This window comes from Scandinavium lactucae (assembly GCF_033843265.1).
Lineage (GTDB): Bacteria > Pseudomonadota > Gammaproteobacteria > Enterobacterales > Enterobacteriaceae > Scandinavium > Scandinavium lactucae.
Genome location: NZ_JAWXRD010000002.1, coordinates 56456 through 114126, shown reverse-complemented (window position 1 = coordinate 114126; position 57671 = coordinate 56456). Strand labels below are relative to the sequence as shown.

The following is a 57671-nucleotide window of genomic DNA, read 5'->3' as shown; positions in this document are numbered from 1 at the left end:
GACTCTCGGCCTGAGTCATACCGATTTGAAAAACTTTGGCATGGCGCTTTCTGAAGATGGTCAGACGGTGTTTGTCACCCACTCGTTAGACGGCGGCCTCAGCGCGCTCAATACCGCTGACGGTAAAGTGAAAGCGCGTCTGCTGTTCCCGGAGCGGAATGAAAAAGGCCTGCCGTTCGGCGCGCGCCAAATCCTGCTGCATAACGATACCCTGTACGTCGGCGCGGTGGCTGACCCGGCGGTGATCTGGGTGGTCGATGCCAACACGCTGAAGCTGAAAACGCGCATTAAAAACACCGGCAAATGGATGACCGGCCTGCACTATTCCAGCCAAACCGGGCGCATTTACGCCGCCAACGGCGGCGGTGAAATATTGGTTATCAACCCGCGCAATCATCGTATCGAACAGCGCTGGAAGCCGCTTGGCGACAAACCTGCACTGCTGCTGAATATCGCCGAAGACCGCGACACTGGCCGTTTGTTCGTTACCGATAACTCAAAAGCCAAAACGACTCTGGTGCTGGATATTCGCAGCGGCAAGGTGATTAAGCAGCTTGATATCGGCGATTCCCTGGGCGTGGTGTACAACGCCAAACGCCATGAGATTTACGTCTCGCAGCGTGAGTCCGGTAACGTGCTGAGCCTCGATGCCAGCACCTATGCGGTGAAAAAACGCTGGAGCGTGAAGCCTAACCCGAACAGCCTGCTGCTGTCAGCCGACGGTGAGACGCTGTTTGTCACCGTCAAACAGCCGTTCAATAAAGACCATTCCACCACTGGGCCCGACAGCGTCGTGCGCATTGCACTGAATCACTAAATAAAAACACATCATGCAAAACTTCAACCTAATTGCGTTTCGTAAGACGCTGATCGCATTAGCGATCGGCGCTGTATCTCACTCAGCGGCAGCGGCTGAGTCGTCAACCAAAGCCGAAGAAACCATGGTGGTGCAGGCCACCGAGGGCAGCGATTTCCAGCCCGGCAGCGATCAACTGGTGCCCGCCTTCCTCGACGGACAAATTGCCCACGGTGGGCGAATGGGGATGCTCGGCGAACAGAACGCCATGGACGTGCCGTTCAATGTGATCGGCTATACCTCGAAGCTGGTGAAAGATCAGCAGGCTAAAACCATCGCCGATGTGGTCAGGAACGATGCCAGCGTGCAGGCGGTGCAGGGCTACGGTAACTTTGCTGAAACCTATAAAATCCGCGGTTTCCAGCTCGACGGCGACGACATGACGATGGGCGGTCTGGCAGGCGTGGTGCCGCGTCAGGTGATGGATACCCAGATGCTTGAGCGTGTGGAAATCTTCAAAGGTGCGAATGGCCTGCTGAACGGCGCGGCCAGTAGCGGCGTGGGTGGGGTTATCAACCTCGAACCGAAACGGGCGGAAGATACACCCACCGCCAGCGTGGGGGTGGATTACACCTCGGATTCGCAGGTTGGCGGTACGCTCGATTTAGGCCGTCGCTTTGGGGACGACAACCAGTTTGGCGCAAGGGTGAATCTGGTCGACCGGGAAGGGGAAACCGCGATAGATGGCGATAAACGCCGCACCACCATGGCCTCGTTAGGCCTCGATTATCGCGGGGACCGTCTGCGCACCTCGCTGGATTTAGGCTATCAGAAGAAAACCTTCCACGGTGGGGAGATGGGGGTCAACATCAGCGGCGTTGATTTCATTCCTGACGTACCGGACACCCGCGAAAACTACAGCCAGACCTGGGGCTACAGCAATATTGAAAGCGAATTCGGCATGGCCAAAGCCGAGTACGACCTGACCCGCAACTGGACCACCTATGCCGCATTTGGCGGACAGCATTCCCATGAAGTCGGCACCTATTCAGCGCCGAAGTTGATCAATGAACAGGGCGATGCCACCGTCGGACGGCTGGATACCAACCGAATTATTGATGCCTGGAGCGGGATGGGTGGCCTGCGCGGCAACTTCAACACAGGGCCAATTTCTCACCGGGTGAACGTCGGCTACGCGGCACAGATACGCTCAGATGCCACCGCATGGCGGATGTCGGCCAACAATCCGACCACCAACATCTATGACAATAATGGCGTCGCTAAACCGGATAATGCGTATTTCGGCGGTGACTATTACGATCCGCTGACCACTTCGCGCAGCCGTACTCAGGGCTGGCTGTTGAGCGACACCCTCGGTTTCTTCGACGACCAGGTATTGCTCACCGCCGCGGCGCGTCATCAGAAAGTGGTGGTGCGCAACTACAGCAATGCCACCGGGCATGAAGACACCACTTCGCGCTATACCGAAAGCCGCTGGACCCCAACCTATGGCATCGTCTACAAGCCGTGGAAAGAGATTTCGCTGTACGCCAACCATACCGAAGCGTTGCAGCCGGGCGATAACGCCCCGACCGGGGCGCTGAACTACGGCGAAAGCATGGGCATTCTGCACTCGAAGCAGAACGAAGTCGGCGTGAAGATGGACTACCAGCGGGTGGGGGGATCGCTGGCGCTGTTCGAAATTAAAAAGCCTTCCGCTCTGTTGAACAGCAGCAATATGTACGTGCTGGACGGCGAACAACGTAACCGTGGCATTGAGTTAAATGTGTTCGGCGAGCCGATGCTGGGTCTGCGTCTGAACGGCAGCACCACCTGGCTGGATCCGGAAATGACCAAAACCGCAGGCGGGGCCAACGACGGCAACGACGCGATCGGCGTTTCCCGCTTCTATATGGTGCTCGGCGGTGAATACGATATCAAACCGATAGAGGGTCTGACCGCGACGGCGAAAGTGAACCATACCGGTTCGCAGTACGCTGACGCGGCCAACAGCAAGAAACTCGACAGCTACACTACGCTTGACCTCGGGGTGCGTTACCGGATGCGTGTCAACGCTGACCAGAACGACATGGTCTGGCGAGTGGGCGTGGATAACGTGACTAACGAGAAATACTGGTCTGGGGTGGAGAGCTACGGGACCTACATCTTCCAGGGCGAACCGCGCACCGTGAAGGTGTCGATGAGCTACGACTTCTAAGCGCGACTGACGTTCCGGCGGGGCCACTCGCCGGGACGACACTTGCGACACGTCGGTTGAAGTGTTACAAGGTGCCCCTTCTTTAAACGCTACAGGGGAAAGACGTGAAAAACGCGTCATCGGCATCCGATCATTTGCCAACGGATGCGGCGTCGGAGACTCAACCGACCCTTCACCGCGGCCTGCAAAACCGCCATATCCAGTTAATCGCTCTCGGCGGTGCTATCGGCACCGGTCTGTTTCTCGGCATCGGGCCGGCTATTCAGATGGCCGGGCCTGCGGTGGTGCTGGGCTATGCCATCGCCGGGATTATCGCTTTTCTGATCATGCGCCAGCTCGGCGAAATGGTGGTCGAAGAACCCGTTTCCGGTTCCTTTGCCCACTTTGCCTATAAATACTGGGGGCCGTTCGCCGGCTTTCTTTCCGGCTGGAACTACTGGGTGATGTTCGTGCTGGTGGGGATGGCCGAGCTGACCGCCGCCGGGATTTATATGCAGTACTGGCTGCCGGACGTACCGACCTGGGTCTGGGCCGCGGCTTTCTTTGTCATCATTAATGCCGTTAATCTGGTTAACGTGCGCCTGTATGGCGAAACTGAGTTCTGGTTTGCGCTGATCAAAGTGCTGGCGATTTTAGGCATGATTGGCTTTGGCCTGTGGATGCTGTTTACCGGTCACGGCGGTGAGCACGCGGGTTTTGGTAACCTGTGGCAACACGGCGGCTTCTTCGCCACCGGCTGGCATGGCCTGGTGCTGTCGCTGGCGGTGATCATGTTCTCCTTTGGCGGTCTGGAGCTGATTGGTATCACCGCCGCAGAAGCGCGCGATCCGGAAACCACCATCCCGAAAGCGGTGAATCAGGTGGTGTATCGCATTCTGCTGTTCTATATCGGGTCGCTGATTGTGCTGCTGGCGCTGTATCCGTGGATTAACGTCAAATCGGACAGTAGCCCGTTCGTGATGATTTTCCATAACCTGGACAGCAACCTGGTGGCCTCGGCGCTGAACTTCGTCATCCTGGTGGCCTCCTTGTCGGTGTACAACAGCGGCGTCTATTCCAATAGCCGGATGCTGTTTGGTCTGTCGGTGCAGGGCAACGCGCCGAAATTCCTCACCCGCATCAACCGTCGCGGGGTGCCGGTCAACTCGCTTATCCTCTCTGGGGCGATCACGTCGCTGGTGGTACTGGTGAACTACCTGCTGCCGCATGAAGCCTTCGGCCTGCTGATGGCGCTGGTGGTGGCGACGCTGCTGCTGAACTGGGTGATGATTTGCCTCGCACATCTAAAATTCCGGGCGGCCCAGCGGCGTATTGGACGGGTGCCGAAATTCCGCGCGCTGTGGGCCCCGGTCAGCAACTATATTTGTATCGCGTTTCTGCTGATGATCCTTGGTCTGATGCTGACCATGGACGGCATGCGCCTGTCGGCAATCCTGTTGCCGGTGTGGGTGGTGTTCTTGTTTGTGGCGTTTAAGACGTTGCGAAAACGAGCCTGATTGATTGCCCGGCGGCGCTTGCGCTTGCCGGGCCTACGCTGTGGTTTTTACTGTGCGTCGCGTGCTGCGGAAAGCGTGCGAATATCGTTCCCGGTGGGAGCCTGATGAATGCGTAAACCAAACTCATCCACTACCGCATAAATATGGTCGAATATATCGGCCTGAATCCCTTCATATTCAGCCCACACCACGGTGTTGGTGAAAGCATATATTTCCAACGGCAAACCGTTCGCATCGGGCGCTAATTGGCGCACCATCAGGGTCATATCTTTACGGATCCGTGGATGATTACGCAGATATTCATTCAGGTACACGCGGAAGGTGCCGACGTTGGTCATTTTACGTCGGTTGAGGATCGACTCATCGCCGCCTTGCTGCGCATTCCACTGGCTAATTTCTTCGTGACGGCTGTCCATATAGGGTTTCAGCAATTTGGCCTGAATCAGGCGTTGCTGCTCCTGCTCATCAAGAAAATGGATGCTGGTGGTGTCGATATTAATGCTGCGCTTGATACGACGCCCGCCGGAGGCGGACATCCCGCTCCAGTTTTTGAACGAATCTGAGACCAGCGACCAGGTGGGAATGGTGGTGATGGTGTTATCCCAGTTGCGCACCTTCACGGTGGTCAGGCCGATATCGGTCACCGCGCCATCCGCGCCATACTTTGGCATTTCCAGCCAGTCGCCGAGGCGCAGCATATCGTTGGCGGAGAGTTGGATCCCAGCGACCAGGCCCAGAATCGGGTCTTTAAACACCAGCATCAAGACCGCCGCCATCGCGCCCAAGCCGCTGATGAGGATCGCCGGAGACTGCCCCAGCAACAGCGAAATAATCAGAATGCCGACCAGAATCGCGCTTACCAGCTTCACGCCCTGGAAGATGCCCTTCAGCGGTAGCTGTGAGGAGAAGGTGAATTTCTGCGACAGGTTCAGCAGTACATCGAGCAGCGAGAAGAACGCCAGCAGCGAATAGAGCATCACCCACAGCTGGGCACAGTTAATCAGAATGGTGGAGGCGTCACTGCCTTTTTGCAGCCACAGCGCGGCCTGCACCTGTACCACGATCCCCTGGATAGTGAACGCCACCCGATGAAACAATTTATTCTGGGTGATCACCTGTAGCCAGAAATGCTGGCTGGCCTGGGCGCGCTTTTCAAACGCACGCAGCACCAGCCGGTGCAATATCACGTGCAAAATAATGGCGGTCAGAAAAATAATGGCGAAAATAATAATCAGCGATGTGGTGTGATTTATTTCAAGGCCCCACTGTCTGAGGGCTAATATAATTTCCTGCATAACATCTCCTCTTTATCAGCGGTCATGATGACCGCTGAAGGATTCAGATGCAAATCAGCACGGATCTTTACGACGGCAGCGGGCAGCGACCTAAATGTCGCCGATAGCCCAGCACCCCTGCCGTGAGGATCAGCATCAGGATAACCTCAAGCCCGAGAAAACCGACGATCGCCGCGGTGTAATCCCCCTGCGAGGCCAGGGCCAGAAACACGCTGCCCAACACCGCAGGTCCCAGCCCGAGCGTCGATTGTTGCAGGGTGCTAAGAATGGCGCTGCCCGCCCCGGCATCGCGGGCGTCAATATCGCGCATCCCAATCCGGTAGAAGCTATTCACAATTAGCGCCTGACCGTAGCCGACCAGCGCGGTGGCCGGGGCCAGGGTTAGCGCATGGGTGCGCATCCCGAAATACCAAAAGGTCAGCATCAACAACAGCAGGCCGCTGATTTGTACCGTCAGGCCAATCAGCAGGATGCGACCCATGCTGTAGCGGGCGATCAGTTTCGGGGCGTACAGCGCCGAGATAAAATAGGCGATGCCGAGCGCAATAAAGCTGTTACCCGACTGCCAGGGGGCCATGCCGAGCCCGGACTGCATGGTCAGCGCCATACAGAACATAAAGCCTGACCAGGCGCTAAAGAACAGCAGGGCTATCAGGAGACCGAAGCGAATACTCGGCAGTTTTAACAGCCGCGGCGGCAGCAACGGCGTTTGCCCGCGCCGCTCTTTCGTCCGCGCACTGGCGCGCATCAGCCACGCCAGCGGGATAATCGCCAGTAGCATCAGCTTCAGCGCCCACGGCCAGTGCAGCTCCATACCCAGCGCCATCGGGAACAGCAGGCAGGAGAGGATCGCCGCCAGATAAAAGGTGCCCGGCCAGTCAATGCCCGACGGGGTGTCGCTCCGGGTTTCTGGCACATAGCGATGACTAAAGGCCAGAACCAGCAGGCAGATAGGCACGTTGATAAAAAAGGCGTTGCGCCAGCCGAGTCCGGCGAAATCCGCCGACACCAGCCAGCCGCCGCCCATCTGCCCGACGATAAAGGCAATCCCGCCGATCCCGCCGTACAAACTGATCGCCCGGGCGTGGGCGGTGCCTTTCAGGGTCACATGCAGGGTGGCGAGAATTTGCGGGACCATCAGCGCCGCACCTGCGCCCTGCAACGTTCGCGCGGCCAGCAGGGCGTGAATCGAGTTCGCCATGCCACACAGCAGCGACGCCACGCCAAACAGCGCCACGCCATACATAAACAGCCGCCGACGACCATAGTTATCGCCAAGTTTGCTGCCCATCGCCAGACACACGGCAAAGGCCACACCGTACAGGGCGACAATCAGTTCCAGCTGCGTCGGGCTGGTGTGCAACGAGCGGGTGATCGAATCCAGCGCTACGTTGGTAATGGAGGTATCTATCAGCGGCAGCATCTGCCCGGTTAAGAGCAATAGCAGCCCGGCACGACCGGGTGAAACAGCAGACGAATTCATGGGGTTCTCCATTGCGTCATTCAGGGATCGGACGTAGCATCGCTGAATGAATAACCGGGTACCAGTTCCTGCTTATACTGGTACTGGCACTACCCTGCTGGAGGTGACATGTCACTTATCGCACCGCTTGAGGCCGTTCCGACGCGCCATGATGATAACCGCAAACAGCTCGGCGCTTTCCTGCGTGCGCGCCGGGAAAGCCTTGATCCACAGCGACTCGGTCTCCCGCGAAGCGGCAGACGGCGCACACCGGGTCTGCGGCGCGAAGAAGTGGCGATGCTGGCCGACGTCGGCGTAACCTGGTATACGTGGCTGGAGCAGGGCAGGGAGGTCAATCCGTCGGCGCTGGTGATGCAGGCGGTGGCGCAGGCCTTACAGTGCAGCCCGCTGGAAACCCGACACCTGTTTGTGCTCGCCGGGCTGCCGCCGCTGGAGTCGTTGCAGGTCCCGCCGTGCGAAGGCATCAGCCCCGGCACCCGCCGTCTGCTCGACAGCCTGATGCCCCAGCCCGCCAGCATCCAGAAACCCAGTTTTGATATTGTGGCGTGGAATGACAGCTTTTGTCGTCTGATGGGCGTCGATTTCGCGGCGATGGCCGAAGAAGACCGGAACTGCATTTATCTCTATCTGACCAATGAAAACTGGCGCAGCCGTCTGGCGAATCCGGACGTGCTGCCAACGTTCGTGGCCTATTTTCGTGCCGCAATGGCCGATCATCGCGGGGAGGCGGAGTGGGAAACTAAGCTGGCGCGCTTCTTTGCCGCCTCGGCAGAGTTCGAAGCCCTGTGGCATCAGCGCTACGATGTAAGGGGTGTCGAGAATCAGATTAAAATGTTTAACCATCCCGTGCTGGGCGCATTTAGTCTCCAGCAGATGTACTGGTATTCCGCTCCGCGCAACGGTTCGCGCCTGCTGGTGTATTTGCCAATTGATGAGGCGGGTGAACACGCCCTGGCGTGGCTCGATAAGCAGCGCTAAGACTTCCAGCTGACTATCAAGCAAAGAGATGAATGTTACCCGGTCATCATCTGATGACCGGGTGAATCCCTTAAATCTCGGTCATGGTGGTGCTTTGCGGCAGACGCGATTTCGGCAGCGCCGCATTGAAATCTTCCACGCTGTGACGACCGACGGCCACCACCACCACGCTGGTGAATCCTTTCTCGGTCAGACCGAATTCCTGGTCCATCACCGCAGCGTCAAATCCTTCGATAGGCACTGCATCGAGGCCCATAGCAGCAACGCCGAGCAGGAAATTACCCACGTTCAGGTACACTTGTTTCTGCATCCAGTGGGCGTCATCTTTCAGCTCTTTACGGTGCAGATCGGCAAAGAAGGTACGGCCCTTATGGTTGCCCGCTTTCGCTTCAGGCGTGGCAAAACGGCCATCGGCGTCTTCCTGATCGACCACTTTTTCCAGCCAGGCATCGTCCATCGCCGTTTTGGCGCAGAACACCACCACGTGGGACGCATCGAGCATTTTGCGTTCGTTGAACACGAAGCCACCGGCAGCCGATTTCGCGACCCGTGCTTTGCCCTCTTCAGTGCTGGCTACGATGAAGTGCCACGGCTGGGAGTTGGTGCTGGAAGGGCTGAACTGCAACAGGGTTTTCAGGTTTTCGGCCTGCTCAGCGCTCAGCTTCGCGCTGGCATCAAAAGCTTTGGTTGAATGACGTTTTAAAGCAACAGAAATGATGTCCATGGTAACTCCCCATTAAGGATTACAGCCCCTTAGGGCCGGTTCGATGGGAGCAGAGTACAGGCAGAGGAGGAAAATGATAAGGGGTTAAATGCGATAACACTTGTCGTTTTCGCCAGAAAATCACCCCGGGCGGAAGCGTTTTTGGTCGCGTTTGGGCAGATTATCGACCACCTTGTGCCAGGAGTCGGTTATTAAATCGTCGACCAGTTCCGGGCTGATGTCATCCCCGCCGTAGACCGTTATCCAGTGCTTCTTGTTCATGTGATAACCCGGCTCGATGCTTTTATAAATCTCCCGGTGCAGCAGGGCTTTCTGCGGGTCGGCTTTGAGATTGATAAGCGGTTTGCCACGCAGAGTGGTGGCTATCATGAAGATCTTGCCGCCCACCCGGTAAACGTCGTATTCCGGGCCAAAAGGCCAGGTCTGTTCGGTGAACGGCAGTTCCAGGGCAAACTGGTGCGCGTGTTTGACTAACGCCTCGCCATTCATGCGGCACTCTCTTCTGCCAGTGCCAACCACATGGCTTCAAAACCAAGCGCGGTCAGCTCCTGGGCTCGCGCAGACTCATGGCTGGCAAACTCGATAGTGGTTTCAGCCAGGGATAAAAACAGGGCGTCGCCAAAGGCCTGAAAGGCGGGAGTGAGGAAAATCTGGCGCACCGAACGCTGACACAGTTTATGCAGTTCCGGGAACATATCGTTCACCTGCTGTTTGGTTTCTGCGGTGATCTTTTCGCTGACCGTCATGCGGCGAATCGCTTTATGGCCGACGGGATTGCGCACCCCCCAGGAGATATAGCTGTTCCAGATACAGCGCGTAAAGTCCTTCGGCGTCACGGCATCGTTAATACCCGCCAGCATGGTCTCACACAGCGAGCTCTTCAGATGCAGGTAAAGCGCGTTGAGCAGGTCGTCCTTGGTGGCGAAATAGCGAAACAGCGTGCCTTCTGCGACGCCCGCATTACGGGCGATCAGCGCCGTAGACGCCGCGATGCCTTGCTGAGCAATGGCAGCCGTTGCGGCCTCCAGTAATGCCTGCTTCTTGTCTTCACTCTTCGGACGAGCCACTACACTTTACCTCTCGGGCTTTAAAAGACAGCGATTGAATCACGCCGATAGCCGCACTTCAACGTTGAATGTCAAAAATTGAAAATCGCCTTGACGACTTTCGCTCTCTTTCTATAATGAGTGCTTACTCACTCATAATCAAGTTTCCTTCAACATTGTCTCCAGCCGGATGGAGCGTGTCTTCGGCCAGGATATGCAGCGTCTTCTTCTAAGTGTGGTTGTCATCATGTTAATTGCCAGTGCAGCGAGTTTACCGTTCGTGTTGAATGCCGGTTTTGGCAAGGTGCCGCAGGGCGAGCAGCTCAATGCTGTGGAAACCTCCGCGCAGTATCACGACGGTCAGTTTCATAATCAGCAGCCCACCCCGAGCTATTCGGGGCAAAAAAGTATGCCCGTTGCGATGTGGGAGTTCCTGACCACGAAGCGCCCCAATGCGCGCCCGGCGCAGCCTTTACCGATGGTGAAAACCTCTCTCGCTACGCTGCCGTTGCAGCAGGACGTGATGATTTGGCTCGGCCATTCGTCATGGTATTTACAGCTCGCCGGAAAACGCATTCTGATTGACCCGGTATTCAGCAACTACGCCGCGCCGTTCTCTTTCCTCAACAAAGCGTTTGAAGGGGAGTACCCGTGGCGAGCGGAGACCATGCCGGACATCGACCTGCTGGTCATCTCTCACGACCATTACGATCATCTGGATTACGCCACCATCAAAGGGCTAATGCCGAAGATTAAACGGGTGGTCACCCCGCTCGGTGTCGGTTCACATCTACGCTATTGGGGCATGGACAGCGCGATAATCACCGAAGCCGACTGGCAGCAACAGGTCAACATCAGCGACGAACTGACCGTCCACGTCCTGCCCGCCCGGCATTTTTCAGGTCGTGGGCTGAAGCGCAACCAGACGCTATGGGGCAGTTTCATGTTTGTCACTCCAAAGCAGAACATTTACTACAGCGGGGACAGCGGCTATGGCCCGCATTTCAAAGCCATTGGTGAACAGTTCGGTCATGTCGATTTAGCCATTATGGAGAACGGCCAGTACGACCAGGACTGGAAGTACATCCATATGCTACCGGAAGAGACCGCTCAGGCGGCGGTTGATCTCAACGCCCGCGCGGTGTTGCCGGGCCACTCCGGGCGCTTTGTATTGGCAAAGCACACCTGGGATGATCCGTACATACAGCTGGTAAAAGCCAGCGCAGATAAAAATTATCGCCTGTTAACGCCGGTTCAGGGTGAGCCTGTTTGGGTCGCCAATCGTGAGCAACAATTCCATGCCTGGTGGGAATGACCACCATTGCGTTATGAAGAAGGGAGGAAGGTATGACGATTTCCGCTCAGGTTATTGACACCATCGTCGAGTGGATTGACGACAACCTGCACCAGCCGCTGCGTATCGACGATGTCGCCCGCCACGCGGGGTATTCGAAATGGCATCTGCAGCGTCTTTTTTTACAGCAGAAGGGGGAGAGTCTCGGGCGTTACATCCGTGAGCGCAAGCTGCGGCTGGCGGCAGAGGAGTTGCGTGCCACCGATCAGAAGGTGTATGACATTTGCCTGAAGTACGGCTTTGACTCGCAGCAAACATTCACCCGCGTTTTTACCCGCACCTTTAAACAACCGCCCGGTGCGTGGCGCAAAGAAAACCAGAGCCGCGCGCATTAGTGCGCGGTTTTTTTTATCAATCACAACCGATATTGAAAATCATTCCCATTTGCATTAACGTTGTTAGCCCATTTCTACAGGAACGTAAGCGCAATGAAGATGGCATGGAGTGGTCTGTTAATTGGCCTGAGCACGATCTCCACCGCGGCGGTTGCCAGTGATTCTCCCGCAGCCCAGGGAGAGCAAAAAGCAAAATTTGATATCAGCGTTAGCACCCTCGAACCAGCCAGCCCGGCACTGCAACAGCTTGCGAAACAGCTTGCAGGCGGTGCGACCACGGATGCTTTCTGGCAGGCCCGTCAGCAGGAGGGCACCCCGCTGGTGGAACCGTTCGACAGCCATCACAAACGCGTGACCTTTCTGTGGCGCGGCGCGCAGAAGAACGTCTATCTGATTGGCTCCCCGGCCGGAGAGCAGGATCCGCTGTTCCGCCTGGCGGGGTCCGACGTCTGGTTTCGTAGCTATGTGGTGCCCGCTGATACCCTGATGCAGTACAAGCTGGCCCCCGACGTGCCGCAGGTGAACGGCTCCCCGCGCGAGCAGCAGCGGGCGATCATGGCCAGCGGTCAGGCCGACCCGCTTAATCCGCAGACCCTGCATCCCGGGGACGATCGCAGGCAGCGCTACTCACTGCTGGCACTGGATCCCGCCCGTTACTGCACGTTAAGCCGCATGAATAAGCCGATCCGTTATGGTCGGTTGACCCGTCATCAACTGGACAGCGATTTTCTCGGCAACACCCGCGAAATCAAAATCTATCGCCCACGCGTGCCACAGCCCGCGCGCTGGACGCTGCTGCTGTTTGATGGCAAGGAGTATCAGGACGATTATCACGTTGCCAACGTGCTGGACGACCTGATCGCTCGTCACGTGCTGCCGCCGATTAACGTGGTGTTTATTGATGCGCTGGATCACGCCAGACGCAGCGCCGAGCTGCCGCCTAATCCGCGCTTTGCCGATTTTATGGCCCACGAACTGCTGCCATGGCTGCATCGTCAGGGGCTGACTATGCAGCGACAGAAAACGGTGCTGGCGGGATCGAGCTATGGTGGGCTGGCGTCCGCGTGGGTCGCACTGCGCTATCCGCGTCTGTTTGGCAACGTGCTGAGTTTGTCGGGTTCATACTGGTGGGCACCCAAAGGTGAAGCGCCGGGCTGGCTGACCCGGGAATATCAGCAGGCTCCGCGCTATCCGGTGCGTTTCTGGCTGCAGGCAGGCATTTTTGAAACCCGCGGCCCGGGCGGTGGGAATTACCCCAACACGCGGGCATTTGAGCAGGTGCTGCGCGAAAAAGGCTATCGCGTCAGCTTCCATTCGTCCTCAAGCGGGCATGATTATGCCGCGTGGTGCGAAGCGCTGGTGGACGGCATGCGTGATTTCACCGGCTTAGTCCGCCAATGAAAACCAGCGTCGCCAGATAAAGCGCAGCAGCAAAAATTCCACCGCGCCCAGCAGTAGAAACCAGATGCAAAACAGGATGGTGTACAGCTGGTTGAGATCCATCAGATGGAAAACGGTCATCAATTTTTGCGCCAATGCTAGCCCCAGGGAAGGGGCGGGCAGCAACAGGCAAGACAGAAATGCCATCAGCAAAATGCCGCCAGCGGTTATCAGGGATTCAAGCGGATGCTTCATGGTGGTGTTAATCGGCAGTTAAAAAAGACATTGTCCGGGAAACGTCGCCGGGCAGCAACCCTCCCGGCGCGCTTGGGCCTCACGCCGCCCAAATCTCACAATGTTTTTCAACCAGCGTAATCAGCGACCCGCCATCGGCGATGAACTTACGCATCCGGTCGGCTTCGCTGTGGCCTTGTTTTACCTGGCGGGCCAGCGCCTCAATGGCGCTGCTGGCCTGTAACGTTTCCGCCCACGGGGCAACGGTCTCCAGCAGGCGCTGAATGGCGTCGGCAATGGGGCATTGCTCCCCGGTATGAACGTCGGTCAGCACGCCCGCCAGCCCGTAGCGGCAGGCCTGGAAGCGATTGAATTTATACAGCAGATAATCGCGCTCCTGATGCTTAAACGGTCGGGTTTCCAGCAGCCAGCTGGCGATGGCCTGAATCAGCCCGGCGATATTCACCGCGTGCGCCAGGGTCAACGGCGTATCCATCACCCGCACTTCTACCGTACCAAACTGGGGGCTGGGGCGAATATCCCAGTGAATGTCCTTAATGCTATCGACGGTATCGGTATAGCTCAGGCGTCGGAACAGCCCTTCAAATTCAGACCAGTTAGTGACCCACGGCATCGGACCCATATCGGGGAAGGCAGAAAACACATTCAGCCGTGAAGAGGAAAATTTGCTGTCCGTGCCCTGCAAATAGGGAGAGGCAGCGTTGAGCGCAATCAGATGCGGCACATAACGGGACAGCCCGTGCAGCAAATATATCGCGTCGTCTCCATTGGAACAGCCGACGTGAACATGCTGACCAAACACCGTCGCCTGCTGAATGAGATAACCAAATTGTTCCAGGGTCCGCAGATAACGCTCGTTATCGCACACTTCCTGGCGCTGCCATTTCTGAAACGGGTGGGTGCCTCCGCCGCAAATTTGCACATGCTGGCGCGAGGCGGCCTCCAGCACCGCCTGGCGAATGGCCGAAAACTGGCTGCTGGCCTGGTGGATGTCGTGGCACACCCCGGTGGCAATCTCCAGCATACTTTCGGTGATATCGTGTTTGACCTCCCCGCCGCTGACCGACTCGCCAATCAGAGCAATCAGCGCGGAAGAGTCCTGACTGAGGTCGAACCCTGGCGGATTGACGACCTGCAATTCCAGTTCAATGCCGAGAGTATACGGCTCGGAAACATGAAAATCGGGTAGCGACATGGCGGCGTCCTGACGTTTTTTTGTCAGTATAGGAGACAAAAATGCACTTCACCGCAGGGCGATATCCCATGATATAACAATGATAAATCACTCCTCAGGGGACAACGTGGCACAGATCAACGAATACGGCCAGACGGTGGGCGATCCGATGCCCGATTGGCAGGGCGCAGATTTACTCGCGCGTAAGGTGCTACAAGGCAGATGCTGTCGGCTGGAGCCGCTGAATGCCCAGCGTCACGCCCCCGATTTGTTCGACGCCTATGCACAGGTCGACGACGAACGAGACTGGACATGGCTGAGTAGCGTGCGTCCACAGTCCGTTGCCGCCGCGCAGGTATGGCTGCAGGGCAAAGTGGATGACGCTGGGCTGGTGCCGTTTGCGGTCATCGATATCAGCAGCGAACGCGCAGTGGGCGTGGTATGTCTGATGGCGATTGACCGCCCAAACGGCTCGGTAGAAATTGGTCACGTGACCTGGTCGCAGCGCATGAAGCGCAGCATAATCAGCACCGAAGTGGTCTGGCTGCTGTTGCGCGAAGCGTTCGCCTGTGGCTATCGTCGCGTAGAGTGGAAAACCGATGCGCTAAATACCGCCTCGCGTCAGGCGGCGGAACGAATCGGCTTTACCTTCGAGGGCCGTTTCCGCCAGCGCATGGTGCGTAAAGGCCGAAACCGGGACAGCGACGTGCTATCAATTATCGACGGTGAATGGTCCGCGATTGACGCCACGTTGCAGGCCTGGCTGGCGGAGCGTAATTTTGACGCTAATGGTCAGCAGCTACGCCGACTGGAGAGTTTTAGAGAGTAGGGTGATGACCTGGCGGTGGTCTTGCCGCCAGTGAATCTGACACATTTCCCCCGCCAGGCCCGGAGAAAATGCCGCGGTCAGACCGAGTGTTATCTGCCCGGCGTTGAGGGCGATAACCTGTGCGCTGTTAAACCCCGGCAGTTCGCTGGTCGCAAAACTATATGCCTTATACAAGCTCTCTTTCGCGCTAAATGCCAGGGTTAACGCCAGCTCAAACGGCAGGCCGCTGGCCTCCAACATGCGGCGCTCTTCGGGCGTGACAATGCTTCCGACAACCTCATTGGCCATTTCCGGCGTGAAAATAGCGTCCAGATCCACCCCAACAGGATGTTTTGCCCCCACCGCCAGCGCGGTGGTGCCGCTGTGGCTGATGCTGCCGTAAATCTCCGGCGGCCAGATCGGTTGTCGCCTGTCGCCAATATCCGCGATATGACGGAGGCCGTATTGCCGCAAGGCATAAAACGCCGCCAGACGCCCGGCAAGATGTTCCGCTTTACGTTTATTGCCTGCGGGCTGAAGTTTGGCGTGATGGGGCAGCCACAGGAGATCGGCATCGGTGAAGGTGGCGGGGTCGAAATCGATACGGTGAAGCGTCAAACCGCCAAGGGAAAAGGTACTGTGCTGGGTGTTCATGGTGATACCCCTCTCCGCGAGGAGAGGGGGCCTCATGCTTAGAAGTGCGTGTTCACGCTCATGTAGTAGGTTCGGCCAGACTCGTTATAGGTCTCAGCTCCTGCGCCGTACATATAGCCCGTCGCGCCGCCGGTGGTCTGGGCGTTGCCCGCGCGCCAATGGCGTTTATCGAACAGATTGTCGATCCCCGCGGTCAGGCTGACGTATTTATTGGCATCCCAGGTACCGCTCAGGCCGACAATGCTATACGGGCTGACTTCGTTCAGCTCGCTACCGGTCGCCGGTTGGCCTTTATAGTTGTACTTCTTCGGCTGCTGCTTGCCGTACCAGGTGAAGGTCGACTGCACGGAGAAGTCCTGATAAACCTGCCAGCTCAGCGTCGAGTTGAGGGTGTATTCCGGGATGATCGACAGGCGATCGCCGGTCTCTTTGTTCTTACTTTGCAACATGTAGGTGATGTTGTTGGTCCAGTTGATGGCCTCGGTCACTGGCACATTCAACGTTCCTTCCAGACCTTCAACCAGCGCTTTTGGCACGTTCTCCCACTGATACAGATCGGTGCCGCTGCCGTTGGTATACACCGGCGAATAGCCCGCTTCAATCTTGTTGCGGTAATCATTGCGGAACCAGGTCGCCCCTGCCAGCCAGCCGTCGCGTTTGAACTCGAGGCCCACTTCTTTGTTGATGCTGGTTTCGGCTTTCAGGTCTTCATTCCCTTGCAGGTAGCAGCCGCTGGTGCTGGCGTAGCAGCCCTGGCCTTTGCTGTAAAGAATGTAGTTCGGGTTGGTCTGATACAGGCTCGGTGCTTTATAGGCGCGGGCGATGCCCATTTTCAGGGTGAAATCATCCCACAGACCCTGCGACAGGTTCAGCGACGGGCTCCAGTTATCGCCGACGATACTGTGGTGATCGAAGCGCAGCGCCGGAGTCAGCATGGTGCTGTCGGTCACTTCAATGTTGTCTTCCGCGAACAGCGAGAAGATTTCTGCCTGCGAATACGGGCTGCGGTTGGTGCTGCTCACCCCCGGGATCGGGCCGCCCATAAAGGTCTGGGTATTCGAGCCCATATCCTTCATTTTCTGCTGGTTCCACTCGGTGCCGAGCGTCAGCGTCTGGTTGAAGACGAAATCGACCGGCAGGTTGATTTCGCTGTGCAGCAGCACGTCGGACAAGTCGATATCGACAAACTCATTGGAGTTGAAAATCCCTTCGGTGCCGCCCGCCAGGCCTTCGCCTTTACGCGAGTTACGGGTGTGCTCGTACTGCGCCCAGGTGCTGGAGGTGATGCCGTTATCCCAGCCGCCGTTCCAGGTCAGGGAGTAGTTCTGGCGATACAGACGGTTGGTCTCTTTGCCGTAGTTCTCTTTAACGAACGCATTGGTGTTGGTGTTCTGGGTATCCCCGGCGTACAGATTGTTCTGACGGCTGTAGCCCGCCTCCAGCTCCAGGGACTGCATCGGAGCGAAGTCCCAGCGTATCACGCCGTTAATGTCTTTGTTTTCCACGCCTTCCCGTCCGGCGGGCAGGGTGTTCTGATAAATGCCGGTACGCTCTGACTGATGTCCCTGGTTGATGTCCCAGGCGTCGGCCTGCGTTTTGTCGAGGTTACCGTACAGACGGAAGCTGAAATCACCGCCCATCGGGCCGGAGAGGCTGAAGTTGGTGCGCTTGGTTGAGCCTTCGTCTTTATGTTCCGGCAGGTTCATATAGGTATCCCAGGAACCGTGCCACGCGTCGCTGCCTTTTTTGGTGATGATGTTCACCACCCCGCCCGCCGCGCCATTACCGTAACGCGCCGCCGCCGGGCCGCGAATTACTTCAATACGCTCAATCATCTCTGGCGGCACCCAGCTGGTATCACCCCGGGTGTCACGCTCGCCGCGCCAGCCCAGACGCACCGAGTTCCGGCTGGTCACCGGTTTACCGTCAATCAGGATCAGGGTGTTTTCCGGGCCCATCCCACGAATATCAATCTGGCGGTTGTTGCCGCGCTGACCGCTGGTGGAGTTCCCGGTCAGGTTCACGCCGGGCATGGTCCGGATAATTTCGGAGACATCACGGGCCGGAGGGCGTTTACGAATTTCATCGGCGGTGATGGTAGACACGCCCGGTGCCTGCAAGTTTTGCTGGGCGGCGGTGACGACCATGGTTTCGCCCGTCTCTGCCGTCGTTGCCTTTTCGGTCTCTTCTGCGTGCAGAGGGAATGCCACCCCGTAAATACCCAGATTGACCAGTAGGGCCAGTGATTTGAGTTTGTTATTCATTGTGAGCCAACGTCCTGCTGTATTGATAAAAGCCTCGTCATACTTCGCGCCGCAGGGGCGTTGGCTTTCCCCGCTCACTCCAGACACTTACTTATGTAAGCTCCTGGGGAAACGCTGCGTCGCCGCCTTCCTGCAACTCGAATGATGTAGAGGCTGTAAATGTTCTTAATCGCGCGCCAATACGCTATTGCAAATGCAAATAGTTATCAATAATATTATCAATAATTTTTGGAGTGTAACGAAAAATTCCACATACAGCGCGGGGTTAACGTGGCGGAGACGGTAACGACAGGGAGTGCAGCCTGGTGGCAACGCATTGACGGCCCGCAGTGGCGACGGGAAGGGGCGTTGTGCCACGTCACCTTTTACTGGCGCGATCCGGCCGGAAGCGAGTCACACTCGACGACAAAACGGGTGTGGATGTACATCACCGGTGTGACCGATCACCACCAGAACGCGGTGCCGCAGACGCTGTCCCGTCTGCCCGGCACCGACGTCTGGCAGTGGCAAACCCGGCTGCCTGCCAGCTGGCGCGGCAGCTACTGTTTTATTCCCTGCGAGCATGACGATGATTTTTCCCCGGCGCTGTTTAACGGCCACGCCCCGGACAGGCAGCTGCTGCGCGAAGGCTGGCGAAAGCTGCTTCCGCAGGCGATAGCCGATCCGCTCAATCGCCATAGCTGGCGCGGCGGGCGCGGGCATGCGGTGTCGGCACTCTCGCTCCCGGATGCACCGATTCAGCCCGGCTGGGATCTGCCTGAGGTGGCGCACAACCCGCCACTCTGCATTGACTGGCGCAGTCAGCGACTGGGCAACGTCCGTCGGGTGTGGATTTACACCACCGGAGACAATGCCTCGCCCGATCGCCCGCTGGCGTTGCTGCTGGATGGGCAGTTCTGGGCCGAGAGTATGCCGGTCTGGTCGCCGCTGGCACACCTGACCCGCGAAGGCCAGCTTCCCCCGGCGGTGTACATCTTAATCGATGCCATCGACAGCGCTCATCGCAGCGCTGAATTGCCCTGCAATACCGATTTCTGGCAGGCGTTACAGACCGAATTGCTGCCGCAGATCCAACGCCTCGCCCCGCACAGCGAATGCCCGGGGCACACCCTTGTCGCAGGTCAGAGCTTTGGCGGGCTGGCGGCGATGTTTGCCGGGTTGAACTGGCCGCAGCGGTTTGGCTGTGTGCTGAGCCAGTCCGGCTCCTACTGGTGGCCGACGCGCGGCGATCGTCGCGGGGGCGTTATCCCGGAAAAACTTTCTCGCGGTGAATTTTCGCCGCACGGCCTGCGCATCTGGCTGGAAGCCGGGCGGCGTGAGCCGGTTATCTTCGAGGCCAATCAGGCACTTTTACAACAATTAGACAAGCACCAGCAGCCGGTTTTCTGGCGTCAGGTTGACGGCGGACACGATGCGCTGTGCTGGCGCGGCGGGCTGACAGCAGGGCTGATAGCGCTCTGGCAGCCGCTGCTCGACGCATAAAGCGCGCTTTACGACAGGAGTTTGGTATGCAAATCAGTAACCCTTTCGATGATGCGCAAGGGCAGTTTTATATTCTGCAAAATGCGCAGCAACAGTACAGCCTCTGGCCGCAGCAGTGTGCGCTGCCGGAAGGCTGGCAGGTGGTTTGCGAGCCGCAAAGTGCGGACGTCTGCAATGCCTGGCTGGCTGCCCGCTGGACGCTTCTGAATCCTGCTCATTTTGTCGGAGTGCCTCATGACTGAACGTTTACCGCTGGTCGCGGCGCAGCCGGGGATTTGGATGGCGGAACAGCTTTCCTCTCTGCCGAACGCCTGGAGCGTGGCCCACTATGTCGAACTTGACGGCGAGATTGATGCCGCTCTTTTACAGCAGGCGATCGTGCTTGGCCTGGGGCAGGCGGATACCCTGCGGATGCGCTTTGGCGAAGATAACGGCGTGCCGTGGCAGCGGCTGGACGATAGCCTGCCGCCGGGCGTGGCTACGGTGAACGATCTGCGGCAGGAATCTGACCCACACGCCGCCGCCATGAACCTTATAAAGGCTGATTTAGCGCAAAACACCCGCGTCGACAGCGGCAATCCGCTGGTGTGCCATCAGCTACTCCGGGTGGCTGATACCCGCTGGTACTGGTATCAGCGTTATCACCATTTGCTGGTAGATGGCTTCAGTTTCCCGGCGATTACCCGTCAGATCGCCCATATTTACCGTGCCTTACAGCGCAAGGAAACTTTACCTGACTCGCCGTTCACACCGTTTGCCGAGGTGGTCGAAGAGTATCAGCGCTACCGTGAAAGCGACGGCTGGACGCGCGACGGTGCGTTCTGGGCTGAACAGCGCCAGCAGCTACCGGCTCCTGCCTCGCTCTCTGCCGCCCCGTTGCCGGGCCGCGCCGCCAGCCCCGATATCTGGCGGCTGAAGCTGACTGCCTGCCCTCACACCTTCCGCCAGATAGCCGCCTCAACCTCAAGCCCGCGCAGCGATTTGGCCCTGGCGCTGGCGGCGCTGTGGCTCGGTCGCCTGTGTGGGCGCAACGACTACGCGGCGGGGTATATCTTCATGCGTCGTCTGGGTTCCGCGGCGCTGACCGCCAGCGGGCCGGTGTTGAACGTGCTGCCGCTGGCGGTCACAATCGCGCCGGAAGAAACCCTGCCGGAGCTGGCGAATCGACTCGGGGCGCAGCTCAAAAAAATGCGCCGCCATCAGCGTTACGACGCCGAGCAAATTGTGCGTGATGCAGGCAAGGCGGCAGGAGAGGAGCCGCTATTTGGCCCGGTATTTAACATCAAACTCTTCGATTATCAGCTGGATATCGATGGCGTTCGCGCTACCACTCACACCCTGGCAACCGGGCCGGTGAATGATCTGGAGCTGGCGCTGTTCCCGGATGAAGAGGGCGGCCTGGCGATTGAAGTGCTGGCCAATCAGCAGCGCTATGAGCAACATGAACTGCAGCAGCACGTGGCGCGTCTGCACGCGTTGCTGGCGCAGTTTGCCGCCAACCCTCTGCTTCGCTGCGGCGAGGTGGATCTGGTATCGGCTGACGAATATCAGCGCCTGGAACAGATTAATGACACCGCAATGATGCTGCCAGACACCACGCTCAGCGCACTGGTGGCGGCGCAGGCGGAGAAAACGCCGGACGCACCGGCGCTGGCCGATGCCCGGTTACAGTTCAGCTATCGCGAAATGCGCCAGCAGGTCGTGGCCCTGGCGAAAGTGCTGCGCCAGCGCGGGGTGAAGCCCGGCGACAGCGTGGCGGTGGCGCTGCCTCGTTCGGTATTTTTAACCCTGGCGCTGCACGGAATTGTCGAAGCGGGTGCGGCATGGCTGCCGCTGGATACCGGCTATCCGGACGATCGCCTACAGATGATGCTGGAAGATGCGCAACCTACGCTTCTGATAACGTCTGACGATCAGCTCAGTCGATTCCCCGGGGTCGAAACCCTCTGTTATAGCGAAGCGCTGGCGGTCGATGACGCTCTGCCGCTAGCGCTGTCTCGCCCGCAGCACACCGCCTATATCATCTTCACTTCTGGCTCAACGGGCCGCCCAAAAGGGGTGATGGTCGGCCAGACGGCGATCGTCAACCGCCTGCTGTGGATGCAGGATCATTATCCGCTGACCGCCGCCGATGTGGTGGCGCAGAAAACCCCGTGCAGTTTTGACGTGTCGGTGTGGGAGTTCTGGTGGCCGTTTATCACCGGAGCAAAACTGGTGATGGCTGAGCCGGATGCGCATCGCGACCCGCAGGCGTTGCAGCAGTTCTTCGCGGATTTTGGCGTGACGACCACCCATTTTGTGCCGTCGATGCTGGCGGCATTTGTGGCATCGCTCAGCGACGAAAACGTCGCGTCCTGCCGTACGCTGAAACAGGTGTTCTGTAGCGGCGAAGCACTGCCGACCGCGCTGTGCCGCGAATGGGAACAGCGTATCGGCGCGCCGTTGCACAATCTATATGGGCCAACGGAAGCGGCGGTGGACGTCAGCTGGTATCCGGCGTTTGGCCCGGAACTGGCGGCGGTGACCGGGAATAGCGTGCCGATTGGCTTCCCGGTATGGAACACCGGGTTACGTATTCTCGACGCCCAAATGCGTCCGGTGCCGTTTGGCGTGGCAGGGGATTTATACCTCACCGGCATCCAGCTGGCGCAGGGGTACATGGGCCGGCCGGATCTCACCGCCAGCCGATTTATTGCCGATCCCTTTGCCCCCGGCGAGCGAATGTATCGCACCGGGGACGTGGCGCGCTGGCTGGCGAATGGCGCGGTGGAATACCTGGGCCGCAGTGACGATCAGTTGAAAATTCGCGGACAGCGGATCGAACTCGGTGAAATTGACCGCATGATGCTCAACCTGCCGGACGTAGCGCAGGCGGTGGCGCACGCCTGTGTGTTGAATCAGGCGGCGGCCATCGGCGGTGATGCGCGCCAGTTAGTGGGCTACGTGGTGTCCGAATCGGGTCTGCCGCTGGACCGTGAGGCCATGCTTGCACAATTGCGCGACGCGCTGCCGCCGCATATGGTGCCGGTCACGCTGTTGCAGATGTCGAGTTTGCCGCTGAGTGCCAATGGCAAGCTTGACCGCAAAGCCTTGCCGCTGCCGGAACTGGCGCAAAAAACGCCGGGTCGCGCGGTTGAAAGCAAAACTGAAATCGCGGTGGCGCAGGCTTTTAGCGCCCTGCTCGGGTGTGATATTCACGATGTCGATGCGGATTTCTTTGCCCTCGGGGGCCACTCACTGCTGGCGATGCGTTTGGCGGCGCAGCTCAGCCGCACCTTTGCTCGGCAGGTCACGCCGGGCCAGGTGATGGTCGCCTCCACGGTGGGTAAACTCAGCCATCTGCTGGACTCGGTAAACGAGGCGCAGGCGCAGCGTCTGGGCTATGAAACCCTGCTGCCGTTACGCGAAAGCAGCGGCCCGACGCTATGGTGCTTCCATCCTGCGTCGGGTTTTGCCTGGCAGTTTAGCGTCCTGGCCCGCTGGCTAAGCCCACGCTGGTCGATTACCGGCATTCAATCGCCGCGCCCGGAAGGGCCGATGGCCAGTGCGGAAAATCTGGACCAGCTTTGCGAGCATCATCTGGCGACGCTGCTGCAACAGCAGCCGCAGGGACCCTATTATCTGTTTGGCTATTCGCTCGGCGGCACGCTGGCGCAGGGCATCGCCGCCCGCTTACGGCAGCGCGGCGAAGCGGTGGCGTTTCTCGGCCTGCTCGATACCTGGCCGCCGGAAACGCAGAACTGGTCAGAGAAAGAGGCCAACGGTCTGGATCCGGAGGTACTGGCGGAAATTAATCGTGAGCGCGAGGCCTTTCTGGCGGCACAGCAGGGGCAGGCTTCAGGCGAGTTGTTCAGCGCTATCGAAGGCAACTACGCCGATGCGGTGCGGCTGTTGACCACCGCGCACAGCGTGGCGTTCGATGGCAAAGCCACGCTGTTCGTGGCCGAAAAAACGCTGACGCCGGGTCAGGATCCGCACCGTGCCTGGGCACCGTGGGTCAACGAACTGGACGTTTATCGCCAGAACTGCGCTCACGTGGACATCATTTCCCCGCAGGCGTTCGAGGCGATTGGCCCGGTGCTGAAGGAAATTCTGGGGTAAGGTCAGGCGGCGGGTAGTCGTGGTGCTGCCCGCTATCCTTATTGAACGCTTATGGCACAATGAGCGCTTTCTATAATGGAGTGAACGGAAGTGCTCAATCGTATTGACCTGTTTTTGATGGACCCACCCGCTACCCGCCTGACCGGCGTCAGGCGCTACGGCCTGGAGTTTTTGTGGTTCGGCATCAAGGAACTGCGTGCCTGTTTGTTTGCGGGGCTGTTTTTTGTGGCGATATTCTGCGTGCCGCGTACGGGCCTGATGGGCATCTCGCGTTATGATCTGCTGTTGCTTATTGCGTTAGCCATCCAGTTCACCATGTATTTCACCCGGCTCGAAAGCCCGGATGAAATCAAAGCCATCACCCTGTTTCACCTGCTCGGTTTCGCTCTTGAATTATTTAAAACCTCCTCGGCCATTGGTTCGTGGAGCTACCCGGAAGCGGGCTGGAGCAAAATAGGCGGAGTGCCACTGTTCAGCGGATTTATGTACGCGGCGGTAGGTAGCTACCTCATTCAGTGCTGGCGTTTACTGGATTTGAAAATTCGCCATCATCCGCCGATTCTGCATGCCGTTTTGCTTTCACTGGCGCTGTACGCCAACTTCTTTACCCATCACTTTATCGGCGACTATCGCGGATATATTGCCGCCGTGGCGCTGGGGATGTACGCCCGTTCGACGGTGATTTTCACCCCTTACGATCGGCCTTATAAAATGCCGCTGCTGGTGGCTTTCGCGCTAATTGGCTTCTTTATCTGGCTGGCGGAAAACATGGGCACCTTCTTCGGCGTGTGGCGGTATCCGAATCAGCTGGGCGCATGGGCGACGGTACATGTCGGCAAGTGGGGGTCATGGACGCTGCTGGTGATGATGACCTTCACCATCACGCTGTTCCTGAAGGATATTAAAAAGCGGATCCATGTCGCACAGTAATGTGAGGGTGAACAGCCCTCAATACTTCTCCGGCAAACGGTGAACCGCTTTCAGCATGCCGTCTTCTATCTCGATATAGCCACCCACTTTGAGTTGAGAGAGCATTTTCATCACCGTACTGCGTGACAGGCGCGTTCTTTCCAGAATGTATTTTGCGGCAGTGGTGGATTGGCGCAGGTTGTCGGGTTCACGCATTAACGCCAGTAGCTGGAATTTCAGCACATCATAGGATGTCGGAGCCGTCATGATCGCATTGTTTTTAAAGAGGTTGGTCGTGATCTTAGTGATGTGGCCGACTAACAGTTTCCAGGCATTTCTCTCTGCAATGATTTCATGAGCCCGTTCCGTCTTTAAGGTCGCTATCTTCGCGACACTCACTGTCTCAAGAAACAGGCCCGACGCATCCGGTATCATATTGGTAATGCCAAAAATATTCGGGGTGGGCAGGGATGACATAACAAAGTCATCCGTTTCTCTGCCAACTTTAACGAGGCCAGACTGCAGGATGTAACACATGTTCATCCCATCAATGGATAAGTACAGTTTCGTCCGGGGGGGAACATCCTCAAAAACGACATACGGGATGAGTACGTCGATGAGTTCACGCGTTGCCTGAGACTCCGCCAGGGTGGTCATGCCTTTCAGATAAGACTCTTTCATATCAGCACGTATCAGGTTGCAAACTATTGCTATAAATTTAGCAACAGAGCGCCTGAGCGTACATCAATACTTCAGCGGAATGTTATGGATAGCCAACAGCAACCCTTTGTCAGTGGTGATGTATCCCCCGGTTTTGAGCTGCGCCAGGATTTTCATAATGCTGCTCCGCGATACAAAGGTACGGCTTTGCACGTAGTTAGCGATAGTCACGCTATGACGAATGGCTTCCGGTTCGCTCATTAACTCATAAAGCTGGTAACGGATAATATCGTAGGATGATAATGACGATATTTTAGTGCAGTGGTCGTAGACCCGCGTCACGGTATATATCAGCATCTGAGACAAGGATCGCCAAAGGTTATTATCAGCAATAACCTGGTTGGCGACTTCCAGCGGCATCCAGCTTACTTCAGAAACTTCATGGGTACGGATAAAAAGATATTCAGGATCCGTCATTTGCGTACTCATGCCAAAAATAAAAGGCGCAGACTCGGTGTTTAACACCATACCGTCAACGCTGCGGTACAGCGACACGCTACCTTTATGCAACAAAAAACACTTTCGTTTCTCGTTATCCATATAGTTAATCGTCTGACGTTCTTTTGTTTCAAAGTTGTTAGAAAATGGCGTGAGATGAAAAAGAAGTTTTTCTATTTCAGCAGTGGGTTTTTTATTCCTGAGATTGTTTTCTTCAGGGAGGAAAACTTTTTGTTGTTCATATACAGTCATTTACATAACCCCGTGCGCGCATAAGAACATTCTTATGACGTTAATAATTGGCTGCATTATGGTAAAGAACTTTTATTAAGTGAATAAATGTTGCGGTGTAAAATTACACCGAAAAATACCTTGAGTTTAGTGCGCCATTTGATGAAAATTGATTCATGCAGTGAATTGATGATTGATGAGTTAGATCGATTTTGAATACAAGTCAGTTTTCCTCGGGCGTTCTAGTCTGACTGGCTGACAGTATTCAGTTGAAGATTGGTTTTATTGTCATTAATTAAACGAGCACTGTGCAATTCATTTGATGAAGCAAGGAAATGTTCAACGGGAAGTTCAATTGCCTTCGGGTAATTGATGGGTGCTGTATTGCCTGAATTCGTTGGCGTTACTTATATAAATAAAGGAAACCATTATGAAAAAGAATTTAATCGCTATGGCTATCGCGGCTACTGCTGTTCTGTCTGCGGCTAACGCATTCGCTGCTGCGGGTCAGGTTAATTTCACCGGCCAAATTATCGATGTGGGTTGCGATGTCATTAACACCGTATCAAACCCATTACAGGTAAACCTGGGTCAGGTTGCTCGCTCTGAGTTTGTGAACTCCGGCGACACCGCCGCGGCGACTAGCTTCAATATTCAGCTGACCAACTGCCCAGTCTCTATTGGTACCGCCAGTATTAAGTTCGACGGCACGGCTCTGAACGGCGACAACAGTCTGTTACAGCTGACTCAGGAATCCGGTGTTGCAACAGGTGTAGGCATCCAGCTCTCTGATGCAAGCGGCATTCTGCCTCTGGCGCAGCCATCCGCGGCTTACGCCCTGCAGTCTGGCAGCACCATGAACAATCTGCCGTTCACTGCGCGCTACAAATCTGTGGCAACGACGGTTACCGCAGGTCCAGCGAACGGCGTGGCCAACTTCAGCGTTATTTACAACTAATACTCCGCCCGCCAGGGCTGGATATTAACTGATTGGCCGGCGGCAACAATGCCGGCCATTTTTTATCTCCCCGACAGGAAACTGATATGAAATTTTTTACTGGCTCAATACTGGCTGTACTGCTGGTTACATCAACCTTAGCCCAGGCGGGTGTCGTTATAGGCGGAACACGCCTGATTTATGACGGAGGTAAGAAGGAGTCTTCACTAAGCGTCACTAACCCGGACAAGGTGTCTTATCTGGTGCAGTCCTGGGCCGATACCACCGCTGGTGGCGCTGAGAAAGCCCCCTTTATGGTGACCCCGCCGCTGTTTCGTCTCGACGGTGGGCAGCAAAATGTGCTGCGCGTGGTTCGCGCGGGCGGCAATCTGCCCAATGACAGGGAGTCGTTGTACTGGATGAACATTAAGGCTATTCCGGCTGCGGAAGTCTCCAGTAACCAGAACACCCTGCAAATTGCGGTCAAAAACCGCATCAAGCTGATTTTCCGACCGGCGGGTCTGAAAGGCGTACCAGAAGACGTAGCGGATAAACTCACCTGGCAGCGCAGCGGCGACAGCCTGCAAGTCACGAACCCGACGCCTTTTTATATGAACTTTATGCAAATCAACGTGGCGGGCAAAGAGGTAAAAAACGTGACCTATGTAGCACCGCAAAGCACAGCAAAATTTGCGCTGCCCGCAGGCGTCAGCGGCGGCAGCGTGAGCTGGAAAATTATCAGTGATTACGGTGCCATTGGGCCGGAACACAAAGGTTCTCTGTAATAAGTCACAACTCCAGAAAAACACGGCTGAAAAGCAATAGATGTTTTATCAGGAAACTGCTTTGCGGGCAGGAGTTAATGGATGAATAGCACAATAAAACAGGGCAGATACATGCCTATTCCGCGAGTGACCAGGCTCGCGTATTTGATCGCCGGGCAATTTGTGCTGATGGGGAGTTTCCCCCTCAGCGCCCTGGCGCGTGATGTCTTTAACCCGGCGCTGCTGGAAGTGGATTCGCCTCACCAGGGGATGACTGACCTCTCTGTTTTTGAAGACGGAGCTGGCCAGCCGCCGGGTGTTTATCACGTTGATATCTATTTGAACAACGATTTACAGGATACGCGCGACGTCGAGTTCAGCCTGCAAAAAGATGCCTCTGGACATCAAAGTCTGCAGCCGTGTCTGAGTGTGGCCGAGCTGAATGAAATGGGTGTCAAAACCGATCTCTACCCGGACCTGGGCGATAAAACCGTCAAATGCGCGAATCTTGGTGCGATTCCACAGGCCAAAGCCGAATTCCGTTTCAGCGGCCAGCAGTTGCTGCTCAGTATTCCACAAATGGCGGTGTCCCAGAGCGCGCGAGGCTATGTGCCTGAAGCGCAATGGGACAACGGTATCCCGGCTTTTCTGCTTAATTACAGTTTCAGCGGGGCGAATAATTATGCCCGCAGCGGTGATGGGCGGGACAACGACAGCCAGTACGCGAACCTGCGCCCGGGGATCAATATTGGTCCGTGGCGGTTACGCAATTATACCACCTGGAGCCGCGACAGCAGTGGTCAGGACAAGTGGGATACAGTTTATACCTATGCTTCGCGCAGCATAATCGCATTGAAAAGCCAGTTGGTGATGGGTGACAGCACTTCACCCTCGGACGTGTTTGACAGCGTGCCGTTTCGCGGAGCGCAACTGGCCTCCGACGACGACATGTTGCCGGACAGCCAGAAAGGCTATGCCCCAGTGGTACGCGGCATCGCGCGGACTAACGCCCAGGTGATTATTCGCCAGAACGGCTACATCATTTATCAAAGCTATGTGTCACCGGGTGCATTCGAAATCAATGATATGTACCCGACCGGTGGCTCCGGTGATCTGTACGTCACCATCAAAGAAGCGGACGGCAGCGAACAAAACATGGTGGTGCCGTTTGCGTCACTGCCAGTGCTGCAACGCGAAGGCCGTGTGAAATACAGCCTCACCGGCGGGCAATATCGCGCCTATGACCACCGCGTCGATAACGCGCCTTTCGCTCAGGGGACGCTTATTTATGGTTTACCTAAAGGTTTCACTGTCTACGGTGGTACTCAACTAGCCGAGCACTACCGATCGGTGGCGCTCGGTGTGGGTAAAAATCTCGGTGATTTCGGTGCGTTATCGACCGATGTTACCCAGGCCTGGTCCGATATGAACGATCTGGGTAAAGACAACGGCCAGTCCTGGCGCGTGCGTTACAGCAAAAATATCGTTCAGACCGGGACCAACTTTGCGATTGCGGGCTATCGCTACTCGACGAGTGGCTTCTATAGCCTGCCGGAGGCAATGTACACCTGGCGTGACGACGGCAATGACTCACCGTTATTACAGGAACGTCGACGTAACCGCAGCGAAATGACCATCAGTCAGAGCCTCGGTGATAGTGCAGGCTCGTTATCCCTCAGCTGGATCGGTGAGAATTACTGGAACAGCGATCGGACAATGCGTTCGATTGGCGCGGCCTATTACAACTCGTGGAACGGCATCAGTTATGGCCTGAACTACAGCTATAACGAGAACTCCGTGACCTCCAATGGAACGCAAATTGGCCGAGTGTACGACCGCGATCAGGTCTTCAGCCTCAATATTAACGTGCCGTTTAGCCTGTTCATGCCCAACACCTGGGCCAGCTACACTCTGAACACCAGCAAGAAAGGCAATACCACCCAGACCGTGGGTCTTAACGGCACCGCGCTGGACGCCAGCAACCTGAGCTGGAGCGCTCAGGAAGGATATGGCAGCCAGGGAACCGGCAACAGCGGTAATCTCAACGCCGATTATCGCGGCACATACGGAGAAGTCACTGGCGGCTATGCCTATGACAAAGATACCCAGCGTATTAACTACGGCTTGCAGGGTGGGGTTCTGATACACGAGAACGGCGTGACCTTCGGTCAACAGATGAATGAAACCGTTGCGCTGGTGGCCGCCCCGGGTGCCAGTGGCATTGCCGTCAGCAGCCAGCCAGGAGTGAAAACTGACTGGCGTGGTTATGCGATTGTTCCATACGCGACGCCGTATCGCCGCAATCCGGTACAGCTTGATCCTGAATCGCTGCCTGACGACGTGGATCTCGCGCTCAATAACCAAAACGTGGTGCCAACGCGCGGCGCAGTCGTGCGGGCGAACTTTAACGCCAGTGTCGGTCAGCGTGCGCTGATGACGATTCTGCGGGTGGGCGGGGGACCGGTTCCGTTTGGCGCGATGGTCACCGACCCGACGCAGAAAGGGGCGCAGGGCTTTATCGTCGGCGATGGCGGGCAGGTTTATCTGACCGGTCTGGAAGACAGTGGTGCGCTACAGGTTAAGTGGGGCAATGAGGCTGGAGAACAGTGTTCCGTGCATTATTCTCTGAACAAACAGACGGCAGATAATGCGGGCGTACAGATGCTCAGCGGTCACTGTCAGTGAGGAAAGTTATGTCTTTATTCTCGTTGGTGAAAAGGTTCTTACTGCTGTGTGGTTTGCTGGCAGGGCTGGGTTTCATAGCGCCAGCGGCATTCGCGGCGAATAGCGGGTGCGTGAGTTCGCCTGCAATTCCTGGGTTAGCAACGCTAGGTTCTGTGGCCGTTGATGCCACCGTTCCGGTTGGAAGTATCATTCCAGGTACCGAACGATACTTCAGCTTCTCGGGGAACTGCTCCTCCATCAGCGCCGTGCCGCAGGGGAGTGTTATCATCACCTGCTATTATGGCACAGGAGCAGAAGTGGCGGGGATGCCTGGCGTCTATAATACCGGTGTAACCGGCATCGGTATTACCTTAATAAACTCTGCAGGCGTGCGTATTTCTGGTGGCGGGGCGGCTTGTGATACCCGAAATACACCATTAGGGTATATTTCAAACACTAGTGCAAAAACGTATTCCATCAGTATGACGCTAGCGTTGGTGAAAACCTCTAATACCGTTGGCACAGGCTCACTGGTTCAGGCACAAACGAAATTTGGCATCGGGATGTATAACACCGGCTATGGGATAGGCAGCAATGCCGACAGTTCAGTTTCCTATGCCGGAACCATCAATTACCGCAGCATTACCTGTTCGTTCAGTGCGATAACGCCCGTGCCGCTACCGAAAGTGCCGCGCTCTGATTTTAACGGCATTGGTTCAACAGCAGGTGATAAGAATTTCACGGTGCCCGTCACATGTAATTCGCCCGCCAACGTCAGCGCGTATATGACGTCCGCAGGGTATCTCTCGAAACCTAATGGCGTACTGGCGTTAACGAGCGCTACCGGAAATGCCGGAGGGGTCGGTATTCAGGTCATATATAACGGCAGCCCTGTAGCCTTTGATAGTTACTTCAACGTAGGCAGTATTATCAGCGCTGGCGGAACGTTAAATATTCCATTTGTTGCCCGTTATTATCAGGCCGCGAGTCCTGTCACTCCGGGTATCGCCAATGCCACTGCAACCATCACTATGGCCTATCAATAATAGTCCGTAATGAGAGAGGTATTCTTAAATGGAGGTTCAGATGTATGTCTTACGTTATTATCTGCCGCTGGTTGTTAAAATAATTATCATCCTGACGCTCACTGGATGCATTGTCTGGAGTTTAATTCCAGACGGAACCTCGGAGTTTTAGCATTGTAATATTATCAATAAGTTTTACGCCAGCAGTGAGGTAGGTATGTTGCAAATCGTGATAGAGGATAAAAATACCTTATACCGAAAAGGCATGGAGATCTTGCTGGAGCAGATTTTCCTGCGTGAAGAAGGTGAGTGGGTTGAATTCCTGCCTCTCACCGAAGACCATGTGGCCGTTGCCGATGTCATTGTAAAAAATTTTGAACCGGGTGAAAGTTATATCTGTAATTCGGTATTACGCGGTCGAAAATCTGCCAGTCTATTAATTGGCATTTATGAAGGAGACACCAACCCACATTTTGGTGAACTGCCGTTATGTGTCAATAACATTGTATTTATCAATCGGGCAGAAAGTCTCAGTAAAACCAGGGCATTAATCTTACGTGGTTGGGATAATCGCGCCCAGACAGCCCCCCGAAATAGTAGACAAACGTGTCAGGGTTGTCTGCATCGAACCCTGTCCCCCCAACAGGTTAAAGTCGCCGCCCATTTTTATCGCGGATATAATCCAGAAAAAACGGCCAGCGATTTGCAACTCAATGTGAAAACCGTGTGTGCGCATAAGCGGATGATCATGACTAAGTTTAATCTTTATTCTGATTGTGAATTATTGCATTTCCTCGATGGATTGAAAAATCAAAAGCTGACACCGAATGTATTTTCAGAGTTTCTGGCTGGTAACTAATCTTTAATCGTGTTTTTATTTTAAGGGAAGAAAATGAAACCTCTGTCAATATTTCGCCGACAGGCTATCTGTCTGGCGCTGCTGGTCTGTTCCTCGCAGGCAGGTGCGGGATTATTGGTTAACGATGCACAGTTACGCTCTGATTTAGCCTGGCTGGCGGACCGCGATATTATTCAGCTTAATCTCGCTACCTGGCCGCTCAGCCAGGAAGAGGTCAATCGGGCGCTTTCCAACGCCAACGCCCCGCGTACGGTAGCGAATCAGGAAACGCTCGCCCGGGTACAGCGTCGTCTGGCGGAATTAAAGGCACCGCTCCGCCTCAACGGCTGGACGCATTCCGCCAGCCCGTCGTTGCCGCAGGGATTTGACGACACCCCCACCAGCGCTCACGGACTTGGCGCGGCGCTCGCCAGCAGCGGTGAGTTCTGGGATATCAATCTTCAGGGCCAGGCCGAAAGCCATCAGTACATCAATGACGCTTCACACTACAACCTCAACGGGGCGTATGCGGGTGTAAAACTGTTTAACCAGTGGCTGGCGTTTGGTGAGATCCCGCAGTGGTGGGGGCCGGGCAATGATGGCAGCACCATTCGTTCCGATGCGGCACGCCCGGTGGTCGGTTTTATACTGCAACGTGCAGAGCAAACACCTTTCGACACCCCCTGGCTGGCGTGGCTCGGCAGCTGGCAATATCAGCTTTCCGCCGGGCAACTGCGCCAGTATCAACGCCCGGAAGAGCCTAAACTGATCGGCGGCAGACTGACCGCCAGCCCGTTTAATCTCCTGGATGTGGGGATGTCACGAATGCTGATGTGGGGTGGGAAAGGGCGACCCAATACCCTGGACTCGTTTGGCGATGCGCTACTCGGGCGGGACAACACCGGCAGTCAGGACCGGGATCCGGGCGATCAGATGGCGGGTATTGATTTTCGCCTCAAACTGCTGCCGCTGACGGGCCTCCCGCTCAGCCTGTACGGGCAAATCACCGGCGACGATCAGGCAGGAATATTGCCCTCACACAATACCTTTGTCGGCGGAATTGAAGGGCATCAGAGCCTTAACCTCGGGCAGGTAAACTGGTTTCTGGAGGCAGCGGACACCCGTTCCAGCCTGAAGGACACCGGCATCATCTATTACCACTACTGCTATCACGGCGGCTATTACCAACAGGGCGCGCCGCTGGGGGATGCGATGGGCGGCGACGGGACGCAGTATTCCGGACGAGTGGAACTGGTGCTGGAAAATCAGCAGCGGCTGAGTACGCGGCTGGTGTGGGCGCGGGTGAACCGTACGTCGCAGAGCATTAATCAGGCGTATCCTGCATCGGCGACGATGAAAGGGATTGCGCTGGGCTGGAGCGTGCCGGTGAACGCCTGGGCCACGGTGGAGACCGGATTCTGGAGCGGCACGGCGGATACGGGGATGTCAGCCGGATTCCGGCTCACCCCTTCACTTTGAGGTTTTCCCTAACGGCACCACCAGCGGCGTGCCGGCCACCGGGTCTTCAATAATCAGACTCCGCAGGCCATAAATCCGTTCAATCAGCTCCGCCGTCACGATCTCTTTCGGCGCACCCTCGGCAATAATTTGCCCATCGCGTAGGGCAATCAAATGCGTGGCGTAGCGGCAGGCCTGATTGAGATCGTGCAGTACCGCCGCCAGGGTATAACCCTGTTGGCGATTGAGGTCGCTCAGCAGTTCCAGCAAATCAATTTGATGGCTGATATCCAGCCAAGTCGTCGGCTCGTCGAGCAGCATGATCGCCGTTTCCTGGGCCAGCACCATCGCAATCCATGCGCGTTGGCGCTGGCCGCCGGAGAGGGTATCCACGCTTTGATTCGCCAGGTCCACGACGCCGGTGGCCTGCATCGCCCGTTGCACCGCGTCCTCATCTTCCTGACGCCAGCGGGCGAACAGCGGCTGATGCGGGTAGCGCCCGCGAGCCACCAGCTCCTGCACCGTGATATCGCCCGGGGTGGTGGCGTTTTGTGCCAGCAGACCTATGCGTCGTGCCACCTCTTTACTGGCAAAGCGCTGGATCTGCTCCCCGTCGAGCAACACCTGGCCATGCTGCGGGGTCATCAGGCGGCTCAAGGTGCGTAACAGGGTCGATTTCCCACAGCCGTTGGGGCCGATGATGGCGGTAAAATGCCCGTCCGGAATGGCCACGTTCAGCCCCTCGGCGATGACTTTTTTGCCGTAGCTGAGGGTCAGATTGTCGCCTTGCAGGCGAGCGTCAGAGTGGGTCATTTTTTACGGGACTCCTGAATAAGCAGGGCGATGAGATACAGACCGCCGAGGCTGACGGTCACCACGCCCACCGGAAGCTGGTAAGGCATAAACAGCTGCTGCGCGCCGAAATCGGCAAGCAAAAGCAGCAACGCGCCGCACAGGGCCGACTGGGTTAACCCCCAGCGTGCAGTGCCGCTGAGACGCCGGGCAATGTGCGGGGCCACCAGCGCAATAAAGGATATTGGCCCCGCCAGCGCGGTTGATGCCGCCGTTAGCACCACCGCCACCAACATCATCCATAAGCGCGATCGTTCCACCTGGACGCCCAACGCGCAGGCGCTGTCGTCGCCCATTTCCAGCAGCCGCAGTTGGCGTACCAGCAGGGCGGCGAAGACCAGCATCAGCAGCAGGATCGGTGCGGCAGGGAAAATTTTCGCCCACGTCAGCCCGTTCAGCGATCCGGCGAACCACAGCCCGGCCGACTGTGCCGTTTCAAGCGAGGCTCGGAGCAGCAGCCAGGTATTGAAGGCCATGAGCATGGCGCGGATCCCAATCCCGATAATGATCAACCGGAAAGTGTCGATCCCATTACGCCACGCCAGCAGCCAGACCAGCAGCGAGGTGACAATCCCGCCCGCCATCGCCGCCAACGCAATAGCAGTCTGATGCTGACCAAACAGCACCATCGCCACCAATACGCCGCTCCATGCCCCGGTGTTGAACCCCATCACGTCCGGGCTGCCGAGCGGGTTACGCATCAGCGACTGGAAAATCGCGCCGCTAACCCCGAGCGCCGCACCGACCAGCAGCGCCATCAGCACCCGCGGCAGTCGCCATTCGGTCACCACCATCGTCACGTTTCGCGGCGCATCGCCCCACAGCGCGGCCAGCACCTGGTTTAAATCCAGCGTCACTGCCCCGCTGCGCAGGCTGTACAGCGCAATGATCAGGCTTACCAGCGTCAGCAGCAGGCAGCTCCATAGCAGACGGCGGGACGGGGCCATCATGCGACACCTCCGCGCGACGGCTGGCGACGCACCAGCCAGATAAGCATCGGCGCGCCGATAAAGGCGCTCACCACCGAGACGCGCAGTTCACCCGGCACCAGCAGGCGGCCAATAATATCAGCGAATAGCAGCAGGGCAGGGGTGGCGAGCAGGGTGACCGGCAGCGACCAGCGGTGATCGCCCCCGACCAGCCAGCGTGAAATATGCGGCACCATCAGGCCGATAAACGCAATCGGCCCAACCAACGCGGTAGCGCTGCCGCTCAAAACGGTAATTGCCAACAGGCCCAAAAGTTGAGTGCGCGCCACTTTATTCCCAAGCGCGCTGGCGGTATCCGCCCCAAGGCTGAGGCTGTTCAGCGAGCGGCTTAACCCGAGTGCGACAACAATGGCGAGAGTGACCGGAATCAGCACCACTTTCAGGGTTTCCAGGGAGCGAATATCCAGCGATCCGGCCTGCCAGAAACGCAGCTGATCGTACACATCGGGATTCAGCAGCGCGATGCCGTTAGAGAGGCCATCGAGCACCGCCCCGAGCGCCACGCCCGCCAGGGTCAGACGCACCGGGCTGAGCTGTCCGCCGCCCTGACTGCCGGTGAAGGCCACCAGCAGCGAGGCAATCAGCGCCCCGCCAAAGGCGAGGAGCAGCTGTTCCTGCGGCAGCGTCAGGCCGAACAGCGCCGCGCCCAGCACGATGGCAAAGCTGGCTCCGGCGTTAACGCCGAGAATGCCGGGGTCGGCAAGCGGATTGCGGGTGAGGGTTTGCATTAAAGCGCCCGCCAGACCGAGCGCGCCCCCGGCCAACAGGCCAGCAAGGGTGCGGGGGAGGCGGGCGTCAAGAACAATGGTGCAGTCGGGACTCCGACAGGTGCCGGACAGGGCGTCCAGTACCACGTTCAGCGGCAGCGGTTTAGCGCCAATTAGCAGGCTGAGCGCGGCAGCGGCTATCAGCAGAATGAGTAATCCGGGCACGGCGACGGTACGCAGCGTGGCGGCAGAAAACGACATAGCAACGTCCATGATGTGATAATGATAGTAATTATCGTTCTCGATCTTATTCGCCTATGTTAGCATGTGCGGCCACGGAAATGGTACCGAAAGATCGTTGAAGGCCCTGTCATGCAAAGACAATCCTGGCTGCTAAATCTCAGCCTGCTGAAGACTCACCCGGCGTTCCGCGCCGTCTTTATCGCCCGTTTTATCTCCATTCTCTCTCTCGGCCTGCTTGGCGTTGCCGTGCCGGTGCAAATCCAGACGCTGACTCACTCCACCTGGCATGTCGGGCTGGCGGTGACGTTAACCGGCGGGGCGATGTTTATCGGCCTAATGCTCGGCGGCGTGCTGGCCGACCGCTATGAACGCAAGAAGCTTATCCTGTTGGCGCGCGGCACCTGTGGCATCGGCTTTATTGGCCTATGGCTGAACGCGCTGCTGCCTGAACCGTCGCTGCTGGCGATTTATCTGCTCGGGATCTGGGATGGGCTGTTCGCCTCGATTGGCGTCACCGCCCTGCTGGCGGCGACACCTGCGCTGGTCGGGCGTGAAAACCTGATGCAGGCCGGGGCGATAACCATGCTCACGGTACGCCTCGGGTCGGTGATTTCGCCGATGGTGGGCGGTCTGCTGCTGGCGAGCGGGGGATTCTCCTGGAACTATTTACTGGCGGCGCTCGGCACCTTCATCACCACCCTGACGCTGCTGCGTCTGCCGTCGTTGCCGCCGCCTCCGCAGCCGCGTGAACATCCGTTGAAATCCTTACTGACCGGCCTGCGCTTTCTGTTTAACAGCCCGTTGATTGGCGGCATTGCGCTGCTCGGCGGTCTGTTGACCATGGCCAGCGCGGTGCGCGTGCTGTATCCGGCGCTGGCGATGAGCTGGAATATGTCGGCGGCGCAGATTGGTATGTTGTATGCGGCGATCCCGCTCGGGGCGGCGTTGGGGGCGCTGACCAGTGGCAATCTGGCGTGTAGCGTTCGGCCTGGGCAAATTATGCTCCTGACCACCGTCGGCGCGTTTGTCGCCATCGGGTTGTTCAGCCTGATGCCGGTCTGGGCGCTGGGCGTGCTGTGTCTGGCGCTGTTTGGCTGGCTGAGCGCCATCAGTTCGCTGCTGCAATATACCTTGATTCAGACCCAAACCCCGGAAGCGATGCTCGGGCGCATTAACGGGTTGTGGACGGCGCAGAACGTCACCGGTGACGCCATCGGCGCGGCAATTTTAGGCGGGGTTGGCGCAATGCTCACCCCGGTTGCGGCGGCGTCAGCCAGCGGTTGGGCGTTGGCGATCGTTGGGCTGATTCTGGTGTTGCTGCTCGGGGAGTTGCGCCGCTTCCGACAAGAAACGGCAGCGGTTTAATCCGGTGGAAGGTGCCCGGTGGCGGCTACGCCTGACCGGGCCTGCACGGCACATTCCGTAGGCCCGACACGCGTGCGCCACCGGGAAAAGGCATCAACCAAATAACGTTTCCAGACGCTGTAGCACCCGCATTGCGCTGTAGTAATCCAGGCGGAAGGTTTCGGTCCCGAGCGCATAAACGCGTTTGTTCTGCACCGCCGACAGGTGCGACAGCAGCGGATTGGCCTCGATGGCGTTGGTATCTTTCTGGTCGCCCGCGAACACAAACAGCGATTCGCCGTTCAGGCCCGTGGCCAGGTTCTCGCCGCCCAGCTGAATTATGTCATGGCGTTTACCCTGGCTCTGGCTGGTGTGCAGCCCGGCAGGCAGCGGGGCAAGGGTGAAACCTAACTGTTCGAGTAGTTTTCCCTGGGCGGATTCCGGCGTCCACAGGTTCGCGCTGTGGGCGGCGGCGGTGTACACCAATGCACTGACCGGCTGTGGCGGCAGTTTCATTTGTTTTTTGAGCGTCGCCAGCTGGGTATCAAATTCGGCGATCCGCGCGGCGGCCTGCTGTTCCTGGCCAGTGATACGACCCAGCTGAGTCAGCAGGGCCTGCCAGCTTTGCGAGTCATAGTTGATAACCAGCGTCGGGGCGATGGTCGACAGCTGATCGTACAGGGCTAACGCCGAGTCGCCGCCGGTAGCACTGACCAGAATCAGGTCCGGCATCTGCGCGGCCACGGCCTCGGCATTCGGTTCGCCGATATACAGCCGCGTGAGCTTGCGCTGTTTCGCCACCTCGCTCCACTGGCGCAAAAAGCCCTGTGCATCCGCCACGCGGTTATTCGGCGTGGTGGCCCCGCTGGCAATCACCGGGGCGTCAATCGCCAGCAAGGAACCGGTCAGGGTCACGCTGGTGGAGACGATGCGCAGCGGTTTGTGCTCGAGCGTATGGCTGCCGCGACTGTCGGTCACCTGACGCGGCCAGTCGGCGGCCACGGCTGAGGTTAATCCTAAAAGGCACAGCCCGGAGATGAGCAGGGTATGACGGAAGAAAACGGGGAATTTCACGACGACAAAGTCCTGTTTTGTGGATGTTAATGAAACTCATTTTCACTTCATGTCTGCCCAGATGCAAGTCGGAAGATGCGGCGGAAGTTGACAAGGGACGCTTTTACTTTTAGCTTACCGAACCAAAATATAAATGATAATCATTATTAATATCTTTATCGTTTTGGAGGATGATATGGAAACGTCACCGGCTGAGGCCGTGCAGGAAGTCGCCCCAACGCTGTCACCCGACAGCTTCTTTTTTATGTCGCCGTACCGCAGTTTTACTACCTCAGGCTGTTTTCGTCGCATCGAACAGCCCGTGGAAGGCGGTGAAGATTTAGCGGGGGCGTTCCAGCACACCCTTGCCAATGCCTTTGCGCAGGCTAAAGCCGCTGGAATTGAACGTCCGCTGCTGGTGGGCGCGATCCCGTTTGATACTACCCAGCCTTCCGCGCTGTTTATTCCGCAGCACAGCGAGGCGTTTTCCCGCACTGCCAAGCAGCACTCCGCCCCTTACGCCGCCAGCATGAAGCCGATGCAGGTTCTGGCGCGTCAGGAAATCCCTGAGCAGGACCTGTTTATGCAGATGGTGGCGAGCGCCGCCGCGCTGACCGCTACGCCGAAAGTCGACAAAGTGGTGCTCTCGCGGCTGATCGAGATAACCACTGACACCCGCGTTGACACCGGGGCGCTGCTGGAGAGGCTGATTGCTCAGAACCCGGCGAGCTTCAACTTCCATGTGCCGCTGCCCGACGGCGGTGTGCTGCTTGGGGCCAGTCCGGAACTGCTGCTGCGCAAAGACGGGGCGCATTTTAGCTCGCTGCCGCTGGCCGGTTCCGCGCGACGTCAGCCGGATAACGTGCTGGACCGGGAAGCGGGCAACCGTCTGCTGGCCTCGCAAAAAGACCGCCACGAGCATGACCTCGTCACCCAGGCGATGAAAAGCGTGCTGGGCCCGCGCAGCGATGCGCTGTCGCTCCCGTCCTCACCGCAGCTGATCACCACCCCGACGCTGTGGCACCTGGCGACCCCAATTGAAGGCGAGGCAAAAGCCGGGGAGAACGCGCTGTCGCTGGCCTGCCTACTGCATCCAACGCCTGCCCTGAGCGGCTTCCCGCACGATGTCGCCAAGCAGCTGATCGCTGAGCTGGAGCCATTCGACCGGGAGCTGTTCGGCGGAATTGTCGGCTGGTGTGATGCCGAGGGTAACGGCGAGTGGGTGGTCACCATCCGCTGCGCCAACGTCCGCGCCAACCACATTCGCCTGTTCGCGGGCGCGGGTATCGTGCCTGCCTCATCCCCGCTGGGGGAATGGCGTGAAACCGGCGTCAAGCTGACCACCATGCTGAACGTGTTTGGCCTCAATTAAGGATTGACGATGAGTGTTGCATTTACGCCCTGGCCACCGGAGCTGGCGGCCCGCTACCGTGAAAAGGGCTACTGGCAGGATCTGCCGCTGACCGACATTCTGACGCGTCACGCCGACAGCGAGCGGCTGGCAGTGATCGACGGCGATCGTCGCTTCAGCTACCGCGACCTGAACGTTCGGGTGGATAACCTGGCGTCGTCGTTGCAGCGTCAGGGACTGCAAGCGGGGGAAACCGCGCTGGTGCATCTGGGCAACGTAGCGGAATTTTATATCACCCTGTTCGCACTGCTGCGTATCGGCGTGGCCCCGGTGAATGCGCTGTTCAGCCATCAGCGCAGCGAACTGCAGGCCTACGCCACGCAAATTCAACCGGCGTTAGTGATTGCCGACCGTGAGCACCCCTTGTTTGCCGATGACGCCTTCCTTAACGACTTTGTCGATCAGCACGACTCGGTGCGTATTGTGCTGCTGCGTAACGACCACAGGGAACACAATCTGGCGGCGGCAATGGCGCAGCCTGCGGATAATTTTGTGCCGTCACCCACCGACGCAGGGGAAGTGGCTTTCTTCCAGCTCTCCGGTGGCAGTACCGGCACACCGAAGCTCATTCCGCGCACCCACAATGATTATTACTACAGCATTCGCCGCAGCAATGAGATTTGCGCCTTTGACGCGACCACGCGCTATCTGTGCGCGCTGCCTGCGGCACACAACTACGCGTTGAGTTCGCCAGGCGCACTCGGGGTGTTTCTCGCGGGCGGCTGCGTCATTCTGGCCGCCGACCCGAGCGCCACGCTCTGTTTCCCGTTGATTGAACAGCATCAAATTACCGTCGCGGCGCTGGTGCCCCCGGCGGTGAGCCTGTGGTTGCAGGCCGTTCACGACGACAACAGCCAGGCGCAATTAGCTTCTCTGACGCTGTTACAGGTCGGCGGCGCACGGCTGTCGGCGACGCTGGCGGCACGTATTCCGGCGGAAATCGGTTGCCAGCTACAGCAGGTGTTCGGCATGGCGGAAGGGTTGGTGAACTACACCCGCCTGGACGATCCGCTGGAACGTATCATCCACACCCAGGGCTGCCCGATGTCGCCGGATGACGAAGTGTGGGTCGCCGATGCTGACGGCAATCCGCTGCCGCGTGGCGAAGTGGGCCGTCTGATGACCCGCGGGCCGTATACCTTCCGCGGCTATTACAACAGCCCGGAGCATAACGCCAGCGCCTTCGATGCCAACGGTTTTTACGGCTCGGGCGATCTGATTTCAATCGACGAACACGGCTACATCACGGTACAGGGGCGCGAGAAAGATCAGATCAACCGTGGCGGGGAAAAGATTGCTGCCGAGGAAGTCGAAAATCTGCTGCTACGCCACGAGGCGGTGATCCACGCCGCACTGGTCAGCATGGAAGACAGCCTGCTCGGCGAAAAGAGCTGCGCGTATCTGGTGGTGAAAACCCCGCTGAAGGCGGTAGCCGTCCGCCGTTTCTTGCGCGAGCAGGGCGTGGCCGAATTCAAACTGCCGGACCGGGTGGAGTGCGTGGCCGCACTGCCGCTGACCCCGGTCGGTAAAGTCGATAAAAAACAATTGCGTCAGTGGATTGCAGACCGCGCCCTGGCCTGAAGGAGAAGAGTATGGCAATTCCAAAACTGCAGGCTTACGCGCTGCCCACCGCCGCCGATATCCCGGCCAACAAAGTGGACTGGGCCTTCGAACCACAACGCGCTGCGCTGCTTATTCATGATATGCAGGAGTATTTCCTCAACTTCTGGGGGGAAAACAGCGCGATGATGGAGACCGTGGTCGCCAATATCAAAGCCCTGCGCGATTTCGCCAAAAAACACAATATTCCGGTTTACTACACCGCCCAGCCGAAAGAGCAGAGCGATGAAGACCGCGCCTTGCTGAACGATATGTGGGGGCCGGGCCTGACCCGCTCACCGGAACAGCAGCGGGTGATTGCCGCCCTCGCGCCAGACGAAGCCGACACCGTGCTGGTCAAATGGCGCTACAGCGCATTCCACCGCTCGCCGCTGGAGCAGATGCTCAAAGAGACCGGGCGCAACCAGCTGATTATCACCGGGGTGTATGCGCACATTGGCTGCATGACCACCGCCACCGACGCGTTCATGCGGGATATCAAACCGTTCTTTGTGGCTGATGCGCTGGCGGATTTCAGCCGCGACGAGCATCTGATGTCGTTGAAATACGTGGCCGGACGTTCCGGGCGCGTAGTGATGACCGAAGAACTGCTTCCGCTGCCGGGGTCAAAAGCGGCACTGCGGGCGGTGATCCTGCCGCTGCTGGATGAATCCGACGAACCGCTGGATGACGAAAATCTGATTGATTACGGTCTGGATTCGGTGCGGATGATGGCCCTGGCGGCGCGCTGGCGCAAAGTTCACGGCGATATCGATTTTGTGATGCTGGCGAAGAATCCAACGATTGATGCCTGGTGGGCGCTGTTGTCCCGCGAGGTGAAGTGATGGCCGGATTCGATTTTCACGGCAAAACGGTATGGGTTACCGGGGCGGGCAAAGGCATTGGTTACGCCACCGCCCGGGCGTTTGTTGAGGCTGGGGCAGACGTCACCGGCTTCGACCTGGCGTTCGAACAGACTGATTATCCGTTCACCACGGTGAAAATGGACGTCGCGGATCCGCAGCAGGTGCTGCTGGTCTGTGCGCCGCTGTTACATGACCTGGCGCGTCTCGACGTGCTGGTCAATGCCGCCGGAATTTTACGTATGGGCGCGACGGACGCGTTGAGCCAGGCCGACTGGCAGCAGACCTTCGCGGTCAACGTCGGCGGGGCGTTCAATTTGTTCCAGCAGACAATGGCGAAATTTCGTCAGCAGCAGGGCGGGGCGATAGTCACCGTCGCCTCAGATGCGGCGCACACCCCGCGCATCGGCATGAGCGCATACGGCGCATCGAAAGCGGCGCTGAAAAACCTGGCCCTGACCGTCGGGTTGGAACTGGCGGCGAGCGGTGTGCGCTGCAATATTGTTTCGCCGGGTTCGACCGATACCGACATGCAGCGCACGCTGTGGGTCAGCGATGATGCTGAACAGCAGCGCATTCGCGGCTTCGGCGAGCAGTTCAAACTCGGCATTCCGCTGGGGAAAATTGCCCGTCCGCAGGAAATCGCCAGCACCATTTTGTTCCTCGCCTCCGATTGCGCCAGCCACATTACGTTGCAGGATATCGTGGTCGACGGCGGCTCAACCCTGGGGGCGTGATGATCTGGACGCGTCGTTTAAGCCTTGAAGACTTGAATGCCACCAGTGAAGCAACGATGGTGGCGCATTTGGGCATTGTCTATACCCGCCTCGGGGAAGACACCCTGGAAGCCGAAATGCCAGTAGAGGCGCGAACTCATCAGCCGTTTGGTCTGCTGCACGGCGGGGCGTCGGCGGCGCTGGCGGAAACGCTCGGTTCAATGGCCGGGTATCTGATGACCCGCGACGGACAGTGCGTGGTCGGTACCGAACTGAACGCCACCCACCACCGGGCGGTATCGCAGGGCCACGTGCGCGGCGTGTGTCAACCGCTGCATCTCGGCAGACAGACCCAAAGCTGGGAAATTGTGGTGTTTGATGAGCAGGGACGGCGCTGCTGTACCTGCCGGTTGAGCACCATGGTGATGGGGTAATTCCGGGCACTGACCTCTTAGGAATGGCAAGCAACACACCGCCGGGCATTGTCTGATTGTCCGGTGGCGCTGCGCTGAGCGGACTGACCGACAGTGATCTGCTTAACATTGTCGAATTTTTCAACGGTTATCAGGTTGTTAAATCCATCAGGGGTGTTATAGATACAAAATGTAACATCTTCCCCTCACTGATGGAATTTGACCATGAATAACCCAGGGAAATACCTGCTATGGGCCATTCTCTCGATCGTGGGAGCCTTTGCCCTCGGCTATATCGCGCTCAATCGTGGTGAACAAATCAATGCCTTATGGATTGTCGTCGCGGCAGTCTGTATTTATCTCATCGCCTATCGTTTTTACGGTCTCTACATCGCCAAAAAAGTGCTGGCGGTCGACCCGACGCGCATGACGCCTGCGGTGCGCCATAACGATGGGCTTGACTACGTTCCGACCGATAAAAAAGTGCTGTTCGGTCATCATTTTGCGGCGATTGCCGGGGCGGGGCCGCTGGTTGGCCCGGTGCTGGCGGCGCAGATGGGCTACCTGCCGGGGATGATCTGGATCCTCGCAGGTGTGGTGCTGGCCGGGGCAGTACAAGACTTTATGGTGCTGTTTGTCTCGACCCGTCGTGATGGACGATCGCTTGGTGAAATGGTGAAAGAGGAGATGGGCGCGACCGTGGGGGTGATTGCCCTGGTGGCGACCTTCATGATCATGGTCATCATTCTCGCGGTACTGGCGATGATCGTGGTGAAAGCCCTGACCCACAGCCCGTGGGGGACCTACACCGTGGCGTTCACCATCCCGCTGGCGATTTTCATGGGGATTTATATTCGCTATCTGCGCCCAGGGCGGATTGGCGAAGTGTCAGTGATTGGCCTGGTGATGCTGATTTTTGCGATTATCTCTGGCGGCTGGGTGGCGGAAAGCCCGACGTGGGCACCGTGGTTTGATTACACCGGCGTTCAGTTGACGTGGATCCTGGTGGGCTATGGCTTTGTGGCGGCGGTGCTGCCGGTGTGGCTGCTGCTGGCTCCCCGTGACTATCTCTCGACCTTCCTGAAAATCGGCACCATCGTCGGGCTGGCGATCGGTATTCTGATCCTGCGCCCGACGCTGACCATGCCTGCGTTGACCAAATTCGTTGACGGTACTGGCCCGGTGTGGACCGGCAGTCTGTTCCCGTTCCTGTTTATCACTATCGCCTGCGGGGCGGTCTCGGGCTTCCATGCACTGATTGCCTCGGGCACTACGCCGAAGATGCTGGCCAATGAAGGCCAGGCCTGCCTGATCGGTTACGGCGGGATGTTGATGGAGTCGTTCGTGGCGATCATGGCGCTGGTGGCGGCCTGCATCATTGATCCCGGCGTGTACTTCGCGATGAACAGCCCGATGGCGGTGCTGGCTCCGGCAGGAACCGCCGACGTGGTAGCCTCTGCGGCGCAGGTGGTCAGCAGTTGGGGCTTTGCGATTACGCCGGATACGCTGACGCAAATTGCCAAGGAGGTTGGCGAGCAGTCGATCATCTCCCGCGCGGGTGGCGCGCCGACGCTGGCGGTGGGCATGGCCTATATTCTGCATGGCTCGCTAGGCGGGTTGATGGATGTCTCCTTCTGGTATCACTTTGCGATTCTGTTCGAAGCGCTGTTTATTCTCACCGCGGTCGATGCCGGAACGCGTGCGGCGCGCTTTATGTTGCAGGACTTATTAGGGGTTCTCAGCCCCAACCTGAAACGTACCGATTCGTTACCGGCGAACCTGCTGGCGACGGCGCTTTGCGTGTTGGCGTGGGGCTACTTCTTGCATCAGGGCGTGGTCGATCCGCTGGGCGGGATCAACACGCTGTGGCCGTTGTTCGGGATCGCCAACCAGATGCTGGCGGGTATGGCGCTGATGCTCTGTGCGGTGGTGTTGTTCAAGATGAAACGTCAGCGCTACGCCTGGGTGGCATTGGTGCCCACCGCGTGGCTGCTGATTTGTACCCTGACCGCAGGCTGGCTGAAAGCGTTCAGCCCGGATACTAAAGTCGGTTTCCTCGCCATCGCCAACAAGTTCCAGGCGATGATCGACAGCGGTAAAATTCCGGCGCAGTATACCGAGTCTCAGCTGTCGCAACTGGTGTTTAACAACCGTCTGGATGCCGGGCTGACCATCTTCTTTATGGTGGTGGTCGTGGTGCTGGCGCTGTATTCAGTGAAAACCGCACTGGCGGCACTGAAAAACGATAAACCGACGGCGAAAGAGACGCCGTATGAGCCGATGCCGGAAGACGTTCAGCAGATTGTGGCCCAGGCCAAGAGCGCGCACTAAGGGTAAATTTCCCCTTACTCTGGCCCTCTCATCGTTGGGGAGAAGGCCGGGATGAGGGGGAAAACCTCACAGGAGTTCCTATGTTCGACACACTTTCAAAAGCCGGAAAATACCTCGGCCAGGCGGCCAAAATGATGATTGGCGTACCTGATTACGACAACTACGTCGCCCACGTACGCCTGACCCATCCGGACCAAACGCCGATGACCTATGAAGCGTTTTTCCGCGAGCGGCAAGACGCCCGCTACGGTGGAAAAGGCGGCGCGAAGTGCTGTTAGCGCCGGAGCATTACCCCTCTTTCGAGAGAAACAGGCTGATTTGCTCCTGCGTGCAACCGTAAATTGCCGCCAGTTTTTCACGCGTGCGTTTTTGCGGGCGGGAGTCCGCTGCTTCAAGTTGTGATACCGCCGACTGGGTAATGCCCAGTTTGTCTGCCACCTCTTGTTGTGACAGGCCACGGTAAATGCGCCATGCGGCCTGCAGGCTAACGCTTTCATCGATCGTCAAGCAGACGACTTCATGGGGAAGGGCGACGTCGTCGTATTCATCATGCTCAATAGGGATTTCCTCCCAGTTTTCCGCTTCTTTTTCATCTTCGACCGGCAGTCGGTCCAGCATCAAGTTGAACCAAACGTGGTAAGGCACCACGACATACTCGGTGTTCCCTTTTTCATCTTTTATAAACTGTATATTCATAGGGCATTTGTTCCTCATGAAAGGTATATGTTTTTGACGTTCTGCGCCGGACTGCCACGACATAGCAGATTTTAAAATCCTCACCGCGATAGGTGAAGATAACCCGATAATCCCCTACTCTGATCACGATAGTGATCTGCTGGTGACGTCAGTTTCTGAAGGTCCAACTGTGCGGCTCTATTGTCGTTGAGGCATTCTAATTTCATCCTGATGCGCTGCTTGTAACGTGGGTCTATAGACATCAGATCTTTTTTCGCCGATTTCGACCACTGGATGGTTAATTTCATTTGCATAGTATTCCCTTACTGACATAAGTAAATAATTAGATTATTAGTGATTGTTGTATTAGAAAATATCTCACACTTTAGACGGCGTGAAAGTAGAGAGAAAGCAGGAGATATTTACGCTGCGAGGCAGGCTGGGCGCACCTCTGCCGGACGGCAGAGGCTTGCATAAAAAGGGGAAGGTGGTTCGCAAAAGCAGAAGTTTGAAAACGGACTCAGGCGTTCACGCCGCCGTCGACGTCCAGTCCGGTGCCGGTGATTTGTCCGGCGGCGGGGCTGGCGAGGAAGGTGACAGCGGCGGCGATATCCTCGGGTTTACCATAATGACCTAGCGCAATATGCTGCAATTGGGCTTTGGCCTCTTCCCCGTCAGCCGGGTTCATATCGCTGTCCGTCGGGCCGGGATGGACCAGATTGACGGTGATCCCTTTCGGGCCTAAATCGCGGGCCAACCCACGGGTGAATGAGTTCAGCGCCGACTTACTCATCGAATACACTGCGATGCCTTCAAACGCCACCCGGTTCGCCAGACAGCTGCCGATATTGATGATTCGGCCACCCTGACCGAGATGCGCCAGCGCGGCCTGGGTCGCAATCACCACCCCGCGAATGTTGACCCCAATCACCGCATCAATATCCTCCAGTGACATCGATTCCAGCGGGCCGCCGCGTGCAATCCCGGCATTGTTCACCAGAATATCCAGCCCGCCGAGCGTTTCAGCAGTCTGATTTACCGCCTGCACAATGGCCTCTGCGCTGCTGCTGTCGGCCTGAATGGCGTGGCCCTTACGACCCAGGGCGCGGATTTCCTCCGCCACGGCCTGCGCTTTATCCGCCGATTTTTCGTAAGTGATAACCACATCAGCCCCGGCATTCGCCAGCGACAGCGCGATAGCCCGTCCAAGCCCACGACTGGCCCCGGTGACCAGGGCGCGTTTACCTGTCAGATCGATCTGCATAGTAACTCCAGGTGATAGTTGAGAATCATCACTAGTTATAGAGGGCGAGAAACCCCCGTCAATTGGCGAAACGAGGGGTATAGATTTAGGCGTTCAGAATGAAGCGCTTAGGGCTTCAACCTTTACAAATGCGGCGCGCAGTGAGTCGGCGGTGACGGGCACTGGCAGGGCATGAATGGATTCGACCGGGCGTAAGGTGTGGGCGATAACCTTTTCCAGGGCGGCACTGTCATGAATATCGACCTCAAGCTCCGCCAGGGAGGTCGGCAGGTTGAAACGCTGATAGGCCGCGACCAGACGGGCGAGATCCTCGTCCTGCCCGAGTAGCGCACTTTGCACCAGAATGCCGTAGGCGACTTTAGTGCCGTGCAGGTATTTCTCGGTCTGCGGCAGGACCGTTAGCCCATTGTGAACCGCGTGGGCCGCCGCGACACGGGTATAGCGCTCGCCCAGGCCGCCGACCATTCCGCCTCCGGCGATAATCGCGTCCACTACGTCCAGAAAGGCCTGGCTCAATGTCCCCTGGCGTTGATCCGCCAGCGCCGCCTCGCTGTGTTCCAGCAACACATCGTGGATCGCCCGCGCACTGTTTAAGCCGAGCCGGACCGTTAACGGCAGTTCATCCGGCGTGGGGGCCAGCACCACCGCTTCATACCATTTCGCGAGCGTATCGCCGATGCCCGCCAACAGATATTCCGCAGGGGCGTTGAGGATCACGTCCGGTTCGACCAGCACCAGAAAATTGGCGTCGTCGAATATCTCAAACTGTAACGCTTGTCCGGCATCGTTGTACCACACCGATAGCGGCGTCCACGCGGCGCAGGTGGCGGCCACGGTCGGTAAGCCTACGAACGGCACCCCGCGTCGACGGGCTACGGTTTTGGCGGTGTCCAGCACCGTCCCACCGCCGACGCCAATCACCACCGACGGATTTTCCCCGCCACTTTCGGCCAGGGCGCTGACGTCACGCTCGCTGCAATGCCCCTTGAACAGCAGATGCGTCGCGCCGTCAGTTTCAAACGCAGAGGGCAGGAAAGGGCGGGCCCCTTCGAGGGCGCGTTCGCCGTAAATCCACACCGCGCGGGAAAGCTGGTCCGGCGTGAAGAAGTCCGCCAACCGCTGAAAACTGCCGCGATGCGAGAAATAGTTGGCGGGCCCGACGACCACACGAATATCGGTGTTGCTCATTTGTTATGTCCTTGTGTATTATCGCTCCCCAGATGGTATGTCTGGACATCTGGAAGGCTAATATTATTTCGCTTTATCTTATGCCTTTTACGCCGTTGTCTGTCAACGGCGGGTGTGGAACAGTCCACGAATCAGACGATTAACGATAAGGGTATGCAGCGAATGGTAGCCAATCGCCTTGAGATGCGTGGTATCAGCCTGGCCTTCTCCGGTTTTAAGGCCTTAACGCAGGTGGCGTTCACGCTCACAGGCGGATCGGTGCATGCGCTGACCGGGGCCAACGGCGCAGGAAAATCGACGCTGATGGCGGTGCTGTGCGGCACCTATGACCATTACGAAGGCGAAATCGTCATTAACGATGAAGTGGTCAGCATCCGTTCACCGCGCGATGCCAAACAGCTCGGCATCCATTTGGTGCAGCAGGAAGTCGATGTGGCGCTGGTGCCGGGGTTGTCGATCGCCGAAAACATCCTGCTCGACCATCTGGCCCAGCCGGGATATCGCTTCAGCTGGCGGCAGGTGCGCCAGCATGCCAAAACAGCATTGGCGCAACTCGACGTGGATCTCGACGTTAAGCGTTCAATCGACAGTTGTTCGCTGGCAGAAAAACAGCAAATTTTGCTGGCGCGGGCGCTGTCGCACCGCTGCCGTTTTCTGATCCTCGATGAACCCACGGCCCCGCTCGATAGCCACGAAAGCGAACGCCTGTTTGCGGTAGTCAAACGTCTGCAACAGCAGGGGATCGGGGTGGTATTTATCTCTCACCGTATTCACGAATTAAAAGCGATTTGCGACACCCTGACAGTGCTGCGCGACGGTCGCTTAATCGAAAGCGGCCCGATGGCGCGACTGAGCGGCGAGCAGATCGTTGAGAAAATGCTCGGCCACGAACTGACCGACATTTTCCCACCGCGCCGGGAACCCCATAGCGATGAGGTGGTGTTACAGGTTGAGGGCCTGCACGACCTGCATTTGCTGCGGGACATCTCGTTGCGGCTGCGCAAAGGCGAGATCCTCGGTATCGCCGGGTTGGCGGGAGCCGGGAAAACCGAACTGTGCAAAGCGCTGTTTGCCGCCAGTAAAAGCCGGGTCGACCGCGCCGAGCTGAACGGCCAGCCGTGGCGACCGCGTGACCCGGCGGATTCTGTTTCCCGCGGGCTGGCGCTGGTGCCGGAGGAGCGGCGTAAAGAGGGGATTTTCATCGACGAATCCATCGGCATGAATCTGGCCGTTGGCGCAGATAAAAGCTTCTCGCGCTGGAGCCTGTTCGGTCATCGTCAGGCGTGGCGCTGGGCAGAAGAGGTGATTGCCCGGGTTGGCATCCGCACCACCGGCCCAGGGCAAACGCTGCGTCGTCTGTCCGGCGGCAATCAACAGAAAGTGGCGATCGGTAAATGGTTGCGCGGTAACGCCAGCGTGCTGATTTTTGACGAGCCGACCAAAGGGGTCGACGTCAAAGCCAAAACCGACCTGTTTAACCTGATTGATGGCCTGGCGCGGGAAGGCAAAGGCGTGATTTATGCGTCTGGCGAATTTGCCGAGCTGGTCGGGCTGTGTGACCGCATCTGTGTCCTGTGGGACGGGCGCATTGTGGCAGAAGTGGCGGGCGCTGACGCCCGTGAAGAAACCCTACTTTATTACTCCACCGGAGGAACGGCGTCGTGAGCAAGGCCCTGACAGTTAAGGCGACGGCATCGGGCCGTCAGCAGTTTTTCGATTTTCTCTATAAGTGGGGCATGCTGCTGACCGTGGTGGCGCTGGTGGTGATTTTTGGCCTCGCCTCGGATAACTTCCTCGACCCGTTCAACATCATCAACATTCTGCGATCCATTGCCATCGTGACGGTCATTGCGATTGGCGTGTCGATTTCATTGACCGTCGGCGGGTTCGATCTGTCGGTCGGATCAACCGCCTCACTGGCCAACGCGCTGGTGATTTCCCTGTTCGTCTGGCATGGCTTTGGCACGACTGAAGCCATCGTGGTCACGCTACTGCTGTGTACCCTGGTCGGGCTGTTTAACGCATTTTTGATTGTCATTTTGCGCATCCCCGACATGCTCGCGACCCTTGCCAGCCTGTTCGTGGTGCAGGGCGTGGCGGCGACCTACAGCTTCGGCGGTTCAATTACTGAAAACATGGTCCTGCCGAGCGGGGAGATGGCGGAGGGCACCATTCCGGCGGCGTTTGGCCTGCTCGGGCAGGTGCCGACGATTGTCATCATCATGCTGGTGGTCACCGTGGTGGCGCAGCTGGCGCTGTCGCTCACTACCCACGGTCGGCGGATGTATGCCATCGGCGGCAATCCGGAGGCCGCGCGCCTGTCCGGCCTGCGCACCACCCGTTACAAAGTGGCAGCGTATGTGATTGCCTCGCTGCTCGCCGGGCTGGGCGGCATTCTGCTGGCTTCGCGTATTGGTTCCTCGCAGGTTAACGCGGGCAGTGGGTATCTGATGGATGCGGTGGCGGCGGCGTGGATTGGCTTCTCGCTCGCCGGTTCCGGCAAGCCTAACGCGCTGGGCACGCTGATCGGCGCGGTGATTCTGGGCGTGCTATCGAACGGGCTGGTGATGCTGTCGGTCCCGTACTACGCGATGGACATTATCAAAGGTCTGGTGCTGGCTGGCGCGCTGGCGCTGACCTATTTTCAGCGCCGAACATAACGATGAGTCAGACATAACAACACTCAACACACCATTCAGGGTCAACATAATGAAAAAAATCACGCTGTCGCTTATCGCACTGGGCTTACTCAACGCCGTTAGTGCCTTTGCAGAAACCCCGACGCCGGTTCCAGCGGCGATCGCCAACCACAGCGGCCCGATCCGCATTGCGATTATTCGTAACCTCGGCTCGGACGACAACACCACCCAGTTCGTTTCCGGGGCGATTCAGGAAGGCAAGAAGCTCGGCTTTAAGGTCAGCACCTTTTTGAGCAACGGTGACGACGCCAAATTCCAGGATTTCGTCAATCAGGCGATCGGCCAGAAATATGACGGCATCATCCTGTCCCAGGGGCGCGACCCGTACTCCACCGCGCTGGTGAAAAAAGCCGTGGAGGCGGGCATCAAAGTGGCGGTGTTTGATACCGCCGTTAACGGGGACATCCCCGGCGTGACCGTCACCCAGCAGGATGACGCTTCACTGACCGATCTCTCGTTCGGCCAGCTGGTGAAGGATTTCAACGGCAAAGCCAACATTATCAAACTGTGGGTAGCCGGTTTCCCTCCAATGGAGCGTCGTGAAGCGGCTTACAAAACGTTGCTGAAACAGAATCCGGGCATCAATGAGCTGGAATCCATTGGCGCGGTCTCTTCCGACGTGCAGGGTGATACTGCCAACAAAGTCGGCGCGGTGCTGGCGAAATACCCGAAAGGCAAAATCGACGCTATCTGGGGCACCTGGGATGCGTTCAGCCAGGGCGCATATAAGGCGCTGAAAGAGAATGGTCGGACCGAAATCAAACTCTACAGCATCGACGTTTCCAACCAGGATTTACAGCTGATGCGCGAAGCGGGCAGCCCGTGGAAAGTCAGCGTGGCGGTGGATCCAAAACTGATCGGTGCCACCAACGTGCGCCTGATAGCGAATAAAATCGCCGGGGAACCGACGCCTGCCACCTATGATTTCAAAGCCGCGGCGATCCCGCAGGCGCTGCTGGCGGCGCAACCGGGTGCGGTGAACGTGGCGAGCCTCGGCAAAATCATCCCAGGCTGGGGCCAGACCGAAGATTTTATCGCCCCGTGGTTCGCCACCCTTGAAGCGAAAGCCAAATGAGTGCCTGGCCGACGCCTGACTACAGCCGCAATATGCGGCTGATCGGGCACAGCGACCAGGGCGGCAGACCGGATGGTGTGCAGCTGATGGTCCATCGCGGTTATGCGTATATCGGACATATGGTGTCGCAAGGGTTTTCCGTGGTTGACGTGCGCGACCCGAAAAACCCGAAAACGGTGGCGTATATTCCTGCGCCGCCGGGCACCTGGAATGTGCATTTGCAGGCCCATGACGATCTGCTGTTGGTGATCAACGCCCGCGACCTGTTCGCTGACGCGCGCTTTGCCGATGAAAAGGTGTATTACACCCGTTCCGTCGGCGAAACGGTCAGCGACGTGCTGGACCAGGGCTGGAGCGCCGGGCTGCGGGTGTTTGATATTTCCACTCCGGATAAGCCGCGTGAAATCAGCTTCCTGTCACTCAACGGGATCGGCATTCACCGCATCTGGTATGTCGGTGGGCGTTGGGCGTACGTCTCGGCCCTGATTGAGGGCTTTCGCGATTACATCTTCCTGACCATTGATTTAGCCGACCCGCGCAGGCCGGAAGTGGCGGGGCGCTGGTGGCTGCCTGGCATGAATCAGGCGGCAGGAGAAACGCCCGACTGGCCCGAGGGTAAACGCTATGCGCTGCATCATGCGATTATCGCCGGGGATACCGCCTACGGTAGCTGGCGCGACGGCGGGTTAACGATTCTCGACGTTAAAGACCGCACCGCACCGAAGCTGATTGCCCATCGCAACTGGAGTCCGCCGTTCGGTGGTGGGACGCATACCGCCCTGCCGTTGCCGGACCGCGACCTGCTGGTGGTGCTGGACGAAGCGGTGCTCGATAATCAGGCAGACGGCGAGAAGCTGATATGGCTGTTTGATATTCGCGAACCGTCGAACCCGGTCAGCATTGCCACCTTCCCGCAGCCCGATGAAACGGACTACGTGGCGAAAGGCGCACATTTTGGGCCGCACAATCTGCATGAGAACCGGCCGGGCAGCTTTGTCAGTTCGACCCTGATTTTTGCGACTTATCAGAATGCGGGCGTGCGTGCCTACGACATTACTAATCCGTATCGCCCGGTGGAAACCGGGGCGCTGGTGCCTGCCGCGCCGCAGCGAATGATGGACACCCGGCCTGGCCGCCCACGGATTATTCAGTCGTGTGATGTGTTCGTCGATGCGCAGGGGATTATCTACAGCACCGATTACAACGGCGGGCTGTCGGTGATTGAATATCTGGGATAAGTAAAACCCTCGCCGCAGGCGAGGGTCTCAGGCTCAGCTGTACTGGCGAACCCGGGCAATCAACGCATCCACGCCGTCAATTTTGTCTGCCAGCACAATCAGTGCCCGGCCCAACGCAATCGCATGGCGCAAACATGCGTGGCGCATGGCGTCATCTTTAATGGTGTCGATATCCGCCACGTGCGACAGACCCACGCTGCGGCGAATCAGCTCCGTGCCGCAGAAACCGACCGCATCGTGCCACACTTTTTTCAGGAATTCGCTGGCATAACCTGGGAAAGCGAGCGCCGCATCGCAGGATTTTTCCGTCGCCAGCGCCTGGAAACGCTCGGCAAAGGTGTTCCACAGTTCCTGAATATCGGCCAGACGCTGCTCGCGTCCGGCGGCGGCATCGCGAATGCCTAACTGGCCCGGCAGGCCGCAGTAGTTCAGCAACAGATTGCCGATCGCGGTGCCGACATCAAAGCCGATGGGGCCGAAGTAGCCAAACTCCGCGTCGATCGCCTTCAGGCTGCCATCTGCCACAAAAATCGACCCGCTGTGAATGTCTCCGTGCAAAAGGGCTTCGGCCTGCGAGAAGAAACGGTGCTTCAGCGAGGCGACCGCCAGTTTGAGCTGAACGTCATCGCGCAGGGCGGCCACGTCGGCATCGAGTTCTGCCGGATAATTATTACGCTCGTGTACCTGGTACGGGTCGTTAAAGAACAAGTCTTCCGTAATTTCGCACATTTCCGGGTTGATGAAATTCGCCACCTGGGCCTTTTTCTGCTGCGGATGCAGGTAAAAATCACTGGTGTGAAACAGCGTCTGCGCCAGGTAATGCCCGAGCTGTTGCGCGGCCTGTGGATAATAAACGCCCTGAATCAGCTCCCCGCGCCAGATGCGGTGGTCAGACAAATCTTCCATCACCATCACTGCCAGCTTCGGGTCGAAATGGTGGATTTTGACCGTGTGTTCCGGGGCGTGCTGGTAATGCTCCACCAGGGTTTGCGCTTCGAGACGGGCGCGATCCAGCGTTAAGGGCCAGGATTCGCCCACGCAGCGCACATAGGGTAGGGCCTGTTTGACGATAACGCGGCTCACGCCGTGCGCATCGAAAATTTTAAACACCAGGTTAAGGTTGCCGTCGCCGACCTCCTGCGCCGAAATCAGCTCGGACGGGTCTGCAAGCCCGCCAAATTGCTGCGCATAGGCCACTGCATCGTGGGCTGTGAAGGTATGGTATTGCGACATTGCCTCGATCCTCATGTTCTCTTGATCAGATAGCCAGAAATAAAGCCATTCAGACGTCTATACATCTGGACTTCATCCTGACACAATGTGACACAACAACGCAACAGGGATTTAACGATATGCAGACATTACAGACCACCAGCCTGCGAGTGCGGGACAATCAGCTGTTTATTCTGGATCAGCAGGCGCTGCCGCAGGCATCACGCTGGCTGGATGCCAATAGCGTCGAGGCGCTGGTGGGCCATATTCACGCCCTGCGGGTGCGCGGTGCGCCGCTGATTGGTCTGTCAGCCAGCCTGCTGTTAGCGCTGCTGGCGGAGCGGGGTCTGAACCGCGACGAACTGTTGGCTGCACTGACAACGCTGCGTGCCTCGCGCCCGACGGCGGTGAACCTGATGAATAACCTCGACCGGATGAAGCTGGCGTTAGCGCAGGAAAACCTCGTGCCCGCGCTGGTGGCGGAAGCCTTGCGCCTGATCGAAGAAGATAAACAGCTGTGCGAGCGCATTGCCCTGGCGGGGAGCCAACTGGTGAAACCTGGCAGCCGTCTGCTGACCCACTGCAATACTGGCGGGCTGGCGACGGCGGGGGTGGGCACCGCGCTTGGGGTGATCAATTTTGCCCATCGGCAGGGTAACGTCGCTAACGTCTGGGTGGATGAAACGCGTCCGCTGTTGCAGGGCGGGCGACTCACCGCTTGGGAGCTCGGCGAGCTTGGCGTGCCGTACCAGCTGATCACCGATTCGATGGCGGCGAGCCTAATGGCGAAAGGGCAGGTGGATGCCGTATGGGTCGGGGCTGACCGCATCGCTGCCAACGGCGACGTAGCCAATAAAATCGGCACCTATTCCCTGGCGGTGCTGGCAAAATTCCACGGTATTCCGTTCTACGTTGCCGCCCCGCAAACCACTCTCGACCCGAACTGCCCAAACGGGGAGGCGATCCCGATTGAACAGCGTGCGGCTGCCGAAGTCACTGGCGTTGCGGGCAGTTTTGGTGCCGTGCAGTGGGCACCAGAAGATGCGCAAGTCTACAACCCGGCGTTCGACGTCACCCCCGCAGCGCTTATCAGCGGCTGGGTTTTGGATACCGGCGTGGTTACCCCGGAAGACGTGGCGGCGGGGAGGTTTTCCTGAGTCCGACTATCTTTAAGGGGATACCTTTAAAGAGGACAATATCATGACGCTTGACCCCAATACCGACCTCAAACTGGAACGCGTGGTGAATGCGCCGCGCGACCTGCTCTGGACCTGCTGGACCACGCCGCAGCACATCAAAAATTTCTTTATTCCTGCCCCGCACAAAGTGACTGACTGCGACCTCGACCTGCGGGTTGGTGGCCGGTTTAACACCGTGTTCGAGGTCGATGGACAACAGATGCGCAATCAGGGCGTTTATCTGGAGATCGATCCTGGTAAAAAACTGGTGTTTACCGATGGCTACACCGAAGGCTGGAAACCTGCTGAAAAGCCCTTTATGACCGCTATTTTGTTGTTGGAAGACGTGGGCGAGGGGCAAACCCGCTACACCGCGATTGCCCGCCATGCGACCGCAGAGATCCGGCAGCAGCATGAGCAGATGGGCTTCCACGAAGGATGGGGAAGAGTGCTGGATCAGCTGGTGGCGTATGCGAAGGGGTTGAGAGGGTAGTGACGGTGAAATCGTTCCGTCCACTCGATGTTCGGCAGGTTCCACAACCCGGTGCCAAATTTGACACTGGGTTGTGTAGGCCCGTGCAAACGCAGTGCCGCCGGGCGAGACGATAAACGGATCAAGTCGTAGGGGATTTGTCCTCTCGAGCGACTCTTATCTTGCGAGTGATGGAATTTCCGTCTTTATCAACGTATCGGTTTGGCCAGATCCTTTCTGGGGAAGTATTCAGCGCCTGAGCAATAATCGATTCTCCTTTAGGCCATGGACGTGAGAGTGCATTTGCTAGCGTTGACGACGA

The 57671-nt window shown here is 57.7% G+C and carries 52 protein-coding genes (2 of these 52 running past the window's edge); 32 read left to right on the top strand and 20 right to left on the bottom strand.

Going from position 1 to position 57671, the window contains the following annotated elements; genetic code table 11:
• The 3 genes from SIK69_RS02600 to pheP all read left to right on the top strand — a co-directional run.
• A protein-coding gene (locus SIK69_RS02600) for a YncE family protein (protein ID WP_319785325.1) crosses the window boundary here: on the top strand, positions 1-817 show its 3' portion. 257 nt of this gene lie to the left of the window's left edge; the window shows 817 of its 1074 coding nt (coding positions 258-1074); its start codon lies off the left edge, out of view; its stop codon occupies positions 815-817.
• A 13-nt stretch (positions 818-830) separates the two neighbouring features.
• Positions 831-3014, top strand: coding sequence for a TonB-dependent receptor (locus SIK69_RS02595; RefSeq protein ID WP_319785324.1), 2184 nt, complete (start codon positions 831-833; stop codon positions 3012-3014).
• A 104-nt stretch (positions 3015-3118) separates the two neighbouring features.
• Positions 3119-4510 (top strand): phenylalanine transporter, encoded by a 1392-nt coding sequence (pheP, locus tag SIK69_RS02590; RefSeq protein ID WP_319626867.1) that lies wholly within the window; start codon positions 3119-3121, stop codon positions 4508-4510.
• Between the two features lie 47 nt (positions 4511-4557).
• Here the strand turns inward: pheP and SIK69_RS02585 are convergent, their stop codons facing one another.
• Positions 4558-5805, bottom strand: a complete 1248-nt coding sequence (locus SIK69_RS02585) for a mechanosensitive ion channel family protein (RefSeq protein WP_319785323.1) — start codon at positions 5803-5805, stop codon at positions 4558-4560.
• Between the two features lie 67 nt (positions 5806-5872).
• Positions 5873-7288, bottom strand: a complete 1416-nt coding sequence (locus SIK69_RS02580; RefSeq protein WP_319626869.1) for an MFS transporter — start codon at positions 7286-7288, stop codon at positions 5873-5875.
• Positions 7289-7396: 108 nt separating this feature from the next.
• Between SIK69_RS02580 and SIK69_RS02575 the strand changes: the two genes are divergently transcribed.
• Positions 7397-8266 carry a helix-turn-helix transcriptional regulator gene (locus SIK69_RS02575; RefSeq protein WP_319626870.1) on the top strand — a complete coding sequence of 290 codons (870 nt, stop codon included), beginning with the start codon at positions 7397-7399 and terminating at the stop codon, positions 8264-8266.
• Positions 8267-8336: 70 nt separating this feature from the next.
• On the opposite strand, the gene nfsB is transcribed toward SIK69_RS02575, so the two are convergent.
• The 3 genes from nfsB to SIK69_RS02560 all read right to left on the bottom strand — a co-directional run bounded on the left by nfsB (position 8337) and on the right by SIK69_RS02560 (position 10057).
• A complete protein-coding gene (nfsB, locus tag SIK69_RS02570; RefSeq protein WP_319626871.1) occupies positions 8337-8990 on the bottom strand; it encodes an oxygen-insensitive NAD(P)H nitroreductase in 654 nt (217 codons plus the stop codon).
• Positions 8991-9110: 120 nt separating this feature from the next.
• Positions 9111-9479 carry an MmcQ/YjbR family DNA-binding protein gene (locus tag SIK69_RS02565; protein ID WP_319785322.1) on the bottom strand — a complete coding sequence of 123 codons (369 nt, stop codon included), beginning with the start codon at positions 9477-9479 and terminating at the stop codon, positions 9111-9113.
• Positions 9476-10057: a TetR/AcrR family transcriptional regulator gene (locus SIK69_RS02560; RefSeq protein ID WP_319626873.1), complete on the bottom strand. Its 582-nt coding sequence runs from the start codon at positions 10055-10057 to the stop codon at positions 9476-9478. The genes SIK69_RS02565 and SIK69_RS02560 overlap by 4 nt, the downstream gene beginning before the upstream one ends.
• A 193-nt stretch (positions 10058-10250) precedes the next feature.
• Between SIK69_RS02560 and SIK69_RS02555 the strand changes: the two genes are divergently transcribed.
• From SIK69_RS02555 to SIK69_RS02545, 3 genes are all read left to right on the top strand, one after another.
• Positions 10251-11351 carry an MBL fold metallo-hydrolase gene (locus SIK69_RS02555; RefSeq protein WP_319785321.1) on the top strand — a complete coding sequence of 367 codons (1101 nt, stop codon included), beginning with the start codon at positions 10251-10253 and terminating at the stop codon, positions 11349-11351.
• Between the two features lie 32 nt (positions 11352-11383).
• The gene (locus tag SIK69_RS02550; RefSeq protein ID WP_319626875.1) at positions 11384-11725 is read left to right on the top strand and encodes a RamA family antibiotic efflux transcriptional regulator; all 342 of its coding nucleotides are present in this window, start codon (positions 11384-11386) and stop codon (positions 11723-11725) included.
• A gap of 93 nt (positions 11726-11818) precedes the next feature.
• Complete coding sequence (locus SIK69_RS02545; protein WP_319785320.1) at positions 11819-13126, top strand: alpha/beta hydrolase; 1308 nt, start codon at positions 11819-11821, stop codon at positions 13124-13126.
• Here SIK69_RS02545 and SIK69_RS02540 read toward each other — a convergent pair.
• Positions 13112-13360 (bottom strand): DUF1158 domain-containing protein, encoded by a 249-nt coding sequence (locus tag SIK69_RS02540; protein ID WP_319626877.1) that lies wholly within the window; start codon positions 13358-13360, stop codon positions 13112-13114. The two genes, SIK69_RS02545 and SIK69_RS02540, sit on opposite strands and share 15 nt — an antisense overlap.
• Positions 13361-13439: 79 nt before the next feature.
• Positions 13440-14555, bottom strand: coding sequence for a YbdK family carboxylate-amine ligase (locus SIK69_RS02535; protein WP_319785319.1), 1116 nt, complete (start codon positions 14553-14555; stop codon positions 13440-13442).
• Between the two features lie 106 nt (positions 14556-14661).
• Between SIK69_RS02535 and SIK69_RS02530 the strand changes: the two genes are divergently transcribed.
• Positions 14662-15363: a GNAT family N-acetyltransferase gene (locus SIK69_RS02530; RefSeq protein WP_319626879.1), complete on the top strand. Its 702-nt coding sequence runs from the start codon at positions 14662-14664 to the stop codon at positions 15361-15363.
• Here SIK69_RS02530 and entD read toward each other — a convergent pair.
• Both entD and SIK69_RS02520 read right to left on the bottom strand, forming a co-directional pair.
• The gene (gene entD, locus SIK69_RS02525; RefSeq protein WP_319785318.1) at positions 15334-15996 is read right to left on the bottom strand and encodes an enterobactin synthase subunit EntD; all 663 of its coding nucleotides are present in this window, start codon (positions 15994-15996) and stop codon (positions 15334-15336) included. The genes SIK69_RS02530 and entD overlap by 30 nt on opposite strands.
• A gap of 38 nt (positions 15997-16034) precedes the next feature.
• A complete protein-coding gene (locus SIK69_RS02520; RefSeq protein ID WP_319785317.1) occupies positions 16035-18260 on the bottom strand; it encodes a TonB-dependent siderophore receptor in 2226 nt (741 codons plus the stop codon).
• A gap of 270 nt (positions 18261-18530) precedes the next feature.
• Here SIK69_RS02520 and fes point away from each other — a divergent pair, with 270 nt between their 5' ends.
• The 4 genes from fes (at position 18531) to SIK69_RS02500 (ending at position 24773) form a co-directional block, all read left to right on the top strand.
• Positions 18531-19742, top strand: a complete 1212-nt coding sequence (fes, locus tag SIK69_RS02515) for an enterochelin esterase (protein WP_319785316.1) — start codon at positions 18531-18533, stop codon at positions 19740-19742.
• A gap of 26 nt (positions 19743-19768) precedes the next feature.
• Positions 19769-19984, top strand: a complete 216-nt coding sequence (locus SIK69_RS02510; RefSeq protein ID WP_319626883.1) for an MbtH family protein — start codon at positions 19769-19771, stop codon at positions 19982-19984.
• The gene (gene entF / locus SIK69_RS02505; RefSeq protein ID WP_319785315.1) at positions 19977-23843 is read left to right on the top strand and encodes an enterobactin non-ribosomal peptide synthetase EntF; all 3867 of its coding nucleotides are present in this window, start codon (positions 19977-19979) and stop codon (positions 23841-23843) included. Before SIK69_RS02510 ends, entF begins: the two co-directional genes overlap by 8 nt.
• 90 nt (positions 23844-23933) lie before the next feature.
• Positions 23934-24773, top strand: a complete 840-nt coding sequence (locus tag SIK69_RS02500) for a DUF817 domain-containing protein (protein WP_319785314.1) — start codon at positions 23934-23936, stop codon at positions 24771-24773.
• Positions 24774-24791: 18 nt separating this feature from the next.
• On the opposite strand, the gene SIK69_RS02495 is transcribed toward SIK69_RS02500, so the two are convergent.
• A complete protein-coding gene (locus SIK69_RS02495; RefSeq protein ID WP_319626886.1) occupies positions 24792-25433 on the bottom strand; it encodes a winged helix-turn-helix transcriptional regulator in 642 nt (213 codons plus the stop codon).
• A gap of 63 nt (positions 25434-25496) precedes the next feature.
• Positions 25497-26162, bottom strand: coding sequence for a winged helix-turn-helix transcriptional regulator (locus tag SIK69_RS02490; RefSeq protein WP_319626887.1), 666 nt, complete (start codon positions 26160-26162; stop codon positions 25497-25499).
• Positions 26163-26571: 409 nt separating this feature from the next.
• Between SIK69_RS02490 and SIK69_RS02485 the strand changes: the two genes are divergently transcribed.
• From SIK69_RS02485 to SIK69_RS02460, 6 genes are all read left to right on the top strand, one after another.
• Entirely contained in the window at positions 26572-27099 is a 528-nt protein-coding gene (locus tag SIK69_RS02485) for a fimbrial protein (protein ID WP_319626888.1), read from the top strand.
• An 86-nt stretch (positions 27100-27185) separates the two neighbouring features.
• A complete protein-coding gene (locus SIK69_RS02480) occupies positions 27186-27863 on the top strand; it encodes a fimbrial biogenesis chaperone (protein WP_319626889.1) in 678 nt (225 codons plus the stop codon).
• 111 nt (positions 27864-27974) lie between these two features.
• The gene (locus SIK69_RS02475) at positions 27975-30527 is read left to right on the top strand and encodes a fimbria/pilus outer membrane usher protein (protein ID WP_374941292.1); all 2553 of its coding nucleotides are present in this window, start codon (positions 27975-27977) and stop codon (positions 30525-30527) included.
• Between the two features lie 8 nt (positions 30528-30535).
• A complete protein-coding gene (locus SIK69_RS02470; protein ID WP_319626890.1) occupies positions 30536-31552 on the top strand; it encodes a fimbrial protein in 1017 nt (338 codons plus the stop codon).
• A 196-nt stretch (positions 31553-31748) separates the two neighbouring features.
• Positions 31749-32390: a LuxR C-terminal-related transcriptional regulator gene (locus SIK69_RS02465; protein WP_319626891.1), complete on the top strand. Its 642-nt coding sequence runs from the start codon at positions 31749-31751 to the stop codon at positions 32388-32390.
• A gap of 33 nt (positions 32391-32423) precedes the next feature.
• A complete protein-coding gene (locus SIK69_RS02460; RefSeq protein WP_319785313.1) occupies positions 32424-33848 on the top strand; it encodes a capsule assembly Wzi family protein in 1425 nt (474 codons plus the stop codon).
• Here SIK69_RS02460 and fepC read toward each other — a convergent pair.
• Genes fepC through fepD form a run of 3 tightly spaced genes read right to left on the bottom strand, consistent with a single transcriptional unit; the run spans position 33840 to position 36636 of the window.
• Complete coding sequence (gene fepC / locus SIK69_RS02455) at positions 33840-34640, bottom strand: iron-enterobactin ABC transporter ATP-binding protein (RefSeq protein WP_319626893.1); 801 nt, start codon at positions 34638-34640, stop codon at positions 33840-33842. The two genes, SIK69_RS02460 and fepC, sit on opposite strands and share 9 nt — an antisense overlap.
• The gene (gene fepG / locus SIK69_RS02450; RefSeq protein ID WP_319626894.1) at positions 34637-35629 is read right to left on the bottom strand and encodes an iron-enterobactin ABC transporter permease; all 993 of its coding nucleotides are present in this window, start codon (positions 35627-35629) and stop codon (positions 34637-34639) included. The genes fepC and fepG overlap by 4 nt, the downstream gene beginning before the upstream one ends.
• A complete protein-coding gene (fepD, locus tag SIK69_RS02445; RefSeq protein WP_319626895.1) occupies positions 35626-36636 on the bottom strand; it encodes a Fe(3+)-siderophore ABC transporter permease in 1011 nt (336 codons plus the stop codon). The genes fepG and fepD overlap by 4 nt, the downstream gene beginning before the upstream one ends.
• 111 nt (positions 36637-36747) lie before the next feature.
• Here fepD and entS point away from each other — a divergent pair, with 111 nt between their 5' ends.
• The gene (entS, locus tag SIK69_RS02440) at positions 36748-37983 is read left to right on the top strand and encodes an enterobactin transporter EntS (protein ID WP_319626896.1); all 1236 of its coding nucleotides are present in this window, start codon (positions 36748-36750) and stop codon (positions 37981-37983) included.
• Between the two features lie 93 nt (positions 37984-38076).
• Here the strand turns inward: entS and fepB are convergent, their stop codons facing one another.
• Positions 38077-39036, bottom strand: coding sequence for a Fe2+-enterobactin ABC transporter substrate-binding protein (fepB, locus tag SIK69_RS02435; protein WP_319626897.1), 960 nt, complete (start codon positions 39034-39036; stop codon positions 38077-38079).
• 175 nt (positions 39037-39211) lie between these two features.
• Here fepB and entC point away from each other — a divergent pair, with 175 nt between their 5' ends.
• From entC to SIK69_RS02400, 7 genes are all read left to right on the top strand, one after another.
• Positions 39212-40387 (top strand): isochorismate synthase EntC, encoded by a 1176-nt coding sequence (gene entC / locus SIK69_RS02430; RefSeq protein WP_319626898.1) that lies wholly within the window; start codon positions 39212-39214, stop codon positions 40385-40387.
• Positions 40388-40396: 9 nt separating this feature from the next.
• A complete protein-coding gene (entE, locus tag SIK69_RS02425; RefSeq protein WP_319626899.1) occupies positions 40397-42007 on the top strand; it encodes a (2,3-dihydroxybenzoyl)adenylate synthase EntE in 1611 nt (536 codons plus the stop codon).
• A gap of 11 nt (positions 42008-42018) precedes the next feature.
• Positions 42019-42870 (top strand): isochorismatase, encoded by an 852-nt coding sequence (locus SIK69_RS02420; protein ID WP_319626900.1) that lies wholly within the window; start codon positions 42019-42021, stop codon positions 42868-42870.
• Positions 42870-43625, top strand: coding sequence for a 2,3-dihydro-2,3-dihydroxybenzoate dehydrogenase EntA (entA, locus tag SIK69_RS02415; RefSeq protein ID WP_319626901.1), 756 nt, complete (start codon positions 42870-42872; stop codon positions 43623-43625). The genes SIK69_RS02420 and entA overlap by 1 nt, the downstream gene beginning before the upstream one ends.
• Positions 43625-44038, top strand: a complete 414-nt coding sequence (gene entH / locus SIK69_RS02410) for a proofreading thioesterase EntH (protein ID WP_319626902.1) — start codon at positions 43625-43627, stop codon at positions 44036-44038. The genes entA and entH overlap by 1 nt, the downstream gene beginning before the upstream one ends.
• A gap of 204 nt (positions 44039-44242) precedes the next feature.
• On the top strand, positions 44243-46348 hold the full coding sequence (gene cstA / locus SIK69_RS02405; protein ID WP_319626903.1) for a pyruvate/proton symporter CstA: 2106 nt from the start codon (positions 44243-44245) through the stop codon (positions 46346-46348).
• A gap of 80 nt (positions 46349-46428) precedes the next feature.
• Complete coding sequence (locus SIK69_RS02400) at positions 46429-46626, top strand: YbdD/YjiX family protein (protein WP_319626904.1); 198 nt, start codon at positions 46429-46431, stop codon at positions 46624-46626.
• A 10-nt stretch (positions 46627-46636) separates the two neighbouring features.
• Here SIK69_RS02400 and SIK69_RS02395 read toward each other — a convergent pair whose 3' ends face one another.
• The 3 genes from SIK69_RS02395 to SIK69_RS02385 form a co-directional block, all read right to left on the bottom strand.
• The gene (locus SIK69_RS02395; protein ID WP_319785312.1) at positions 46637-47044 is read right to left on the bottom strand and encodes a helix-turn-helix domain-containing protein; all 408 of its coding nucleotides are present in this window, start codon (positions 47042-47044) and stop codon (positions 46637-46639) included.
• 499 nt (positions 47045-47543) lie between these two features.
• Positions 47544-48287 (bottom strand): 3-oxoacyl-ACP reductase family protein, encoded by a 744-nt coding sequence (locus SIK69_RS02390; protein ID WP_319626907.1) that lies wholly within the window; start codon positions 48285-48287, stop codon positions 47544-47546.
• A gap of 93 nt (positions 48288-48380) precedes the next feature.
• Positions 48381-49475 carry an oxidoreductase gene (locus tag SIK69_RS02385; protein WP_319785311.1) on the bottom strand — a complete coding sequence of 365 codons (1095 nt, stop codon included), beginning with the start codon at positions 49473-49475 and terminating at the stop codon, positions 48381-48383.
• A 162-nt stretch (positions 49476-49637) separates the two neighbouring features.
• On the opposite strand from SIK69_RS02385, the gene SIK69_RS02380 reads away from it, so the two are divergent.
• From SIK69_RS02380 to SIK69_RS02365, 4 genes are read left to right on the top strand one after another with little or no spacing between them, the layout of a single operon-like run.
• On the top strand, positions 49638-51140 hold the full coding sequence (locus SIK69_RS02380) for a sugar ABC transporter ATP-binding protein (RefSeq protein WP_319785491.1): 1503 nt from the start codon (positions 49638-49640) through the stop codon (positions 51138-51140).
• On the top strand, positions 51137-52135 hold the full coding sequence (locus SIK69_RS02375) for an ABC transporter permease (protein ID WP_319626909.1): 999 nt from the start codon (positions 51137-51139) through the stop codon (positions 52133-52135). Before SIK69_RS02380 ends, SIK69_RS02375 begins: the two co-directional genes overlap by 4 nt.
• Before the next feature lie 49 nt (positions 52136-52184).
• Positions 52185-53249 (top strand): sugar ABC transporter substrate-binding protein, encoded by a 1065-nt coding sequence (locus SIK69_RS02370; protein WP_319626910.1) that lies wholly within the window; start codon positions 52185-52187, stop codon positions 53247-53249.
• The gene (locus tag SIK69_RS02365) at positions 53246-54487 is read left to right on the top strand and encodes an LVIVD repeat-containing protein (RefSeq protein WP_319626911.1); all 1242 of its coding nucleotides are present in this window, start codon (positions 53246-53248) and stop codon (positions 54485-54487) included. Before SIK69_RS02370 ends, SIK69_RS02365 begins: the two co-directional genes overlap by 4 nt.
• Positions 54488-54520: 33 nt before the next feature.
• On the opposite strand, the gene mtnK is transcribed toward SIK69_RS02365, so the two are convergent.
• Positions 54521-55720, bottom strand: a complete 1200-nt coding sequence (gene mtnK / locus SIK69_RS02360; RefSeq protein WP_319626912.1) for an S-methyl-5-thioribose kinase — start codon at positions 55718-55720, stop codon at positions 54521-54523.
• Between the two features lie 119 nt (positions 55721-55839).
• Between mtnK and mtnA the strand changes: the two genes are divergently transcribed.
• Complete coding sequence (gene mtnA / locus SIK69_RS02355) at positions 55840-56856, top strand: S-methyl-5-thioribose-1-phosphate isomerase (protein WP_319785310.1); 1017 nt, start codon at positions 55840-55842, stop codon at positions 56854-56856.
• Positions 56857-56899: 43 nt separating this feature from the next.
• Complete coding sequence (locus tag SIK69_RS02350) at positions 56900-57370, top strand: SRPBCC family protein (protein WP_319785309.1); 471 nt, start codon at positions 56900-56902, stop codon at positions 57368-57370.
• A 121-nt stretch (positions 57371-57491) separates the two neighbouring features.
• Here the strand turns inward: SIK69_RS02350 and SIK69_RS02345 are convergent, their stop codons facing one another.
• Positions 57492-57671: the 3' portion of a helix-turn-helix domain-containing protein gene (locus SIK69_RS02345; RefSeq protein ID WP_319626979.1), read on the bottom strand. The gene runs 93 nt beyond the window's last position; only the last 180 of its 273 coding nucleotides appear in the window; its start codon lies beyond the right edge, outside the window — the gene reads right to left on this strand; its stop codon occupies positions 57492-57494.

Coding starts and splice junctions, on each gene's coding strand:
- SIK69_RS02550 (WP_319626875.1), top strand. CDS start 11,384: ATGACGATTTCCGCTCAGGTTATTGACACCATCGTCGAGTGGATTGAC.
- SIK69_RS02520 (WP_319785317.1), bottom strand. CDS start 18,260: ATGAATAACAAACTCAAATCACTGGCCCTACTGGTCAATCTGGGTATT.
- SIK69_RS02585 (WP_319785323.1), bottom strand. CDS start 5,805: ATGCAGGAAATTATATTAGCCCTCAGACAGTGGGGCCTTGAAATAAAT.
- entS (WP_319626896.1), top strand. CDS start 36,748: ATGCAAAGACAATCCTGGCTGCTAAATCTCAGCCTGCTGAAGACTCAC.
- SIK69_RS02365 (WP_319626911.1), top strand. CDS start 53,246: ATGAGTGCCTGGCCGACGCCTGACTACAGCCGCAATATGCGGCTGATC.
- SIK69_RS02480 (WP_319626889.1), top strand. CDS start 27,186: ATGAAATTTTTTACTGGCTCAATACTGGCTGTACTGCTGGTTACATCA.
- SIK69_RS02470 (WP_319626890.1), top strand. CDS start 30,536: ATGTCTTTATTCTCGTTGGTGAAAAGGTTCTTACTGCTGTGTGGTTTG.
- SIK69_RS02545 (WP_319785320.1), top strand. CDS start 11,819: ATGAAGATGGCATGGAGTGGTCTGTTAATTGGCCTGAGCACGATCTCC.
- SIK69_RS02580 (WP_319626869.1), bottom strand. CDS start 7,288: ATGAATTCGTCTGCTGTTTCACCCGGTCGTGCCGGGCTGCTATTGCTC.
- SIK69_RS02420 (WP_319626900.1), top strand. CDS start 42,019: ATGGCAATTCCAAAACTGCAGGCTTACGCGCTGCCCACCGCCGCCGAT.
- SIK69_RS02390 (WP_319626907.1), bottom strand. CDS start 48,287: ATGCAGATCGATCTGACAGGTAAACGCGCCCTGGTCACCGGGGCCAGT.
- SIK69_RS02380 (WP_319785491.1), top strand. CDS start 49,638: ATGGTAGCCAATCGCCTTGAGATGCGTGGTATCAGCCTGGCCTTCTCC.
- SIK69_RS02395 (WP_319785312.1), bottom strand. CDS start 47,044: ATGAATATACAGTTTATAAAAGATGAAAAAGGGAACACCGAGTATGTC.
- entD (WP_319785318.1), bottom strand. CDS start 15,996: ATGAACACCCAGCACAGTACCTTTTCCCTTGGCGGTTTGACGCTTCAC.
- entA (WP_319626901.1), top strand. CDS start 42,870: ATGGCCGGATTCGATTTTCACGGCAAAACGGTATGGGTTACCGGGGCG.
- SIK69_RS02370 (WP_319626910.1), top strand. CDS start 52,185: ATGAAAAAAATCACGCTGTCGCTTATCGCACTGGGCTTACTCAACGCC.
- entF (WP_319785315.1), top strand. CDS start 19,977: ATGACTGAACGTTTACCGCTGGTCGCGGCGCAGCCGGGGATTTGGATG.
- mtnA (WP_319785310.1), top strand. CDS start 55,840: ATGCAGACATTACAGACCACCAGCCTGCGAGTGCGGGACAATCAGCTG.
- SIK69_RS02460 (WP_319785313.1), top strand. CDS start 32,424: ATGAAACCTCTGTCAATATTTCGCCGACAGGCTATCTGTCTGGCGCTG.
- entE (WP_319626899.1), top strand. CDS start 40,397: ATGAGTGTTGCATTTACGCCCTGGCCACCGGAGCTGGCGGCCCGCTAC.
- entH (WP_319626902.1), top strand. CDS start 43,625: ATGATCTGGACGCGTCGTTTAAGCCTTGAAGACTTGAATGCCACCAGT.
- SIK69_RS02575 (WP_319626870.1), top strand. CDS start 7,397: ATGTCACTTATCGCACCGCTTGAGGCCGTTCCGACGCGCCATGATGAT.
- SIK69_RS02595 (WP_319785324.1), top strand. CDS start 831: ATGCAAAACTTCAACCTAATTGCGTTTCGTAAGACGCTGATCGCATTA.
- fepG (WP_319626894.1), bottom strand. CDS start 35,629: ATGATGGCCCCGTCCCGCCGTCTGCTATGGAGCTGCCTGCTGCTGACG.
- SIK69_RS02540 (WP_319626877.1), bottom strand. CDS start 13,360: ATGAAGCATCCGCTTGAATCCCTGATAACCGCTGGCGGCATTTTGCTG.
- SIK69_RS02350 (WP_319785309.1), top strand. CDS start 56,900: ATGACGCTTGACCCCAATACCGACCTCAAACTGGAACGCGTGGTGAAT.
- SIK69_RS02475 (WP_374941292.1), top strand. CDS start 27,975: ATGCCTATTCCGCGAGTGACCAGGCTCGCGTATTTGATCGCCGGGCAA.
- SIK69_RS02385 (WP_319785311.1), bottom strand. CDS start 49,475: ATGAGCAACACCGATATTCGTGTGGTCGTCGGGCCCGCCAACTATTTC.
- entC (WP_319626898.1), top strand. CDS start 39,212: ATGGAAACGTCACCGGCTGAGGCCGTGCAGGAAGTCGCCCCAACGCTG.
- SIK69_RS02495 (WP_319626886.1), bottom strand. CDS start 25,433: ATGAAAGAGTCTTATCTGAAAGGCATGACCACCCTGGCGGAGTCTCAG.
- SIK69_RS02565 (WP_319785322.1), bottom strand. CDS start 9,479: ATGAATGGCGAGGCGTTAGTCAAACACGCGCACCAGTTTGCCCTGGAA.
- SIK69_RS02510 (WP_319626883.1), top strand. CDS start 19,769: ATGCAAATCAGTAACCCTTTCGATGATGCGCAAGGGCAGTTTTATATT.
- fepD (WP_319626895.1), bottom strand. CDS start 36,636: ATGTCGTTTTCTGCCGCCACGCTGCGTACCGTCGCCGTGCCCGGATTA.
- SIK69_RS02465 (WP_319626891.1), top strand. CDS start 31,749: ATGTTGCAAATCGTGATAGAGGATAAAAATACCTTATACCGAAAAGGC.
- SIK69_RS02485 (WP_319626888.1), top strand. CDS start 26,572: ATGAAAAAGAATTTAATCGCTATGGCTATCGCGGCTACTGCTGTTCTG.
- nfsB (WP_319626871.1), bottom strand. CDS start 8,990: ATGGACATCATTTCTGTTGCTTTAAAACGTCATTCAACCAAAGCTTTT.
- SIK69_RS02400 (WP_319626904.1), top strand. CDS start 46,429: ATGTTCGACACACTTTCAAAAGCCGGAAAATACCTCGGCCAGGCGGCC.
- cstA (WP_319626903.1), top strand. CDS start 44,243: ATGAATAACCCAGGGAAATACCTGCTATGGGCCATTCTCTCGATCGTG.
- SIK69_RS02555 (WP_319785321.1), top strand. CDS start 10,251: ATGCAGCGTCTTCTTCTAAGTGTGGTTGTCATCATGTTAATTGCCAGT.
- SIK69_RS02490 (WP_319626887.1), bottom strand. CDS start 26,162: ATGACTGTATATGAACAACAAAAAGTTTTCCTCCCTGAAGAAAACAAT.
- SIK69_RS02535 (WP_319785319.1), bottom strand. CDS start 14,555: ATGTCGCTACCCGATTTTCATGTTTCCGAGCCGTATACTCTCGGCATT.
- mtnK (WP_319626912.1), bottom strand. CDS start 55,720: ATGTCGCAATACCATACCTTCACAGCCCACGATGCAGTGGCCTATGCG.
- fepC (WP_319626893.1), bottom strand. CDS start 34,640: ATGACCCACTCTGACGCTCGCCTGCAAGGCGACAATCTGACCCTCAGC.